The sequence below is a fragment of the Nitrospirota bacterium genome, assembly GCA_040757595.1.
GTDB lineage: Bacteria > Nitrospirota > Nitrospiria > Nitrospirales > Nitrospiraceae > JBFLWP01.
Genome location: JBFLWP010000007.1, coordinates 64,869 through 122,539, shown reverse-complemented (window position 1 = coordinate 122,539; position 57,671 = coordinate 64,869). Strand labels below are relative to the sequence as shown.

Annotated in this window: 52 protein-coding genes and 1 pseudogene (1 of these 53 only partly in view); 16 read left to right on the top strand and 37 right to left on the bottom strand. The window is 65.5% G+C overall.

Going from position 1 to position 57,671, the window contains the following annotated elements; all coding sequences use genetic code 11:
* Positions 1-230: 230 nt before the first annotated feature.
* From AB1411_08530 to AB1411_08515, 4 genes and pseudogenes are all read left to right on the top strand, one after another.
* Positions 231-3,423, top strand: a pseudogene (locus AB1411_08530) (efflux RND transporter permease subunit).
* 1 nt (position 3,424) lies between these two features.
* Positions 3,425-4,690, top strand: a complete 1,266-nt coding sequence (locus AB1411_08525; protein ID MEW6543644.1) for an efflux RND transporter periplasmic adaptor subunit — start codon at positions 3,425-3,427, stop codon at positions 4,688-4,690.
* 68 nt (positions 4,691-4,758) lie between these two features.
* Positions 4,759-6,312, top strand: coding sequence for an efflux transporter outer membrane subunit (locus AB1411_08520; GenBank protein MEW6543643.1), 1,554 nt, complete (start codon positions 4,759-4,761; stop codon positions 6,310-6,312).
* A gap of 381 nt (positions 6,313-6,693) precedes the next feature.
* Positions 6,694-8,586, top strand: a complete 1,893-nt coding sequence (locus tag AB1411_08515) for an EAL domain-containing protein (GenBank protein MEW6543642.1) — start codon at positions 6,694-6,696, stop codon at positions 8,584-8,586.
* A gap of 25 nt (positions 8,587-8,611) precedes the next feature.
* On the opposite strand, the gene AB1411_08510 is transcribed toward AB1411_08515, so the two are convergent.
* Positions 8,612-9,421: an RNA methyltransferase gene (locus AB1411_08510; GenBank protein MEW6543641.1), complete on the bottom strand. Its 810-nt coding sequence runs from the start codon at positions 9,419-9,421 to the stop codon at positions 8,612-8,614.
* A gap of 77 nt (positions 9,422-9,498) precedes the next feature.
* Between AB1411_08510 and AB1411_08505 the strand changes: the two genes are divergently transcribed.
* Positions 9,499-9,966: a helix-turn-helix transcriptional regulator gene (locus tag AB1411_08505; GenBank protein MEW6543640.1), complete on the top strand. Its 468-nt coding sequence runs from the start codon at positions 9,499-9,501 to the stop codon at positions 9,964-9,966.
* Positions 9,967-10,025: 59 nt separating this feature from the next.
* Here AB1411_08505 and AB1411_08500 read toward each other — a convergent pair whose 3' ends face one another.
* Complete coding sequence (locus AB1411_08500; protein ID MEW6543639.1) at positions 10,026-11,987, bottom strand: oligopeptide transporter, OPT family; 1,962 nt, start codon at positions 11,985-11,987, stop codon at positions 10,026-10,028.
* A 3-nt stretch (positions 11,988-11,990) separates the two neighbouring features.
* Complete coding sequence (locus AB1411_08495; GenBank protein ID MEW6543638.1) at positions 11,991-12,890, bottom strand: HEAT repeat domain-containing protein; 900 nt, start codon at positions 12,888-12,890, stop codon at positions 11,991-11,993.
* A 135-nt stretch (positions 12,891-13,025) separates the two neighbouring features.
* On the opposite strand from AB1411_08495, the gene AB1411_08490 reads away from it, so the two are divergent.
* Complete coding sequence (locus AB1411_08490) at positions 13,026-14,681, top strand: thiamine pyrophosphate-dependent enzyme (protein ID MEW6543637.1); 1,656 nt, start codon at positions 13,026-13,028, stop codon at positions 14,679-14,681.
* 9 nt (positions 14,682-14,690) lie between these two features.
* Here the strand turns inward: AB1411_08490 and AB1411_08485 are convergent, their stop codons facing one another.
* Positions 14,691-14,879, bottom strand: a complete 189-nt coding sequence (locus AB1411_08485; GenBank protein ID MEW6543636.1) for a hypothetical protein — start codon at positions 14,877-14,879, stop codon at positions 14,691-14,693.
* Positions 14,880-14,901: 22 nt separating this feature from the next.
* Positions 14,902-15,762, bottom strand: coding sequence for a pyrroline-5-carboxylate reductase (proC, locus tag AB1411_08480; protein ID MEW6543635.1), 861 nt, complete (start codon positions 15,760-15,762; stop codon positions 14,902-14,904).
* Positions 15,763-15,870: 108 nt separating this feature from the next.
* Here proC and AB1411_08475 point away from each other — a divergent pair, with 108 nt between their 5' ends.
* Complete coding sequence (locus tag AB1411_08475) at positions 15,871-16,947, top strand: HEAT repeat domain-containing protein (GenBank protein MEW6543634.1); 1,077 nt, start codon at positions 15,871-15,873, stop codon at positions 16,945-16,947.
* Between the two features lie 142 nt (positions 16,948-17,089).
* Positions 17,090-17,581, top strand: a complete 492-nt coding sequence (locus tag AB1411_08470) for a hypothetical protein (protein MEW6543633.1) — start codon at positions 17,090-17,092, stop codon at positions 17,579-17,581.
* 96 nt (positions 17,582-17,677) lie between these two features.
* Here AB1411_08470 and AB1411_08465 read toward each other — a convergent pair whose 3' ends face one another.
* The 6 genes from AB1411_08465 to AB1411_08440 are packed head-to-tail and all read right to left on the bottom strand — an operon-like array spanning position 17,678 to position 22,273.
* Positions 17,678-18,127, bottom strand: a complete 450-nt coding sequence (locus tag AB1411_08465; protein ID MEW6543632.1) for a type II toxin-antitoxin system VapC family toxin — start codon at positions 18,125-18,127, stop codon at positions 17,678-17,680.
* The gene (locus tag AB1411_08460; GenBank protein ID MEW6543631.1) at positions 18,124-18,384 is read right to left on the bottom strand and encodes a hypothetical protein; all 261 of its coding nucleotides are present in this window, start codon (positions 18,382-18,384) and stop codon (positions 18,124-18,126) included. Before AB1411_08460 ends, AB1411_08465 begins: the two co-directional genes overlap by 4 nt.
* A gap of 11 nt (positions 18,385-18,395) precedes the next feature.
* Positions 18,396-19,553 carry an LPP20 family lipoprotein gene (locus tag AB1411_08455; protein MEW6543630.1) on the bottom strand — a complete coding sequence of 386 codons (1,158 nt, stop codon included), beginning with the start codon at positions 19,551-19,553 and terminating at the stop codon, positions 18,396-18,398.
* Entirely contained in the window at positions 19,550-21,037 is a 1,488-nt protein-coding gene (locus AB1411_08450; protein MEW6543629.1) for a hypothetical protein, read from the bottom strand. Before AB1411_08450 ends, AB1411_08455 begins: the two co-directional genes overlap by 4 nt.
* Before the next feature lie 28 nt (positions 21,038-21,065).
* Positions 21,066-21,707, bottom strand: coding sequence for a penicillin-binding protein activator LpoB (locus AB1411_08445; protein MEW6543628.1), 642 nt, complete (start codon positions 21,705-21,707; stop codon positions 21,066-21,068).
* Entirely contained in the window at positions 21,704-22,273 is a 570-nt protein-coding gene (locus AB1411_08440) for an LPP20 family lipoprotein (GenBank protein ID MEW6543627.1), read from the bottom strand. The genes AB1411_08445 and AB1411_08440 overlap by 4 nt, the downstream gene beginning before the upstream one ends.
* Before the next feature lie 202 nt (positions 22,274-22,475).
* On the opposite strand from AB1411_08440, the gene AB1411_08435 reads away from it, so the two are divergent.
* Positions 22,476-22,646, top strand: coding sequence for a hypothetical protein (locus AB1411_08435; protein ID MEW6543626.1), 171 nt, complete (start codon positions 22,476-22,478; stop codon positions 22,644-22,646).
* An 88-nt stretch (positions 22,647-22,734) separates the two neighbouring features.
* On the opposite strand, the gene AB1411_08430 is transcribed toward AB1411_08435, so the two are convergent.
* Entirely contained in the window at positions 22,735-24,096 is a 1,362-nt protein-coding gene (locus tag AB1411_08430; GenBank protein MEW6543625.1) for a caspase family protein, read from the bottom strand.
* 185 nt (positions 24,097-24,281) lie between these two features.
* Here AB1411_08430 and acs point away from each other — a divergent pair, with 185 nt between their 5' ends.
* Both acs and AB1411_08420 read left to right on the top strand, forming a co-directional pair.
* Positions 24,282-26,183, top strand: coding sequence for an acetate--CoA ligase (acs, locus tag AB1411_08425; protein MEW6543624.1), 1,902 nt, complete (start codon positions 24,282-24,284; stop codon positions 26,181-26,183).
* A 61-nt stretch (positions 26,184-26,244) separates the two neighbouring features.
* Complete coding sequence (locus AB1411_08420) at positions 26,245-26,715, top strand: IPT/TIG domain-containing protein (protein MEW6543623.1); 471 nt, start codon at positions 26,245-26,247, stop codon at positions 26,713-26,715.
* An 87-nt stretch (positions 26,716-26,802) separates the two neighbouring features.
* Here AB1411_08420 and AB1411_08415 read toward each other — a convergent pair whose 3' ends face one another.
* The 11 genes from AB1411_08415 to AB1411_08365 form a co-directional block, all read right to left on the bottom strand.
* Entirely contained in the window at positions 26,803-27,459 is a 657-nt protein-coding gene (locus tag AB1411_08415; GenBank protein ID MEW6543622.1) for a riboflavin synthase, read from the bottom strand.
* Between the two features lie 4 nt (positions 27,460-27,463).
* A complete protein-coding gene (locus AB1411_08410; GenBank protein ID MEW6543621.1) occupies positions 27,464-27,586 on the bottom strand; it encodes a hypothetical protein in 123 nt (40 codons plus the stop codon).
* Between the two features lie 63 nt (positions 27,587-27,649).
* Positions 27,650-28,807 carry an MFS transporter gene (locus AB1411_08405; protein ID MEW6543620.1) on the bottom strand — a complete coding sequence of 386 codons (1,158 nt, stop codon included), beginning with the start codon at positions 28,805-28,807 and terminating at the stop codon, positions 27,650-27,652.
* Positions 28,804-30,159 carry a hypothetical protein gene (locus tag AB1411_08400; protein ID MEW6543619.1) on the bottom strand — a complete coding sequence of 452 codons (1,356 nt, stop codon included), beginning with the start codon at positions 30,157-30,159 and terminating at the stop codon, positions 28,804-28,806. The genes AB1411_08405 and AB1411_08400 overlap by 4 nt, the downstream gene beginning before the upstream one ends.
* Before the next feature lie 32 nt (positions 30,160-30,191).
* Positions 30,192-30,377 (bottom strand): hypothetical protein, encoded by a 186-nt coding sequence (locus tag AB1411_08395; protein MEW6543618.1) that lies wholly within the window; start codon positions 30,375-30,377, stop codon positions 30,192-30,194.
* Positions 30,378-30,384: 7 nt separating this feature from the next.
* Positions 30,385-31,152: an HD-GYP domain-containing protein gene (locus tag AB1411_08390; GenBank protein MEW6543617.1), complete on the bottom strand. Its 768-nt coding sequence runs from the start codon at positions 31,150-31,152 to the stop codon at positions 30,385-30,387.
* 106 nt (positions 31,153-31,258) lie between these two features.
* Complete coding sequence (ribD, locus tag AB1411_08385; GenBank protein MEW6543616.1) at positions 31,259-32,389, bottom strand: bifunctional diaminohydroxyphosphoribosylaminopyrimidine deaminase/5-amino-6-(5-phosphoribosylamino)uracil reductase RibD; 1,131 nt, start codon at positions 32,387-32,389, stop codon at positions 31,259-31,261.
* On the bottom strand, positions 32,386-35,265 hold the full coding sequence (gene ppdK / locus AB1411_08380) for a pyruvate, phosphate dikinase (GenBank protein ID MEW6543615.1): 2,880 nt from the start codon (positions 35,263-35,265) through the stop codon (positions 32,386-32,388). Before ppdK ends, ribD begins: the two co-directional genes overlap by 4 nt.
* Positions 35,266-35,306: 41 nt before the next feature.
* On the bottom strand, positions 35,307-35,807 hold the full coding sequence (locus AB1411_08375; GenBank protein ID MEW6543614.1) for a hypothetical protein: 501 nt from the start codon (positions 35,805-35,807) through the stop codon (positions 35,307-35,309).
* A gap of 15 nt (positions 35,808-35,822) precedes the next feature.
* Positions 35,823-38,048: a glycine--tRNA ligase subunit beta gene (glyS, locus tag AB1411_08370; GenBank protein ID MEW6543613.1), complete on the bottom strand. Its 2,226-nt coding sequence runs from the start codon at positions 38,046-38,048 to the stop codon at positions 35,823-35,825.
* A gap of 12 nt (positions 38,049-38,060) precedes the next feature.
* A complete protein-coding gene (locus AB1411_08365; GenBank protein MEW6543612.1) occupies positions 38,061-38,972 on the bottom strand; it encodes a glycine--tRNA ligase subunit alpha in 912 nt (303 codons plus the stop codon).
* 300 nt (positions 38,973-39,272) lie between these two features.
* Between AB1411_08365 and AB1411_08360 the strand changes: the two genes are divergently transcribed.
* Positions 39,273-39,722: an Rrf2 family transcriptional regulator gene (locus tag AB1411_08360; GenBank protein MEW6543611.1), complete on the top strand. Its 450-nt coding sequence runs from the start codon at positions 39,273-39,275 to the stop codon at positions 39,720-39,722.
* Positions 39,723-39,731: 9 nt separating this feature from the next.
* Entirely contained in the window at positions 39,732-39,989 is a 258-nt protein-coding gene (locus AB1411_08355; protein ID MEW6543610.1) for a DUF2061 domain-containing protein, read from the top strand.
* Between the two features lie 61 nt (positions 39,990-40,050).
* On the opposite strand, the gene AB1411_08350 is transcribed toward AB1411_08355, so the two are convergent.
* From AB1411_08350 to AB1411_08335, 4 genes are all read right to left on the bottom strand, one after another.
* Positions 40,051-43,155, bottom strand: a complete 3,105-nt coding sequence (locus AB1411_08350) for a CusA/CzcA family heavy metal efflux RND transporter (protein MEW6543609.1) — start codon at positions 43,153-43,155, stop codon at positions 40,051-40,053.
* The gene (locus AB1411_08345) at positions 43,152-44,378 is read right to left on the bottom strand and encodes an efflux RND transporter periplasmic adaptor subunit (protein MEW6543608.1); all 1,227 of its coding nucleotides are present in this window, start codon (positions 44,376-44,378) and stop codon (positions 43,152-43,154) included. The genes AB1411_08350 and AB1411_08345 overlap by 4 nt, the downstream gene beginning before the upstream one ends.
* On the bottom strand, positions 44,375-45,658 hold the full coding sequence (locus AB1411_08340; protein MEW6543607.1) for a TolC family protein: 1,284 nt from the start codon (positions 45,656-45,658) through the stop codon (positions 44,375-44,377). The genes AB1411_08345 and AB1411_08340 overlap by 4 nt, the downstream gene beginning before the upstream one ends.
* A gap of 78 nt (positions 45,659-45,736) precedes the next feature.
* Complete coding sequence (locus tag AB1411_08335) at positions 45,737-46,060, bottom strand: hypothetical protein (protein MEW6543606.1); 324 nt, start codon at positions 46,058-46,060, stop codon at positions 45,737-45,739.
* A gap of 202 nt (positions 46,061-46,262) precedes the next feature.
* On the opposite strand from AB1411_08335, the gene AB1411_08330 reads away from it, so the two are divergent.
* From AB1411_08330 to AB1411_08320, 3 genes are all read left to right on the top strand, one after another.
* Positions 46,263-48,125: a transketolase gene (locus AB1411_08330; GenBank protein ID MEW6543605.1), complete on the top strand. Its 1,863-nt coding sequence runs from the start codon at positions 46,263-46,265 to the stop codon at positions 48,123-48,125.
* On the top strand, positions 48,122-48,862 hold the full coding sequence (locus tag AB1411_08325; GenBank protein ID MEW6543604.1) for a Crp/Fnr family transcriptional regulator: 741 nt from the start codon (positions 48,122-48,124) through the stop codon (positions 48,860-48,862). Before AB1411_08330 ends, AB1411_08325 begins: the two co-directional genes overlap by 4 nt.
* A 94-nt stretch (positions 48,863-48,956) precedes the next feature.
* Positions 48,957-49,949 carry a multicopper oxidase domain-containing protein gene (locus AB1411_08320; GenBank protein ID MEW6543603.1) on the top strand — a complete coding sequence of 331 codons (993 nt, stop codon included), beginning with the start codon at positions 48,957-48,959 and terminating at the stop codon, positions 49,947-49,949.
* Between the two features lie 99 nt (positions 49,950-50,048).
* Here AB1411_08320 and AB1411_08315 read toward each other — a convergent pair whose 3' ends face one another.
* The 10 genes from AB1411_08315 to AB1411_08270 form a co-directional block, all read right to left on the bottom strand.
* Positions 50,049-50,369, bottom strand: a complete 321-nt coding sequence (locus tag AB1411_08315) for a cupin domain-containing protein (GenBank protein MEW6543602.1) — start codon at positions 50,367-50,369, stop codon at positions 50,049-50,051.
* Complete coding sequence (locus tag AB1411_08310) at positions 50,366-51,289, bottom strand: CoB--CoM heterodisulfide reductase iron-sulfur subunit B family protein (GenBank protein MEW6543601.1); 924 nt, start codon at positions 51,287-51,289, stop codon at positions 50,366-50,368. The genes AB1411_08315 and AB1411_08310 overlap by 4 nt, the downstream gene beginning before the upstream one ends.
* A gap of 57 nt (positions 51,290-51,346) precedes the next feature.
* On the bottom strand, positions 51,347-51,538 hold the full coding sequence (locus AB1411_08305) for a hypothetical protein (GenBank protein MEW6543600.1): 192 nt from the start codon (positions 51,536-51,538) through the stop codon (positions 51,347-51,349).
* 112 nt (positions 51,539-51,650) lie between these two features.
* Complete coding sequence (locus AB1411_08300) at positions 51,651-52,307, bottom strand: hypothetical protein (protein ID MEW6543599.1); 657 nt, start codon at positions 52,305-52,307, stop codon at positions 51,651-51,653.
* Positions 52,308-52,399: 92 nt separating this feature from the next.
* Positions 52,400-52,654, bottom strand: coding sequence for a GlsB/YeaQ/YmgE family stress response membrane protein (locus tag AB1411_08295; GenBank protein ID MEW6543598.1), 255 nt, complete (start codon positions 52,652-52,654; stop codon positions 52,400-52,402).
* A gap of 18 nt (positions 52,655-52,672) precedes the next feature.
* Complete coding sequence (locus tag AB1411_08290) at positions 52,673-53,647, bottom strand: hypothetical protein (protein ID MEW6543597.1); 975 nt, start codon at positions 53,645-53,647, stop codon at positions 52,673-52,675.
* Between the two features lie 45 nt (positions 53,648-53,692).
* On the bottom strand, positions 53,693-55,144 hold the full coding sequence (locus AB1411_08285) for an RtcB family protein (GenBank protein MEW6543596.1): 1,452 nt from the start codon (positions 55,142-55,144) through the stop codon (positions 53,693-53,695).
* A 21-nt stretch (positions 55,145-55,165) separates the two neighbouring features.
* Positions 55,166-55,603, bottom strand: coding sequence for an archease (locus AB1411_08280; GenBank protein MEW6543595.1), 438 nt, complete (start codon positions 55,601-55,603; stop codon positions 55,166-55,168).
* A 13-nt stretch (positions 55,604-55,616) separates the two neighbouring features.
* Positions 55,617-56,600, bottom strand: a complete 984-nt coding sequence (gene sdhB, locus AB1411_08275; GenBank protein ID MEW6543594.1) for a succinate dehydrogenase iron-sulfur subunit — start codon at positions 56,598-56,600, stop codon at positions 55,617-55,619.
* Positions 56,601-56,674: 74 nt separating this feature from the next.
* Positions 56,675-57,671, bottom strand: the 3' portion of a protein-coding gene (locus tag AB1411_08270) for a Xaa-Pro peptidase family protein (GenBank protein MEW6543593.1). 143 nt of this gene lie beyond the right edge of the window; only the last 997 of its 1,140 coding nucleotides appear in the window; the start codon falls outside the window, past its right edge; its stop codon occupies positions 56,675-56,677.

Below are 57,671 nucleotides of genomic sequence, written 5' to 3'. Positions count from 1 at the left end.
GGAGAACCTCCTCCAGCTTTTCCATTCTTCCCCGTCCTTAGCTTCCCGCTGCACAGCGGGCGGGATCTTGAAGATCGCGAGGGCGGTCCGGGTGTGCTGCAGCAGATCGTGGTTCCCCCCTTGTCAATTTCCAGCAAAAGAGGGACACTGCCTGCCGAACCCAAAGAAATCCTTTAATTGAGCCATGTCAGCATGATACAAATTGAAACTGCTTCAGGCGGACTTCGCGCATGAACCAACTCGTCCTCATCGCCCTCAAAAGGCCCTATACCTTCGTCGTCATGTCCATTCTCATTGTGATATTGGGCAGCCTTACCGTTCTCCAAATGCCGACCGACGTCTTCCCGAATATCGCGATTCCGGTCACCTCGGTGGTCTGGGCCTATGCTGGCCTGCTGCCGCAGCAGGTGGAAGGACGGATCACGTACCTATTCGAGCGCTTTTTGACCTCGACGGTGGAAGGCATCAAGTACATCCATAGTCACTCCTACTACGGCGTCAGCATCACGAATATCTTTCTCCAAGACCATGTGGATGTAGGGAGGGCCGAAGCAGATATCGTGGGCATTGCGCAGAACGTCATCAAGGCGCTGCCGCCCGATATTTCCCCGCCGATGATCATGCGTCTCGCGCCATCCTCCATTCCGGTAGCCATGATCGAAGTCAGTTCCGACGATATGACGCCCGCGGAGCTCTTTAACCTTGCCTACATGCGAATCCGTCCCCTGCTGGTGACGGTCCCGGGAATCGTCCTGCCGCTCCCGTACGGGGGCCAGCCTATGCAGGTGATGGTCAATCTCGATCAGCAGAAATTGCTCGCCCGGCAGCTCACGCCGTCGGACGTTCATTCGACCCTCATGAAGCAATACCTCGTGCTGCCGTCCGGCGACGTCAAGATCAAGTCGACCGACTGGATCGTCCTCACGAATGCGTCGCCGATGCGGATCGAGGAATTCGGCAACATTCCGATCAAGCGGGAAGGCAACGCGTTCGTCTATCTGCGGGACATCGCCACCGTCAGGCTCATGGGCCGGGTGCAACAGAACGCCGTTCTGGTCAAGGGCAAGCAGAGGGTCATCATCGTCGCCATGAAGAGCACCGAGGCCTCCACGGTGGCGGTGGTCGACGGGATCAAGAAGATGCTCCCGCGGGCCCAGGACGTCGTCCCGAGGGGCGTGGAGATCAGACTCCTCGACGACGCCTCGACGTTCGTGAAGGATTCCATCAAGGACGTGGTCCATGAAATGCTCACCGCCGGTGCGCTGGTCGGGATCATCGTGCTCCTGCTGCTCGGGTCATGGAAGGCCACGGTCATCGTCTGGACGTCGATCCCGCTGTCCATCCTGACGGCGCTCATCGGCCTGCATGCACTCGGCGAGACGATCAACATCATGACATTGGGCGGCCTGGCTCTGGCGGTCGGTATCCTGGTCGACGATGCGACCGTGATGATCGAGAATATCGACCGCCATCTCGAAATGGGGAAGCCGCTGGAGCAAGCCATCATCGACGCCGCTAACCAGATCGTCGTTCCGACGCTCGTCGCGACGCTCTGCATCGCGATCGTCTGGCTCCCGCTCTTCGGGCTTACCGGCGCCTCCGGCTACCTGTTCAAGCCCATGGCGGAGGCGGTCATGATTGCGATGATCGCCTCCTTCATCCTATCGCGCACGCTGGTGCCGACCATGGCGAAATATCTCATGAAGAACCAGCATCATGAACGGCCGCAGCACACCACAAACGCCTGATCACGAAGGGCACCCCGGCGCGGCACCGTCGCGGAACGTCTTCGTCCGCTTTCAGCAGCGGTTCGAACGCGGGTTCAATCGGGTCCGTGAGCGCTACGGTGTGCTGCTCGAGCAGGCGGTCGCCAATCGGACCCGCTTCGTCGCCATCTGTCTGGCGCTCGCACTCAGCTCCCTGAGCCTGTTCTTGTTCCTCGGGCGCGACTATTTCCCCGAGATCCGGTCAGGGGTCATTCAGATGCATATGCGGGCGCCGCTCGGGACACGCATCGAGGTATCCGCACGTCTTGCGACGCTGATCTCCAACAGCATCGAGGAGTTGCTGCCCGGGCAAGTGGAAAACATTGTCAGCAATTGCGGCTTGCCGTTCGGACCCCATAACCTCGCCTTCATTCCGACGCCGACGATCGGTTCGCAGGATTGTGACCTGACGATTCTCTTGAACGATGACAAGTCGCGGGTCTGGGACATTCGGCGCATTCTCCGCAAAGGCTTGAAAGAGCGCTACCCGGGAACCGAATTCACCTTCCAACCGTCCGATCTGACGGCGAAAATCCTCAACTTCGGCGCGCCCGCGCCGATCGACGTCCAGGTCAACGGTCCGGATGTCTACCCCAATTACGAGTTCGCCCGCAAATTGATGGCCGAGTTCCGCGACATCCCCGGCGCCGTCGACGTGGTGATCCAACAGACGATGCGTACGCCGACGCTTCTGGTCGAAGGCGACCGCACGTTTGGCCTCGGAGTGAATCGGACCGAGAAAGACATCGCCGACGATCTGCTCACGACGGTCGCCGGGAGCCAACAGGTCGATCAGATCTATTGGCTCGATCCCTCGACCGGCATGTCGTACATGATCAATGTCTATAATCCACAGCCGCAGATCAGCAGCCTCAACAGTATCAAGACCGTCCCCGTCGGTTCCTCGAACGGTGCCGCGAAGGATGACGTGCAACTCCTCGGCAATTTGGCCAGCATCACACCGATAGGCACGCCGGGCGTGGTCACGCACGGGAATATCATGCCGTTGTTCGACATCTATGTCTCCGCCGAAGGGCGCGATCTCGGCGGGGTTCTTTCGGATGTCCAGAAAATCGTCGCGAGCATGGAGCACGAAAAGCCCCGCAGCGCCGCCGTCGAAATCCATGGCCAGGCCGCCTTGATGTACGATGCCTACGCGGAGCTGATCTTCGGACTGCTCGCGGCGATTGTGCTGATCTATTTGCTGATCGTCGTCAACTTCCAATCATGGCTCGATCCCTTCATCATCATTACGGCCTTGCCCGGCGCGCTGGCGGGCATCGCCTGGTCCTTGTTCCTGACCCATACGCGGCTCTCGGAGCCCGCGCTGACCGGCGCCATCATGACCATGGGTACGGCGACCGCCAACTCGATCCTCGTCATCTCCTATGCGCGCGACCGCCTCCAGGAGCACGGCGACGCTCTGCTGGCCGCCGTCGAGGCCGGGAAAGCCCGCTTTCGTCCGGTGCTCATGACGGCCTCGGCCATGATCTTCGGCATGGTTCCCATGGCGACGGGCTACTCGCAGAATGCGCCGCTGGGTCGCGCCGTCATCGGCGGCTTGCTCGTGGCTACGGTTTTCACCCTGTTCTTCGTGCCGAGCGTGTACGCGATCGTCTACAGCCGGCGAGTCGCCCCCAAACAGGAGACTGTCTGAGATGACGGAGGGACGTGGAAGATACCTCGCGGTCTCCGCGATCCTGCTCTGTGCCCTCTATCTTGGCTATCGGGTCTATGAGAACCGCAGCGATGCCGCGGCGCTCCGCCAACAGACGCTCGAGAACGCGATTCCGACCGTGGCCGTCGTCCGTCCCACGCCGGTGCCGGCCACCGAATCCATTACGCTGCCCGGCAATATCGTGGGCTGGTACCAGGCGCCGATCTACGCACGCGTCACGGGCTACGTCAAGATGTGGCACAAGGACTACGGGGACCAGGTGAAGACAGGCGACATTCTCGCCGAAATCAGTACCCCGGATCTCGACGCTGAATATGCGCAGGCCAAGGCGGATTTGGAATCGGAGCGGGCTCAATATGCTCTCTCCGTGGTAACCGCAAAACGCTATCAGGCCATGCGCAAAACCCATGCGCTCTCTGAACAGGCAATCACGGTGCGGGAAAAGGAAATGCAAGCCCATGCCGCGCGGGTCAAGGCCGCGGAGCAAAAGGTCAAGAACATCGAGGCGTTCATTGGGTTCAAGCAGATTGTCGCCCCCTTTGACGGCGTCGTGATCCAGCGCAACATCAACGTCGGCGACTTGGTCAGTAAAGAGGGCACGCTCAGCACCCCCAATGCGAAGACCAACCTCTATACGGTGGCCGTCGTCGATAGGTTGCGCCTCTTTGTCAACGTGCCGGAGTCGTTCGCCCCCTTTCTCCAGCCGGGCATGAAGGCGGACTTGACGGTTCCGCAATTGCCTAAGCGCCGTTGGACTGCCGAGTTCCTTACCATTGCCCGCGGATTCGAAGTGAGTACGCGCACCGCGACCACCGTCTTCATCATAGACAACGAAGACCGGGCGCTCTGGCCCGGCTCCTATGCCGAGGTGCACCTCACGGCGCCAGTCGATCGGCAAGCCTTCACGATGCCGTCCACAGCCCTGGTCTTCCAGGAGCGCAACACGCAAGTGGCCGTGCTGACGGAGGACGACCGAGTCCATTTGAAATCCATCACGGTGAGCAAACTGATGGACCAAGTCGTCGAAGTGGCAGAGGGGCTCTCCGCGAACGACCGCATCGTAAACAACCCAAGCGCAGCTCTGCTCGAAGGCGACAAAGTGCGCGTGGTGACGCCGGCTCCCGGGTACGATCTCCTTAATGCGACGGCGCCGCGGCACGTGTCTCCGCCGGCACGGGCGCCCCAGCCTTCAGAGGCGCCGGAGCTGCGATCGCCGCCGCAGGCTCGGCAACACATCCAGCCATGATGTCGGAGCGTGTGTGCATTGGAGGTGTGTGGTCCGGACTGGGCCGCTCGGTGTCCTGCTACGGCCTCCTGTTCGCGCTCATCCTGCCGGGGTGCAGCGGCGACTGGTTGCCGCACGCCGATCTGGCGCCGAACTATCAACCGCCCCAGTACGTCGTTCCCGCGTCATGGCATGGCGCGAGCCCCTTCGTCGAAGCGACGCCGTCGGATGGTGAGCTGCGGCCGGATTGGTGGAAAGTGTTCAACGATCCGATTCTGGATGGCCTGATCGAGCAAGCCATGGCGGCGAACCCGGATTTGCAGGCTGCCGCCGAGCGATTCGTCCAGGCCCGCGACATGATGATGATGGCCCGCTCGCGCCGGATCCCGCACCTGGGTCTCGGCGGGAAAGCCACAGACAGTAGGAATTCAGTCGATACCGGGCTGTATAAGGACCCGGACAGTCCGCTGACCGGGTCGCTGGCGGCCGGTGCGGGGCTCGCGTCCTGGGAGCCCGACTTCTGGTCCGCGATCCGGAACGCGACGAGGGTGGAGACCTACCGAGCCCAAGAGCGCGCGGCCGACTGGGGGCTCGCGCGCCTCAGCCTGCAGGCGGAACTCGCGGCGAACTATTTCACGCTGCGCGGCCTCGACGCGCAGGCGGCGATCTACCAGCAATCGATCGACCTCTATCGGCGGTCGCTCGACCTCATCAAGATCCAGTTCGCCGGCGCCATCGCGTCGGCGCTGGATGTCGCCCGCGTCGAATCCCTTCTGTACAGCACGGAGTCGAAATACGCCCAGATCCAAGGCCAGCGCCAAGTCACAGAACAAGCGATCGCCATCCTCATCAATAGGGCGCCCGCCAGCTTCACGATCGAGCCGGTTGATGATCTTCGAGTGGCCAATTTTACGATTCCTCGGACCATCCCTTCTACCTTGCTCGAGCGGCGGCCGGACATTGCCGCGATGGAGCGCCGGATGGCCGAGGCCAACCGCGCTATCGGGATCGCCCGCGCCGCCTTTTTCCCAGATGTGCGGTTCTCAGCCGACGGAGGGTTGCTCGACTCTGGCCTCAATGCCGCCAAGCTCGCCGCCGGATTCTGGTCCTACGGGTCTCTCGTGTCCCTGCCGATGTTCCAGGGGGGCTATCGCCGCGCTCAATTGCAGCAGTCCTGGTCTGCCTATCGCGAGACGGAAGACCGGTACCGGGCGACGGTGCTCAACGCCTTTCGTGAAGTCGAGAACGGGTTGAGCCTGACGAACCGGCTCACTATCGCGGCCGATCGCCAAGATGAGGCAGTCGGGGCCTTCTTCAAGACGCAGGAGCTGACGTCTGAACTTTACATGGGTGGCCTGGCTTCCAGCCTCGAGCTGATCTACGCACAGGTCCAAACGCTTGATGCGCGCATCAACGCAGTACAGATCAAGGCCGACCTGCTGCGAGCCTCGGTCGGGCTCATCCGGGCCCTCGGCGGAGGCTGGACCAGCAAGCAATTGCCCGCCGACGAGCAGATTCAGCCCTTCGATACTTTGGAATATAACCATGACAACCTGGAAAAACCGCTGCCCGCCGGGGGCATTGATGTCAACGCTCCCAATAACTGGGTGAACAATGATCTGACCAAACCCGCCGCTCCTTGACCGACTAGGGTGCGCTAAGGATCTGAAAGGAGCGAGGGGCAAGGGTTGGACTATGAGGAATGACGTTGAATGAGGCACATGCCGCGATCAGGTGATGCCTCGCATGACGCCGATTCTGTCCTACCTCCCTCGGGCCGACCGCTGCTGTTCCGTAAACTGTTCCTGAGGAGGCGAAATATTGTTCTCTCTCACCAAATTACGCCGTAGGAATTCCCCTCGATCGCTTGTCCTCCCTACTCCGACAGCGATTCGTTGATCGCCTGAAATCGCTGTCTTTTCTGGATTTTTCTGATCCTTCCTCCTTTGCCACGTCCGGTATTCCCCAGTCTCCCCGCGGCATGAGGCTTGCTCAGCCCTTTCCGGGGCAGAAGGAGGAGTGGCGTGAAAACGGAGGGAACGTTCCAGATGGGCCTCGCAGCCGTACCGTTCCTCGCCTCCGTGGCACCCCGGCGCGGCGCGACGCTTCTGGCGGTGCTGGCCCTTCCCGCCGCTCTTCTCCTCGTGCCGAGTGTCTGGCCGGAAGTCTCGCCGGGCATCCTCTTGCTCGCAATGTCGGCCGTGGTTCCCCTTTTGCTCGTCCACCGGTGGTCTCGCTCTCAGGCACAGCACGCCTATCTGGCTGCGCTCGTGGATGCGTCCAACGATGCGCTGATCGGCGAGACGGTGGACGGCCGGGTGGTCACCTGGAACGGCACGGCCGAGCGTATGTTCGGCTATACCGCCGAGGAGATCGTCGGGAAGCCGAGCGCGATCCTCATCCCTTCCGACCACCTCTATGAGCAGGAGCAATTCATGGCGCGGGTGCGTCGGGGGGAGTGTATCGAGCGGCTGGAGACCGTCCGACGGCGGAAAGACGGCCACGTCATTCCGATCGTGCTGACCCTCGGGCCGCTCCGGAATTCGAGAGGACGGCTCATCGGACTGGCCACCGTGGCCCGGGACGCGAGGGGATATACGAATGCCGACGCCTCCGAGTCCGATCTCGCCTATTACGACTTCCTCACCGGCCTTCCGAACCGGTGCCTGCTCATGAAACTCCTCGATCAGGCGCTGGTCCGCGCCCGCCGGACCAAGAAGCTGGTGGCGATCCTGTTCCTCGACCTCGATCGGTTCAAGCTCGTCAACGATACGCTGGGCCATCCGGTCGGGGACCTCGTGCTCAAGAACATTGCGACCCGGCTCACCGGATGCATCCGGCAAAGCGACGTGGTGGCTCGCATGGGCGGCGACGAGTTTCTGGTCATCCTCGAGGAGGTCGCGTCCGCCAGCGACGCGGGTCGCGTGGCGCAGAAGATACTCGATGCGGTGGCCCTTCCCTGCTCGGTTGAAGGCGACCAGGAGCTCTTCCTGACCGGCAGCATCGGGATCGTGTTGTACCCCACGGACAGCGAGGCCCGCGACGGTCTCATCCAGGGCGCCGACATCGCGATGTACTCCGCCAAGGCCAAAGGGAACACCTTCATGTTCTATTCGCCCGCGATGAACGTCAAAGCGGCGGAGCGGATGCGGGTGGAGACCGATCTCCGGCGGGGTCTCCAGCGGCAGGAGTTGCTGCTCCACTACCAGCCGGTCGTGTCGGCTCCCGAGGGGGCGATCTCGAGCGTCGAGGCCCTGATCCGCTGGAAACATCCCGATCGCGGGTTGCTGTACCCGGCCACGTTCATTCCCGTTGCCGAGGAATCCGGCTTGATCGTGCCGCTCAGCGAATGGGTTCTGCGCGCGGCCTGCACCCAGGCTCGGCGGTGGCACGCCGATGGACATGCGGGAGTCCGGATCGCGGTGAACATTTCGCCCCGCCTCTTTCAGTCCCCGAACCTGACCGAGATGATCTTGAGGATTCTCCACGAAACCGGGCTGGATCCCGGGACGCTGGAGCTCGAACTCACGGAAAGTCTCTTCATTCAAGACCGCCAGAGGACGTCCGAGATTCTGCAGCGATTACACGAGCTGGGGATCAGGATCGCGATCGACGACTTCGGGATCGAGTACTCCTCGCTGGGCTACCTCAAGCAGCTTCCGATCAACACGCTCAAGATTGATCAGTCGTTCGTCCGCGATCTCCTCAGCCAGTCCACGGACGCCGCGATTACCCAGACGATCATCACGCTCGCCCGGTGCTTGAATCTCTCCGTGATCGCCGAGGGCGTGGAGACGAAGTCCCAGGCCGCGCTCCTCCAGAGCCAGCAGTGCTACGAAATGCAGGGGTACTACTTCTCGCGGCCCATGCCCGCCGAGTCGTTGACGGCGCTCTTGAACGGACACCGCAGCCGGTAACGTCCTCCCGCATTCCTCACGCCCGTCACGACTTGCGCCCATCCCTCAGCAGCCGGCTGAAGTAGAACGCGGCCACGGCCGCCGCCGCGGCCACGTTCAGGGATTGGACGGCGGGGCTCACCGGGATGTGGAAGCGCAGGGCCGCCCGCTTCGTCGTGGTCTCAGAGAGTCCCCGGCTCTCGTTGCCGAAGGCCAGGATGGAACGGGCCGGAATTGCCGCAACGTCCTGGATGGCCCGACTGGACGGTCCGGGCGGCTCGGCCGCCAGGATCGCGCACCCCTGTCCGGTCAGGTGGCGGACGTCGGCGATCGTGAACACGGGAAGGGCGAGGAGAGCGCCGGCCGTCGCCCGGACGACCTTGGGATTGAAGACATCCGCCGAGTCCGGTGTCAGCCACAGGGCGTCGAGGCCGAAGCCCAGAGCGGTGCGCACGATGGCGCCGACGTTGGCCGGGTCCTGGAGGCACTCCCCGTACAGGCCGAGCACCTGCGGCCGTTGAAGGATCACGGCCTGATTCCAGGCCGGCTGTTCCACCACGGCCAGCAATCCGGCCGGGCTGCTCACCTCGGAGAGCTTCTCGAACATCGAGTCGCGGCAGACGTAGGCCGGGGCCGGGCCTCGGCCCAGCAACAGGCGTAGCGGGCCGGGCTTTCGCAAACGCGACTCGGCTACGACCACCGCGCGCAGCATCGGGGAGCGGGCGGCGAGCAGTTCCTGGACGGGCTTCTCCCCTTCGATCACGAAGGCCCGTTCCCGATCGCGGGTCCGCTTGGTGCGGAGCAGATCGCGAATCAGCTTGGCCTTGGCCGAGGACAAGGGGGCAACTGGCGGCACGATGGTCTCCTCCTGACGGCTTCACGGGCTGGCCCGTGAAGTTGCGTCGCTCTCTTCGAGTTAGGTATGATCCTGCCGTGTCTCTCGGGGCCAACATCCAGGCCTGGCGGCTGGCTCGACGGCAATCGGTGTCGGCGCTCGCCGAGAGCGCCGGCCTCTCTCCGGCCTCGTTGGACGCGATCGAATCGGGCGAGGCCGATCCTGCTGCCTCCACGCTGGAGGCCCTGGGCGACGCCCTCGGCATTCCCGCTTCCTGGCTGTACAGCCGTCCCCAGCATCTGGATCTCCTGACCACCGATCCGGAGGGAGAAACGATCGAGCCGCTCTCCCCGGACCGGGTGGACCCGGTGGCCGAGCTGATTCTGCGCGGCCTGAAGCAGGAGCGCGAGCTGTACGTCCTCCTGACCGCCTTGCTCCGGAGCGGTGAGCCGAAGCTGCTCATGGCCGCAGAGGCCAGCCTGCGGAGCCTGGTCAAGCAATCCCGCCGCGCAACCGTGCCTTGGCAGTCCCGCCCTTCCGGGCATTTCGAGCCACCCTCCGATTGAAACTCGTCGCTCGTCCTTCGTGAAGCGTCCTTCGCAGGTGGGTATTCTCGCTCCACGCTTCACGAGAGACGCTTCACGTCGCACCCATTGCGATACAGCAGATACGCCACTCCCGCGACAGCGAGCGCGCCGGGCCAGGGACCCAGCGGAGGGGCTTCGAAGAGCGTGAACGGGTCGGCCGGCACCGAGGGCCAGAGGCTGCCGAGCGCGATCGGGAGCGCCAGGAAGATGCCCATCAGGGCCTCCCCCGTGACCAGCCCGGCGGCGAACAGGAGCCCCGGATTTCCCTCTCCCGCCTCGCGAGGCTTGCTTCCTCCCTGCGCCAATCGGGCGACGAGACCACCGAGGAGGATGGCGGCGGACAGTTTGAGGGGAAGGTAGATCCCCAGGGCCACGGCGAGGACCGGGAGGCGGAAGGCTGAGCCTTGGGCCGCTTGCCGTTGGTCGAGCAGAATGACGGCGACGCCGATCAGGGCGCCCAGCCCGACCAGGGGCCACGGCAGCCCGTCTCCGAACACGCCCCGCGCGAGGCTGGCCATCAGGGTGGCTTGCGGGGCGCTCAGCGGATGCGGATGTTCCGCCGTCACGTCCCCGATCCCATACTTGGCTTGCAGCAGAGCCAGGACCGGCACGATGACGACGGCGGCGGCCGCCACGCCCACCACCTGCATCACCTGCTGCTTCCACGGGGTGGCTCCGACCAGGTGGCCCGTCTTGAGGTCCTGCAGGTTGTCCCCGCCCATGGCGGCCGCGCAGCAGACCACGGCGCCGATGAGCAGCGTCGCCGCCGGTCCGGCCGGATGCCCGTGGCCCATGATCGCCACGAGCAGCAGGGAAGCCACCATGATCGTGGCGATAGTCACCCCGGAGACCGGATTGCTGGAGCTGCCCACGAGCCCCGCCATGTAGGCGGCGACGGAGGAGAACAGGAAGGCCGCCACCGCCATGACCACGGTCATCACCCCGGCCACCGCCGTGTCGCCGACCACGGTCCGGTAGATCAGGCCCATGGGAATCAAGGACAGGGCGAACAAGGCGGCCAGCCACGGAAGCGAAGCGTCCCGTTCGGTGCGGGGCGTGGGGCCGGCGGCCGTCGGCGAGGGCCGATAGGCGGCGCCCAGACGGGCCAGGCTGTGGAGGACTGGTCCACGGAGCTGCACGAGCGTCCAGAGGCCGCCGACCAACATGGCGCCGATTCCGACGTAACGGATGTGCCCGCTCCACACGGCTTTGGCCGCGGCCACGCCGGTCAACCCGTCCGGCATCCCGACCCAGGCTCCGTAGAACGGCATCAGGAGCAGCCAGCCCAGCGCGCCGCCGAGAAAGACCACGGCCGCCGTGGGCAAGCCGATGATGAACCCGACGGCGAGCAGGGCCGGCGACAGGTTGAGGCCCAGGTATCCCACCGAGCGGCCGAATTGCACGGCACCCTCCACCGCTTCGCTCCAGAGCCGCAGGCCGCTTTCCCCCAGCTTGACCGCTCCGCCGAGGGCTGCCCCGGTCAGGAGCGTGCTAAGCCCCGAGGCATTGCCCGTGGCCGTCCGGCTTTCCGGCTGAGCCCCCGTTCCCACCTTGAGGACCTCCGCCGTGGCCACTCCCTCGGGAAACCGGAGCTTGGCGTCCACGATGAGCGCGCGGCGCAGCGGGATCGTGAACAGCACGCCCAGCAGGCCTCCGACGAGGGAAATCGCGGCGGTCTGCCAATAGTCGAACGACGTCCAGTACCCGATCAGGATCAGGGCGGGAATCGTGAAGATCACGCCGGCGGCCAGGGCCTCCCCCGAAGAGGCAGCGGTCTGCACGATGTTGTTTTCGAGGATGTTCGACCGGCGGAAACAGCGGAGAATGGCCATCGAGGCGACCGCGGCGGGAATCGAGGCCGAGACGGTCATTCCGGCGAACAGGCCCAGGTAGGCGTTGGCCCCGGCCAGGACCGCCGCCAGAACGATCGAGAGGACGACGGCCTTGACCGTGATCTCCGGCCGTGAGACGGAAGCGGGAACGACGGGGCCGGATGCCATCGCTCAGTCCGGCCGGCCGATGTGCTTGACAGCGGCGGCGGCTGCGGCGCGGACAGCCGGATCCGAGTCGGACTCGGCCAACTGTGCGAGCCGGGTGAGCGAGGCCGGATCCCCGATGGCGCCGATGGTGGCCACGGCCGCTTCTCGCTCCAGCCGGTTGTCCCGGTCCACCAGATGCCAGAGCGTCTCCAGGGCCCGGCGGTCCTTGAGACGGCCGAGCTCCCCGATCGCATTGACCCGCGCCCGCTGGTTTGCGGCCACCTGGCCGGTGATCGGCGAGCCGCTGCCGTCCGCCGGGAGGGCCAAGGGCGGCTGCTTCAGCGTCTCGCTGAACACGGCGACCGCGTCCTGCTGGACGCTCAGCCGGCCTCTGATCAGGTCGCCCATATAATAGTAGTAGGGGTCCTCCTCCAGGTTCTGGACGGCGTCCCAATAGAGGCTCCCGACGGGCGTCGGCCAGGTCGTAGACGCTTCGAACCGGTGGGTCCACAGGGTTCCGGCCGCGGCATGAACGAGCGACAGGTCGCACGAGATCGTCGTGCCCTGCTGCATCCGCGGATATTCCCGTCCGGGGGATTCCCGGTAGCGAAGGATCACGCGGGCGTCGTGCGGCTGGCTGGGGTCGGACACGACCGCAAACCCGGCCCGCTCCAGCTTCATCTTGACGGTGATGAAGGCGTTGTACGGAGGGGTTGAGAGATCCAGCCAGGTGCTGGCCTCGCCGGACAGGAGGAGCGTGCGAACGGCTTTCAACTGGTTCCGCTGCTCGATGGGGGGATCGGCCTGCGCCGTCGGGGTGATCCAGCCTCCGGCCGCCGCGAGCCATCCGGCCAGGGCCAGGCTCAAGCAAGAACGGAGCGCCCTGTTCCGTTCGCCGTGAGGCCAGCCTTCCTGTCGCGTCATGGCCATAGCTCCTCGAAGCCCTTATACCACCCGCGAGAGCGGCAGTAAACGGCGGCGGATGACGGAGAGTCTCGACAGCGGCGGTGCCGGTCGGCTATCTATTGGGGACACGCAACCATTCGGAGGGCTCTCATGATGGCAGCGAAACAGACGATCGGCTCCCTGGTCCTCGACCGGCTGCACGCGATCGGGCTCAAGCACATCTTCGGCATTCCCGGCGACTACGTCCTGACCCTGTACAAGCTGATCGAGCAGTCCCCGATCATGCACGTCGGCACCACGAGGGAAGACTGCGCGGGCTATGCCGCGGACGCCTACGCGCGGGTCCACGGGATCGGAGGCGCCTGCGTCACCTACTGCGTCGGCGGGCTGAACATCGTGAACGCCATCGCCTGCGCCTATGCGGAACGGTCGCCGGTCGTCCTGCTTACCGGCTCGCCGGGGATCTCCGAGCGCACCAGGAATCCGTTCCTCCACCACATGGTCCGCGACTTCGGGACTCAGAAGGAGGTGTTCGAACAGGTCACGGTCGCCGCCGTGGTCCTGGACGATCCGCTGACGGCCGAGCGGGAGCTCGACCGGGCCCTGGCCGCGCTGGCCCGGTACAAACGGCCTGTCTACATCGAGATCCCCCGCGACCGGGTCCTGCAGCCGATCGAGGGCGTCGCATCCGCCGCGCCCAAGGGAGACGAGGGCAGCGATCCCGACGCGCTGGCCGAGGCGGTGGCGGAGGTGCGCGAGATGCTCTCGGTGGCCGATCGCCCGGTCGTGCTGGTCGGCGCCGAGGTCTATCGGTTCGGCTTGCAGGACGACCTGACCCGGCTCGTCGAGCGGATGAACGTGCCGATCGCCTCCACCCTGCTGGGCAAGTCGGTCATTCGGGAAGACCACCCTCTCTCGATCGGGGTCTACAGCGGGTTGATCGGGCGGGACGAGATCATCCGGTTCGTGGAGGAGGCGGACTGTCTGCTGATCCTCGGGTCCATCCTGAGCGACGTCGAGGACGTCAAGGCTCACGCCAAGCTGCTGGCGAAGGGGCGCACGGTCCACGCGACGGCGGATGCGGTGACGATCAACCACCACCGGTACGACGGGGTCCGGTTCGCGGACTTCGTGAAGGAACTGGCGAAGACCCCGATGCCGTCCTTCCCCGCCCGGCCCCTGCCCGCCCGAGACAAGGTGTTCGCCGGACAACCGGAGCCGGGCGCTCCGGTCACGTTGCGCGGCCTGTTCGGCCACCTGGACGGGTTGCTGAGCGACGAGACCCTGGTCATCGCCGACGTGGGAGAGGCCCTGTTCGCCGCCGCCGATCTCCGGGTCCGCCAGAGCGCGGAATTTCTCTCTCCGGCCTATTACACCTCGATGGGCTTCGCGGTCCCGGCGGCGCTGGGCGCAGGCTTTGCCGATCCGTCCCGGCGCCCGATCGTGCTGGTCGGCGACGGGGCTTTTCAGATGACCGGCACGGAGCTCGCCACCTGTCTCCGCTACGGCCAGGCGCCGATCGTGGTCGTGCTGAACAACCGCGGTTATTCGACGGAGCGGGAGATTATGGACGGCGCGTTCAACGACGTGCTGGAGTGGCGCTACGAGCGGATCTGCGAGTTGATCGGCGGTGGGGTCGGCCACCGGATCACGACCCACGGCGACCTCGTCAAGGCCCTGGGCGAGGCGATGGCAGACCGGCGCCGCCTGCACCTGTTGAACGTCCTGCTGGACCCGGCCGACCGTTCCCCCGCCATGGTGCGCCTGGCCAAACGCCTGGCCAAGCGGGTGGCCACGAACAAATCGTAAGCGGTGGGTTTACTTCTTCGCAGCGAAGACCGTGGCGTCGCAGGCGACGTACTTGATCTGTTTCATCGGGACGATGATGACTTCCTTGGCCGAGTCCACTTCCAACACTTCCATGTCCTCGCTGATCGTGTGCCGGATCGCATCCTTGACGAGCAGCTCCTGATTGTCCGTGAAGACGACCTTGACCCAGTAGACCACCGGCTGGCTCCTTCGTAAGGGATTAGTGCTCTGGCGCGCGGGGGCGTTTGTGCCCCGTTTCCTCGCCCTTCTCCGTTCCCAATTCCTTGGACCGCTTGGCTGCCGCCTCCACCGCGGCCATGAGCGTGGCCCTGAGCCGACCCTCCTCCAGCCGGTGGAGGCCGGCGATGGTGGTGCCGCCGGGAGAGGCGACCCGATCCTTCAGGCGGCCTGGATGCTCCCCGCTCTCGATGACCATGCGGGCTGCGCCCAGGACGGTCTGGGCCGCCAGGAGCTCGGCGACGGACCGAGGGAGCCCCATCTTCACCCCGCCGTCCGCCAACGCCTCGATCATCATGAAGACGTAGGCCGGCCCGCTCCCGCTCAGCCCCGTGACCGCGTCCATCAGCCGTTCCTCCACCACGACGACCTTGCCGACCGACTCGAAGATCGTCCGGGCGACGTCCCCGTCTTCTTGGGTGACCCCGGCCCCGAAAGCGAGGGCCGTGATCCCCTCCAGCACGCTGGAGGGGGTGTTGGGCATGGCGCGGACGATGCGGACCCCTGGCTTGAGGTGCGCGCCCACCCGGGCGATCGGATAGCCGGCCGCCACCGAAATGACCAGGGCGTCACCGTTGATAGAGGAGCTGATCTGGTCGAGGACGTCGTCCAAAACTTGAGGTTCAACGCACAACGCCACGACCTGCGCCCACCCCGACGCCTCTCGGTTGTCCCGGCTGGTTTTGATCCGGTGCCGGCTTTGGAGGTGGGTGCAGCGATCCGGCAGGATGTCCGTGGCGTAAAGTTGCTCGGGCTTGGCGACCCCGGCCTTCACCATGCCGGCGACCAGCGCCTCGGTCATGTTCCCGGCTCCGATCAGGGCGATCCGCTTGTCCAGCGACATGGCGCGATTATACTGACCAGCCCTCCCTGCTTCAACTTGCGGACTTCCGCGCGGTTTGAGTAGAGTGGGTTCGGAGTAGCGTCATTCGTTCCCATTGCGGAGGCGATCATGCTGCGATTGCTCGGCTTCTTACTCTTGCTGGTGCTTTGTCTGATTCCCGCCGAGATCTCGGCGCGCCGGGAGGTGCTGACGCCGGAGCAGAAGGCGCGCTTGGAGAGGATTACTCTGGTGCTGGTGGAGGTGCTGGCCATCACGGATCAGGGTCCGGTTGATCCGGGGCCGCTGACCGACGAGGTGGTGCGGCGCCTCCGGGAGGTCGGGTACACGGTCTTGACCGATCCGGCCCAGCCGCACGACGCTGTCTTCAAGGTGAAGTGCGAGCAGCGGAAGGTCTGGGAAGGGACCAGCGCGTCCGGAGGCGACGCGGACGTTCCGGACTCCCCGTCCCGCGTCTGGAAAGGCCCGGCCTGTCAGTTCACGTACCTCCTCGACGGAAGGAAATCCGGCTGGCGGAAGGAAGTGCGGACGGACTTCGCGGACGCGATCAAGGCGGCGTCGGAGGCCAAGGCGGGCGATCCGGGAGCCTATGCGCTGGCGAAGCTGAAGGAGCGGCTGGAGCAGTATGACTTTCCCATCCGCGTGGCGGCCGAGTGGGGACAGGAAGACCGCTTGCTGAAGCTGCTCGACGCACCGGGCGTCACGTCGGCGCGGAAGGTGGAGGTGATTGCCCTGCTGGGCGACCTGTTCGAGGTCAAGGCCGTTCCCCGCCTGGTCGCCGAACTCAAGGGGGCCGATCTCGCCGCTGCCAGGGCCGCGGCCCTGGCCTTGGGAAGCATCGGCCACAAGGACGGGATCCCCGCACTGATCGAGGCGCTCAAGAGCGGCAAGCCGGAGCTCCAGATCGCCGCCGCCCGCGGGCTCGGCCTGCTGGGAGGGTTGCACGGGGATTTTGCGATCATCCCTCCGCTGCTCGAGGCCTTGAAGACCGACGACCTTGCGGTCAAGACCGAAATCGTCTGGGCCTTGGGCAAGCTCCCGGACAAGCGCGCCTACGAACCGCTGCTGGCGTTGCAGCGGTCGCTGCGCAACGTCCGTACGAGCGACCGCAGCTCCCAGGAGGGCAGGCTCTGGGACGCGGTCAGCTATAGTCTCAAGCAGATCGACACCTCCGATCAGATGAATTAGCCGGATGTTGAAAAAGGCTCCCAGCTTTGTTCTCGCTGTGCTCGGAGGCTCAACGTACCATTCACCCGTTGCATTGTGCCGAGCAACGGGTCCCCGGTACGCCTCGCCTCCTCGCTGGCTGCGGCCTCGCTGGACGGCCTTTTTGAACATCCTTCCTCTGATTGGATTTGCCGTCCTGCTGCTCTGGCTGGCCGGCTCTGATGTGCCCGCGCAGGTCATCGGGGACGAGGCCGAGATGGAGCGGCTCCGGAGCAAGGCCGAGGAGGCGATTGCCAACGGCGATGCGGACGGCGCCGCCATGAACAGCGGCAAGGCCGCCCTCATGGCCGCGCAACTGGCGGCCCGGCAGCAGGCGCAGGAGCCGGGGCGGTACTATCGCGGGGCCGAAGCCCTTTTCCGAGCCCAGGAGCACGGCTACCGCGCGCTGGCCCTCTTTCAGCGGGCCGGCGGCCAGCCGCCCGCCTCCTCCGGCGTCTGCGGCACCATGAAGCTGGCGGAGCAAGCCGTCACGCGGGCGATCGCGCTGCTCGGGGACGATCGGACGGCTCGCCAGGAGGTCCGGCGGCTCCGCGCGGCGGCTGAGGACTGGAGCCGGACCCTGGAGGGCCTGGCCGGCGATTTTCAATGCGGGTGAAGAGAAGAGCCAATGGCTTATAGCCTATGGCGTATGGTCAAGAGCGGTGGGATCCCTTCTTTCCCGCCATAAGCCATGCGCCATCAGCTCTTCCTGCTAATCGTCTTCGGGGTTGACGGGTGTGATCCCGAAGGGGCGGCAGAGCTCCAGAATCTGCCGGTCCGAGCTCACCATGGTCAGCCGGAGCGGTTTCAATTCCTGCACCAGCGCCAGTTGAACGGCCTGGGTGCTTCGCAGGAACGGATAGTCCAGGATCATCTGCTTGGTCGTCAGGAACGTGCGCGCCGAGGGGGCGATGTAGTGGAAGAGCCCCCGGTCCGACTCGGCCTCGAACTTGAACAGGACCGAGTACCAGTCGTCCCTGGTGAGCTCCCCCTGCTGCGCCTTGAGCGCCAGAGCCGAATAGAATTCCGGGATCGAGACGGTGCCGAGGATCGCGGTCATGCCGCGCTTGGCCAGCAGCCGGTTGACCGTCCTGGTCCCGCGCTCCCGGCTGTACCGCTTGACCAGTGCCGACGTGTCGAAATAGTAGAACGGCATGCTCATCCCCTCCTGGATAAGACGAACTCCGCCAAGGCGGTGCGGAGCTTCGAGAGCCGGTCTTGGATCTCGTCCAGCGGCAGCTCTTCGTATCCCTGCTTGCGGAGCGTGCCCAGCAGGCTCCCCGCGTGAACGGCGCGGGTCTCCCCCTTGATCCGCTCGACGGCCCGTTGCTTGCCCTGACGGCTGGACGTTCGCCCGGTTGCGCCGGCCGGCGAACCAGCCGTCTGCCGGCTGCTCGCGTAGCTGATGTGCCTGTGCATGGACCTCCCTCTCATGATGATCTGTCGCCCGTTCCCCGATTGCCGCTGATGCTCCCCTCCCCCGGGCAGGCGGACGGGGGTGGATTGGGCAGCGATTCCGCGTCGCCGTAGACGTAGCTGGCGAGGGTCCTGGCCAGCTCCGAGGTCAGCTCCTGCTGCATGACGCGGACCGCCTTGGCCTTTGCTTCTCCTTCGCTGAGGTGCCCCTCCCGGCCGGCCCGCGACACCGCGCCGACGATCCGCTGCGTGCCCGGTTCCACGACGACGAAATCGCTGCACCAGCGGACGTAGCGGAACCGAGGGTCCGGGACCATGACGTTCCAGAGGCGCACCGTTCCCCTGGCGACGAACTCGACCGGCTTGGAGTCGGCGCGTCCTCCGTCCTGGCCGACCGGTCCGGCGACGACGGGCAGGCCTTCGCGGATCAGCCCTTCCACGACGGCGCGGCGGACCGGCTCCGCCTGCTCTCCGCTGACCTCGACGCTGATCGCGACGTTGGCCGAGAGGAACTGCTCCAGCTCGGCGGTCAGCTCGGCCACCCGGTGGGGGGAAGCCTCCCCTCGCCCGCTCGGTCTGATCACCCGCAGGTCCGCATTGTAGGCTTCGCGCACGACGAGGTCCTTCACCGCCCGCCGGAGATTCCGGAGCCGAGCCAGCCTGTCCGGCGATTGCCGGGCCTCCTGCAACTCGGTCTCGATCTTTCCGTCCAGTTCCGTGACCCGCTCCAGGAGCCCCGCTCCGGCCTGGGTGCGGTTCATCCCGGCCAGCGCATAGTGCAGGCCGCTCTTCGGATCGAACCACCCGTCCAGAATCCTGACGTTCTCCAGCACCTTGTCGGTCGACACGCGCGTGAGCTGATCCAGGGTCAGGCGGCGCTGGCTGCTCGTGGTTCCCCGGTTCTCGAACAGGAGGAAGGATTCCCAGTCTCGGGACTGGGCGCTGACCTCCGCCTTGAAGATTCTGGCGACCGCCGCGTACGCCCGTTCGGCCGCGGCCGGCTGGGAGTCTGCCTGTCCGACGCCGACCAGATACTGATCCGGAGGGAACGAGGGGCTCGCGCCCTCGATCCAGACCGGCGGCCGGCTCCATCCGCTTCCCGAGCAGCCGAGACAGGCCAGGACCAGGATGGCCAGGCACGCGGCAAGGGTTCCGAGCCGCCGCCTGTTCACGGCAGCACCCGTTGCGTCACGAACCGGGTTTCACCGGCCTGCAGCGTGACGGACTGGACCGATTCGCGCCCCACCTCGCCGGTCTTCGTGACCGAGCGGAGGCGCAGCTCGTAAGTGCCCGGCGCGATCCAGAGTCGCGCGATCTGGATTTCGTCGGGGAGGGTTCGCCAGCTCCGCTTGTCCGCCTCTTCGGACGAGATGGCTAGCAAGTGGGCCAGGCTCCCGACCAGCAGGCCGATCAACGGTCCGGCGTCGTTGTGGCCCGCGGCCATCCTGGCCCCGTGGCCGACCCCTTCGGCCAGGGCGTATTTCACGGCCGCGCGGGCCACGGCCTTCATCGCAATCCGTCCGAACCGCTCACCGAGGCTCCGTTCGGCCAGCGCGGCGATGTTCTGCGCCAGCTCCGTGCGCCCGCTCACCGTGTCGTTGGCGCCCAGGAGGCTGATTTGCGAGTAGGCCACGGGGGTCTTCTGCGGCATGAGCGTGGGGACCGCGACCCGCACCACCCGTCCGTTGAGTCCGTACAGGAGACTCTCCGCGGCGCGGCTGTCTTGGTTGCCGGGGCCGACGACCGACTTCGTCAAGAGCACGAGCCTGAGCGCGTCGAGGCTGACGGGCAGATCCAGGAACAAGTCTTCCTTGCGCGGCGCGCGGCCATTATAGCTGATCACCACGATGTGGGCGAGTTGCCCCGTGACGGCGGAGGGTTGCCAGGCCGCGTCAGGGAAGGCTTGCCGGTATTCCTCGTGCTCCTGGGCGAGCTGGAGGGCTTCCGTCGTCCGCAGGAGATCGGCCCGCAATCCGTGGGGCACTTGCACGTGCGTCCAGGAAAGGGACTGGCGATAGCCCTCGTAGGCCTTGCGGAAGGCGATGAAGGCGTTGTTGGTGTCGCCGGTCACCTCGTAGAGGACGCCGGTGAGGTACCGGGCGAACGGGTCGTCGCGATAGGAATTCCGCCCGTCGGCTTGGTCGGACAGGACGTTCAGCCTGTGGTCGATCCGCCGGGCCTCCACCAGGGCGTCGTCCCACAGGCCGAGCGCCGCATAGTTGAGCGCCTTGAGCACGTTGACCATGACCTGCTCGTACGGATCGCCTTCGTACGGCAGCAGCGCGTCGTTGACCAGGAAGGCCCTCGTCTCGGTGCCCACTCGCCTGGTGTACAACCGTTCGATTTCCTCTTCCGCCTGTTCCAGAAGCACGTTGCTCTCCCGGTAGCGATGCGCCAGGTGCAAGGTCATGCCGCGGTCCATCCGATACAGGACCCGGCCGGCGGCGCCGTACTCCGGTTCCGCCCGCTCCACGACCTGATCCGCCCGCGTGGGATCGCCGGCGCGCAGGCTGTCGTCCACGAGCGCATAACGGCTGACCCGCTGGCTGCAGCCGTCGAGGACCAGTCCGAGAGCGGCGAGCAGAAGGAAAGCGGAAATGGAGACCGGGAGGATCTGGCGGGGAGCTGCCGGCCCGGGGTCGGAAGGGACTGGCACGGGAGTCCACGGCTCACGCGCGCGGGACTCAGAATCCAACACGTTTCCGCTCGACGACTTTCTTGATCTTCTTCTGGCCGAACCAGGCCTTCACGTTGGTTTCAAGGTCGACCATTTCCAGATCCACCTGGTAGAACACCGCTTTGACCCCGTCCGACTCGTCCGGGATGCTGGAGATGGCCCCCTTCAGCATGAAGTCCGCCCCGAGCTCCTTGCCCGGCGCCTTCTGCGTGTCTTCGCGGGAGTGGATGGCCTGCTCGCGCCGCTCCTCCCGGATCTCCTCCCGTTCGCCCCTCCCGGCGACGAACACCACCTTCTGGGAATTGGTCAGCTCGCGGGAAAGGTCGGTGACGAAGGTCTGCACGTTGATGTGCTCGTGACTCCGGTTCAGGACCGTGCCGACGATCACGACCGGCTGTTGTCCCTTGCTGCGCTCGTAGTTCTCCAGCCAGGGGCTCGCAAGGGCGTCCCTGACCATCGCCTCCGCCACCAGCCGGGAGTCCGTGTCGTTCCAGCGCCCGCTGAAGTCGGTGACCAGGTTCTCGTCCACGCGGGTGACCTTGACCCCGCTCCCGCAGCCGAAGGCCGCGAGCGCGAGGACGGCCAGGCACGTCGCGGCGGCGACGGCCTTTCCGTGGAGGCGGAACGCTGGACGCTGAAGGCGGATCACTTCTGCGCCTGCTTGGCTTCTTCCTTTTCCAGCTTGTCGAACAGGCGCTCGGCGTTTTGCCGGACGTATTCCCGGACCTGCTTGTTCAACTCCTTGGACTGTCCGAGCATTTCCTTGGCGCGCTCCAGGTCCATCTTGACCAGCACGTAGTAGGTGCCGGTCTCTTTGTCCTTGTACTGGTCCACCTTCCTGACGCCGGTCAACGTCGCGGCGGCGAAGGTTTTGACTGCCCGCTCGATGTTTTGCTCCTCGGCCGTCTTCGAGAAGTCGCCGGCGGTCGTGGCGGCGGCGTAGTCGCGCATCAGGTAGGCGGTGTAGGCCTGGAGGTTCCGGACCATTTCTGCCCGGGCCCGATTCTCGGCTGCCTCCCAGGCGAGCGAATCCGCATGCTGGATGCCTTCGACCGAGCCGACTCCGTAAAATACCCGCTCGTCGTTGGAGTTCATCGGGCCGGAGCCTTTCTTCACCCAGGTCGGGGGACCTCCGCAGGCGGAGAGGGTGAGGAGCAGCGAGACGAAGAGTCCGCACTCCATGAAGCGAATCAGAGCGGCCATTTTCCGGGTCATGGACGTCCTCCCTTCTTCATAAGCTGATGAGACGTGGCCGGGCGGGGTCGGTGAACATCGCAGCATGGAACGTATCGGCGGAATCGCTCGAAAACTTTAAAAGTGATGCTAGCATGCGACCTGGGACCTGTCAACGAACCGGCGGGCTTGACGGCGTCGGACGGCTTTCGGTAGCGTGGCCCGACGGGCAAAGGAGGGAACGGTGGCGGAAGTCAAAATTCAAGACGGGATCATCAAGGTCGTTGATCTGGACGTGCAGGACCCGAAGGCAGCGGCGGTGCTGGCCGAATATCCGGAGGTCCGCTGGGCCGAAGTGACGCGGCGAGCGTTGAAGATCGGCTTGGGGTACCTGAAGGGCGGGGCGCAGGACTAAGAAGCGTCGTTCGTCATCCGTGGAGCGTCGTTCGTCGGAAATATGATGTTTCAGCGAGATGCGAGCCACGAAAGACGAGCGACGCCAGTTACTGCTTCTCGGCCGGCTGGGTGGCGCCGGCCCGGCTGAGATATTCGCGGACGCGATTCTCCGTGCCGCCGGTCTCCAGGTACCGCTGGTAGCTCTCCACGGCTTTCTTCTGATCCTTGAGGTCCTGGGCGTAGAGGTCTCCGAGCGTGAGGAACACGTCCGTATAAGTCGGGTTGACGGCGATGGCCTTCCGCAGCGCCTGCTCCGCATCGGCGAACCGGCCTTTTCGCTGGAGTACCAGGCCGAGGGTGTAGAAGGAGTCCGGATTCTTGGGCGCGTATTTGATCCCCAGCTCGGCGGCCACGAGCGCCTGATCCAGGTTGGGCTGGAACTCCAGGAGCAGGTAGCTTTTGAGCACGTAGGCGTCTCCGAACGACGGGTCGTAGCCGATGGCCTTGTCCAGTCGCTCCAGCGCCTCCTGCGCGGACTTCTGCTGCTGGAGCAGCGAGAAGGCCTGTTCGTATTCCTGTTTGGCCGCCGCGGCCCGCTCTTCCTGCGTCTGGGGCTCGGGGCCGGCCCGATACGCGCTTTTCTTCCCCTCGATCAGAACCGCGTCGCCGTCGCCGTCCAGCCGCGCGAATTGGGGATGTTGCGTGCCTTGGGTCGCCTGCTCGACCTGCCGCTTGACGTAGGCACCCAGTTCGCTGGCCATCACCCAGCCGTTCTTATCCCCGTCCGCCGCCCCTTTCAGTCCGGTGACGAAGGCCTTCACGAAGACGCTGAGCCCGTCTTGCTGAACCGGCGTTTCCCCTTTGCCCGCGGCTGTGAAGATCTGGACGGCCCGCTTGTCGGTCTCGTCCTCGGGGGACATGCGTCCCTCCAAAGAGAGCTGCTGCGGAGGGGTGACCTCCCACCCGGCGATGCCGACGTCCAGCAGGAAGAGGATGTGTTTCGCCATCGCGCGGCGCGAAAACTCCTTCAGGTCGTCCAGGGTCAGGGCCTTGGACGCGTTCGTGGGCTGCGCGTCCCAGGGAACCAGGTACCCCAGCTCCTTGCCGTTCATGTCCCGGGTCACGTCTGCATGGCCGGCGAAGAAGATCACGACCCGATCTTGACGTCCGACCTTGCGCATGAGGGAGTTGTTCAGCAGTTCCTTGACGTTCCTGGACTTGGCGTCCTTGTCGTAGACTTCGATGACTTCCTCGAAGCCGAGTTGCCGGAGGGCACCGGCCACGGCCTTGGCGTCGGCGACGGCCCAGGTCAACTTGGGGGCTACCAAGTAATTGTCGATCCCGATGACCACGCCCCAGGACTTGTAGTAGAGCCCCTCGGGCCTGCCGAGTTGGGCGAATCCCGGGGCAGCGAGGGACTGCAGCAGGGTCGCCAAGACCACAATGGCCAGTCGTGTCAGGGGCTTCATGTCGAGGTGGAGGCCCAGCGTGCCCGGTGCGCTCGGTGCATGGCTGCTTCGCGTCGGCGAGCTACGTAAATTGATGCTACTCTCCGCATCTTCGGACTGTCAAGCCGCAGAAGACTTGCAGATAGGGAGCAGCTTGCGCATAATGATCGCCGCCGTTGTGAAACCGGGGCAGAGGGGACGGGTCCATGGAAAACAAGGCGGTCGAGCAGGTTGACAGTCTGCTGCGGGTGGACCGGATCATCCACCCGCCCGCGGCGCTGAAAGCGACGGCCCACGTCACGGATTACGAGTCCGAGTACCGCCGGTCGATCGCCGATCCCGAGGTCTTCTGGGACGGGGTCGCCAAGGAGCTCGAGTGGTTCACGCCGTGGCGGCGGGTTCTCGAGTGGAATTATCCCTGGGCCAAGTGGTTCGTCGGCGCCACCTGCAACATCTCCTACAACTGCCTGGACCGGCACGTGAAGGGCTGGCGCAAGAACAAGGTGGCAGTCATTTGGGTCGGCGAACAGGGAGAAGAGCGGGTCTTCACCTACGGCGAACTGTACCGGCAGGTGAACCGCTGCGCCAACGCCCTCAAGGCGCTCGGCCTCGGCAAGGGCGACCGGGTCACGATCTATCTTCCCAAGATCCCCGAGCAGATCGTCGCCATGCTGGCCTGCGCCAGGATCGGGGCGATCCACAGCGTCGTCTACTCGGGGTTCAGCGCCCCGGCCCTGGAAAGCCGGATTCAGGACGCCGAGTCACGGGTCGTCATCACGGCGGACGTGGGCTACGACCGGGGGAAGACCATCAACCTCAAGAGCGTCGTGGACCAGGCCGTGTCGAACTGCGGCAGCGTCGAGACCGTGGTGGTGGTGCGGCGCCAGAAGCCGGGCATCCCGCTCTCGGCGCCCAAGGAGATCGACTGGGACGCCTGGCTCGAAGGCGAGAAGGCGGTCTGCGATGCGGAGCCGCTGGACTCCGAGACTCCCCTGTACATCCTGTACACCTCCGGGACCACCGGCAAGCCCAAAGGCGTCGTGCACGTGCACGGCGGCTACATGGTCGGCACGTACATCACGACCAAGTACGTCTTCGATCTGAAGGAGGAGGACGTTTACTTCTGCGTGGCCGATCCGGGCTGGGTCACGGGGCACAGCTACATCGTCTACGGCCCGCTCCTGAACGGAGCCACGATCCTCACCGCGGAGGGGAAGCCGGACTATCCGAATCCAGGACGCTGGTGGTCGCTGATCGAACAGTACGGGGTCTCGATCTTCTACACGACCCCCACGGCGATCCGGTTGCTCATGAAGTACGGGGAGGAGTGGCCCAAGAAATACGACCTCGCGTCGCTGCGCGTGCTCGGGAGCGTGGGAGAGCCCATCAACCCGGAGGCCTGGGAGTGGTTCCACCGGGTGACCGGGGGGACCAGGCCGATCATGGATACCTGGTGGCAGACCGAGACCGGCATGATCCTCGTCACGCCCCTTCCCACCGTGCCGCTCAAGCCCGGATCCGCCACGCGCCCCTTCCTGGGCGTCGAGGCGGACGTGGTGGACCGTCAGGGGAACCCGCTGCCGGCCAACGCCGGCGGGTTCGCGGTGATCAAGAAGCCCTGGCCGTCCATGATGCGCACGATCTACAAGGACCCGGACCGCTACAAGGTGTACTGGAACACGATCCCCAACTGCTACACGGCCGGCGACGTCTGCCGCAAGGACGAGCACGGGTACTTCTGGTTCATGGGCCGCGCCGACGACGTGATCAAAGTGGCCGGCAACCGCATCGGCACCGCCGAGGTGGAGAGCGCGCTGGTCAGTCACTTCGCGGTCGCCGAGGCGGCGGTGATCGGCAAGCCCCACAAGACGGCTGGTGAGGCCATCAAAGCCTTCGTGATTCTCAAGCAGGGGCACCAGGAGAGCCACGACCTGATCCAGGCTCTCAAGGACCACGTGCGCAAGGAACTGGGCAAAATCGCGGTACCGCAGGAGATCGAGGTCGTTTCGTCGCTCCCCAAGACCCGCTCCGGCAAGATCATGCGCCGGGTCTTGAAGGCCAAGGAGTTGGGACAGGATCCAGGCGACATCTCAACGATCGAAGAGTGACGGTGTCACAACCAACCCGAGGGCGATGAGCCCGAGGCCAACCGAGAGAAGGAGGCCGGCGATGCGCGTGCAGGCACGAGTTCTGTGGACGGTGGCCGCGGCGTCTGCGATCATGACGATGGTGCTCGTTGGTCAGCCCGGAGTCGTGACGGCCGCCGAGAAAGAGAAACCGGCCAAGCAGCGGAAGGCGGCAAAAGCGGACAGGAGCGGCACGGCAAAGGTGGAGAGCACCAAAGCCTCGGCGGCGGCGGCCGCGGCCAAATCCAAAACCTGCTTCGGCGAGGCGCCGAAGATCCAGCAGGTCAAGCCCGACGAGGGCAAGCCGGGCACGGCGGTCACGATCACCGGCCAGAATTTCGGCGCGGTCGGATGCCTCACGGGCGTGTCGTTCGGGCCGGGCCAGGCGGCGAAGTTCACCCATGCGAACGATTCGACCGTGACGGCGACGGTGCCCGCCGGCAAGAAAGGCATGTTGCTCCTCACGGTCACGACCGCCTCGGGCGAGGATTCGAAGCCGTTTTTGGTGAAATGATGGGTGGCGAGAGGCGAGAGGCAAAGGGCGAGAGAAAGCGTCTCGGATTCCGCCCCGCTCGCCTCTGGCCTCGTGCCCCTCGCCTTCTCAGATCAGCCCGCGCTTGAGGAGGTAGTCCCGGTCGATCGCGGGGGGCGGTTTGGGAGGCAGGTGGCTCCGCTCCTGCAGGAGCCGCTCGACGTACTTGCCGATCAGGTCCGACTCCAGGTTGACCGAGTCTCCCGGGTGTTTGAGGCCCAGCGTGGTCGCTTTCGCCGTGTGGGGGATCACCGCGACGCTGAACGTCCGGTCGGTGACTTCGTTCACGGTCATGCTGATCCCGTCGATCGTGACGGAGCCCTTCGGCACGCAGTAGCGGAGAATCTCGGTCGGGGCTTCGATCGTCAGCACGAGCGAGTTCCCCTCCTGACGCCGGTCGCGGATCGAGCCGACCGCGTCCACGTGCCCGGCCACCAGGTGCCCGCCGATCCGCTCGTTGATCCTCATTGCCCGTTCCAGGTTCACCGGCATCCCGGCCGCCAGCCTGCCCAGGTTGGTCACGGAGAGCGTCTCGGGCGAAACCTCGACGGCGAACTCCCGCTCCCCGACCGAGACGACGGTCAGACAGGCCCCGTTCACGCTGACGCTGGCGCCGATCGCCAGGTCGCTCATGACCGTCGAAGCGAGGATGGACAGGCGGCTGCCCGCCAGGCTTCCCTCCAGCGACTTGACGACGCCCATTTCCTCCACGATGCCGGTGAACATCCTGCTATTCTTCCTTCTTGAGCAGCACGTGCTTGACGACCAAGACGAACACCACGATCAGGACGACGACACCCAGCGTCGCCAGGACGCCCACCACGATGTCGCCTGTCCCGATGTCCGGTCTCACGGCAGAACTCCGACGGAGACCGATCTTATCACACCGTCGCCGGTTGTGTGCACCGGCTGGCCCCTATTGCCGCACGACGCGCCAGAAGACCAGCGCGGCCGCCACCTGCAGCCCGGAGATGGCGGCGAAGGCGCCCCGATAGCTCAGATGTGCGATCAAGACCCCGGCCAGCAGAGGGCCGGCCGCGTGCCCGATGTCGTTGATCGTGCCCTGCATGCCGATGCCCGCGCCCATCGTCTTGAGCTCGGACAGGTCCGCCACCAGGGCCGTGGTGGACGAAGTCACGACTGCCTCGCCGAACCCGAAGCCGGCGGCGAGGAGGAGCAGGAGCGGGAGGGCGGAGACCTGCGGGATCAGCAGAAACGTGCCGGCGCAGATGACCAGCCCGATCAGGATGAGCGGACGGCGCCCGACCAGGTCGGACGCCCGTCCCATCACCGGCTTGGAGAGGAACGAGGTGACGCCCTGGATACCGAACAGCAGGCCCACCTCGCCGGGGTTCAAGCCGACCGCAACCCCGTAGATCGGCAGGAACGCCATGAGCGCGCCGTTGGCGACCATCTTGGCCGCGTCGGTGCCGCTGGTGACCAGCACCCTGGTATTGCGCCAGACCGTGCGCGAGCCCTTCCATACTTCCCCCAGGACCGCCCCGATCCCCTTTTCGACCGCGCGCGGCGGAGGCGGCGCCAGCCGCAGGCTGAGGAAGAGGAACAGGCCCAGGCAGCCGAAGACCCCCGCGGTCACGAAGGTCGCGGGAAATCCGGCGGCGTAGACCAGCCACCCGCCCAGCACCGGGCCCAGGAGAGCGCCGGCCTGGGTGGACGCGGTGTACCAGCCCAGCGCGGCGCCGCGCCGCTCCCGGTACAGGTCGGCCACCGTCGCCAGCGCGCTGGGGGCGAAGATCGCGGTGGCCAGCCCGTGCGCGAAGCGCAGGCCGATCAGTTGCTCCAGGTCGGAGACGAACGGATAGAAGAAGGGCGGCAGTCCGAACGCGAGGATGCCGACCCGCATCAGAACCCGCCGGCCGTAGATGTCCGAGAGGGCCCCGGCCGGCAGCTTCATCAGCACGCCGGCCAGGGTGGAGACCGAGACCACGAGGCCGATGCGCTCAGGCCCCGCCCCCAGAGACTGGGCAAAGAGGGCCAACGCGGGCATCCGGACCAGGTTGTAGCTGATGAAACAGGAAACGCCGATGCCGCAGAGGAGGAGGAACGGGGTCACGGCCGGGATTCCGAGGCAATGGTCACGACGGCCGAGAACCGCATGCGACGGTCCTGCCGGCGTCGCGCGTCGCGCAACAGCGTCTCCACGTTGGGAGTGACCGTGCCCTCGAAGCTGGTCCGTCCGTCCGTCACGACCGTGACCGGTTTGGAGAAGTCGACCAGAGTGGAGTTCAGGAACAGGCTGTATCGTCTCACCCGCCGCGTGTGGACTTCGATCCGATTGGGTTCGGCGATCCGGACGTCTAGTTTCGCGTACAGACGGTTCCTGACCGCGTCGTCCCGGCTTTCAATCAGATCGTCTCGGAAGGCGGCGATCGGGTCCGTGGCGTCGATCCGGACCCATCCGAACGGGGCCAAGTGGGTGGCGTCGCGCACGACCGTCACGTGACGAGGCAGCGGGTTCCGGCGGCGCGCTCCGAACCAGGAGACCAGGGCCGGCAGCTCCTCCCGGGGAAAGAAATGCCCGCCCGCCATCGGATGGGTTCGATCGTGCTCCCGATACTGGAACTCATAGCCGAGACGCGACAGTTCCTCCGCGATCGCCCGGCTCAGCTCCACCGGCATGACCTGATCCCTGGCTCCATGGATCAGATAGACCGGCGTCTGCCGAAGGTTCTCGAGAAACGGCCACAGGACGTCGTCCAGGCCGCTGGCCATCGGCGCCAGGCCGGCGAACAGGGGCGCGTGGTGCATCCCGATCAGGTACGTGCCGATGCCGCCGTTGGACATGCCGGTAAGGAAGATGCGATCCGGGTCGATCCGGTACCGGGTCTGGACCGCCCGGATCGTGGCCAGGACCAACTCCTCGGCTTGGCGGGTCCACCAGGTGCCTGCGATGAAGGTCGGACAGGCCAGGATGTAGCCTTCGCCCAGGCGGGGCCGCCACCGCTCCAGGTAGGCGTCTCCCGTGAATCCGGCGCCGTGCAGGCAGACGACGAGCGCATGGTCCTGAGTCGGACGGTAGGAGGCGGGAACATAGAGTCCGTAGTGGAAGGTCCGGCCCTTGACGCGGACCGGCACCCCCGGCTGCAAGCCCGTCGCTTCGTCCCGGTACCGCGGCCCGGCGGCGATGGCTGCGTCCACCGCGCCCAGGGTCGCGTCGGGACGGTGCAGGATGGCGGCCAGCGTCCGGTCGGCTTGGTCGGCGTCCTCGGTCCGGAGAAATGTCTGGACCACCGGATCGAGTGTCCATCTCTGAGATTCGTCCGAACCGGCGGGCGGCGCGTCACAGAGGGAGAGCAGAATCAGGAGAGGGAGTAAGACGACGGCGTTGCCGAACCGGTTCCGGAAGATCGTCGGAAAAGCGGAAGTCGGAAGAAGGGAATCGTCGAGCCCAGGCAGCCGGCGCACGGAAAGACGGTAGCATCTTTAGTTTGAGCTTGTCAAAACCACCGGCCGATGCGGCCGATCTTGGGCTGGTTTGAGGCGACGGCCCGGAAACGGTTGTGACAGGATTCGCAAACGAAGGGATAGAGCCCGAGGAGACTGGCCAGACGGTCCACCAGCTTCCGTTTGACCCGGAACACGAACGGGCTCCCACAGGAGGGACAGCGAACGGGACCGTCCATCAGCGCCTCACCTCTCCCGAACGACGGCGAACGTGGCGTGGACGCCCTTCCACGGCGCGAGCGGGCGAGCCGCGAAGGGCGAGACGAACGACCGGAGGCCGTGGTCCTCCTCCTTCAGCGCCTGCCACTCCGCCCCGCTGATTGACAGGAAGGCTTCGACGACGAACGGGTCGAAGTGGGTCTCGCGTTCGGATCGAATCTGCTCGCAAGCTTCGGCGAAGCTCACGGAGCGCCGGTAGGGACGCGCCGAGGTGAGGGCGTCCAGCATGTCCACCACGGCGCAGATCCTCGCTCCAAGCGGGATTTGTTCCCCCTTGAGCCCTTGCGGATATCCGGTCCCGTCATACCACTCGTGGTGGCACAGGACGATGCGGGCTTCGTCCTCGAGGTGGGGGGCCGTGCGGAGCATGCCGTATCCGGTCGCGGGGTGCCGTTTCATGACGACCCATTCGGCTTCGGAGAGGGGGCCGGGTTTGTTCAGGATGGTCTTGGGGACGTGAATCTTTCCCAGGTCGTGCAGGAACACTCCCCGTCCCAAGGTGGACAAGCCTTCCCACGCCAGTCCCAACCGCCGGCCCAGCTTCAGCGCGTAACGGATGACCCGCTGGGAATGGGCGAAGGTCTCCGCGTCGCGAAGGCTCAGGAGCGACCCAAAACTCGCGAGCGTGGATGCGGCCGCCTCCTCGGATTGGGTGAGAATCGGCGGAACGGTCCAGGTCGAAGCGGCTGATGTGCGATGGTTCATGCCCAGCCGGTCCAGCAAGAGCTGTGCCATCCGCCGGGCTTGCTAACGTCTTGTTTTCCTGGAAGAAGGGGGAACCGACCGGTTCGGATGGCTGTTCAGTTTTGTGCGGAGGTATCGAGGCTGGGACAGGACGAGCCTAGCGTGCAGGCGTTCCTTCGATGAGGAAGTCTCCGTCCAGATTCGTGACCGAGACCCCGTGCAGGGGAACGGCCTCCGCGAGCCGTTTGGGTGACGCCCCGCCGATGACGGCCTTGGCGTCCTGACCGCCCAGAAGACGCGGAGCGACGAAGAGCTTCACGTGATCCACCAGATTCTCACGGAGCGCCGACGCGTGGATGCGGCTTCCCCCTTCGATGAGGGCCGAGCTGATGCCGCGCTTGCCCAGGTGCGCCAGACAGGCACGGAGCGAAACCTGCCCGCGGCTGGCCGGCAGGACGAGCACCCCCACTCCCCGCTCGCGCAGGCGTCGGATCCGTTGTCTGGGGGCCCTGACGGTCGTGACGATCAACGTGTTGACGGTTGGGCTGCCGGGCGGCCGCGTGAGCACGCGGGCCGACGGGGGGATACGGAGCGTGCTGTCGAGGATGACGCGGAGGGGTTGCCGGGGGGCGTGTCCGGCCCGATGCGGCGGCCTCGCGGTCAGCCGCGGATCGTCGCGGAGGACGGTCCCGATCCCCACGAGGATCGCGTCCACCTGGCTGCGCAGCCGATGGACCTCGCGCCTGGCCGCCGGGCCGGTGATCCACCGGGACTCCCCGCCGGCTGTCGCGATCTTTCCGTCCAGGGTCATGGCCGCTTTCAGGATGACGAAAGGCCGGCCGGTTCTCCGCCAATGACAGTAGAATTGGTTCAGCCGTTCCGCTTCTTTGCCCAGGCAGCCGACCTCGACTCTGATGCCGGCCCGGCGAAGGGCCCGGATGCCTCGTCCCGCAACCAGGGGATTGGGGTCCTTCATCCCGACGACGATGCGGCGGAGGCCGCTTGCGAGCACGGCCGGGACGCAGGGAGGCGTACGCTTCTTGGTGTGGCTGCAAGGCTCGAGGGTGACGTAGAGGGTGGCGCCCCTGGCGCGGCGCCCGGCCGCTCGCAGAGCCAGTCGCTCGGCATGGGGCTCGCCGGCCCGCCGGTGGTAGCCCCGGCCGACGATGCGGCCGTTCGCGACGATCACCGCTCCGACCATCGGGTTCGGGCTCGTGGCGCCGCGTCCCTTGGCGGCGAGGCGGAGCGCCAACGCCATGTGCCGGCGGTCGAGGTCGGACCGGCTCACCTGGCGCGCCGACTTGGCCGCCGGGCCGGTGCAGCCTTGCCACGCCGGGTCCGTGCCCCGCGGCCGGCTCTCTTCAGGGCGCTGCCGGGGTCGGCTTGCAGCGCCGCTTGAGCCGCCGCGAGCCGCGCGATCGCGACCCGGTACGGGGAGCAGCTGACGTAGTTCAGGCCCAGCTCGTGGCAGAAGGCGACGGAGCTCGGCTCTCCGCCGTGCTCTCCGCAGATGCCCAGCTTGATGTCCGGGCGCGTCTGGCGGCCCTCGGTGATGGCCATGCGCATCATGGCCCCGACCCCTTCCCGGTCCAGGACGGCGAAGGGGTCGGCGTCCAGGATGTTCTCGGCCTTCTTGGCGATGGCGGCGCCGCAGCTGCGGCACTTCATCTCCTTCCAGTCCACGTCGGTGGACAGACAGTGGGGACAACTGTCCTGCCGCCGCATGTAGAACCCGACGAACTTGGCGGCGTCGTCGCGCGAGAACCCGAAGGTGGTCTGGGTCAGGTCGTTGGTGCCGAACGAGAAGAACTCGGCCTCTTCCGCGATCCGCCCGGCGGTCACGGCGGCCCGCGGCAGCTCGATCATCGTGCCCACCAGGTAGGTCAGCTTCATCCCGCAGCGCTTGAGCGTCTCGTCCGCCACCTCGCGGATCAGCTCCTTCTGGGCCTTCATCTCCGAGACCATGCCGACGAGCGGGATCATGATCTCGGGGACGATCTTCTTCCCCTCGCGCGCCACCTCGCAGGCGGCTTCGATGATCGCGCGGGTCTGCATCCGGGTGATCTCCGGCATGGTGATCCCGAGGCGGCATCCCCGCAGCCCCAGCATCGGGTTGAACTCGTGCAACTCCTCCACCCTCGCCAGGAGCTGGCGCTTCTCCTCGACGAGGGCCCGGTCTCCGCCGGTCAGCTCCAGCCGGGCGATTTCCACCATCAGGTCCTCCCGATGGGGCAGGAACTCGTGGAGCGGCGGGTCCAGGAGGCGGATGGTCACCGGAAAGCCCTGCATCTCCCGGTAGAGGCCGATGAAGTCCTGCTTCTGCAGCGGGAGCAACTGGTCCAGGTACCGCTCGCGCTCCTGGCTGGTGCGGGCGAGGATCATCTTCTGCATGATGGGGATCCGATCGTCCGCGAAAAACATGTGCTCGGTCCGGCAGAGCCCGATGCCTTCCGCCCCGAAACCGCGCGCGACCATGGCCTGGTCCGGGATGTCCGCGTTGGCCCGGACCTTCAAGGCGCGGAACTCGTCGGCCCACCTGAGGAACGTCGCGAAGCGCCGGTACTTCTCCGACTGCTTCGGGTCCAGCTTGCCCTGAATGACCTGAATGACTTCTGAGGGGACCACGGGAATGTCTCCCGCGTAGACCTGGCCGGTGAAACCGTTGATCGAGAGGTAGTCGCCTTCCCGGAATTGCTGCGAGCCGATCCGGACCGTGTTGCCGCTTCCCACCTCCACCGCCTCACAGCCGGCCACGCAGACCTTGCCCATCTGCCTGGCCACCACGGCGGCGTGCGAAGTCATCCCGCCCCTGGCGGTCAGGAAACCCAGCGCCGCGTTCATGCCGTGGATGTCGTCCGGGCTGGTCTCCTGCCGGACCAGGATGACCCGTTCTCCCCGTGCCTGCATCTCCACCGCCCGGTCCGGCGTGAGCGCGATCTTGCCGGCGGCGGCCCCCGGTCCCGCGGGCAGGCCCTTGCCGATCGGCGGATGCTTCCCCTCCTCCGCCGAGTCGAAGATCGGGTAGAGGTACTGGGAGAGCTGCTCCGGGGCGACGCGCAGGACCGCTTCCCGTTTGCTGATCAATCCCTCCTTCACCATGTCCACGGCGATGCGCACCGCGGCGATGCCGGTCCGCTTCCCGACCCGCGTCTGGAGCATGTAGAGCTTGCCTTCCTGGATCGTGAACTCCAGGTCCAACATGTCGCGGTAGTGGCGCTCGAGCGTCTTCTGCGTGGCCACGAGGTCCTTGTAGGCCCGCGGCAGGGTCTGGGCCAGGGCCTTCACCGGCAGCGGCGTCCGAATGCCGGCGACGACGTCCTCCCCCTGGGCGTTCAGCAGGCACTCGCCGAAGAAGGTGGGCTCGCCGGAGGCCGGGTCGCGCGTGAACGCCACGCCGGTGCCGCTCGTGTCCCCCATGTTGCCGAAGACCATGGCGACCACGTTCACGGCCGTGCCCCAACTGTCCGGGATGTTGTAGAGCCGCCGGTAGGTCACGGCCCGGGCGCCGAACCAGGAGGTGAAGACCGCGTTGATGCCCATCCGGAGCTGCTCGATCGGGTCCTCCGGAAACTCGCGGCCGGTCGCCTCGCGCACGGCGCCCTTGAACAGGTGGACCAGTTCCTTGAGCGCCTTGGCGTCCAGTTCCGTGTCGTGCTTGACCCGCCGCTCGGCCTTCACGTGCGAAAGGATCTCTTCGAACCGCTCCCGGTCCACGCCCATGACCACGCTGCCGAACATCGTGATGAAGCGCCGGTAGCTGTCCTGGGCGAACCGCTCGTTCCTCGTCTTGGCCGTCAGCCCTTCGACGGTCCGTTCGTTGAGCCCGACGTTCAGGACCGTGTCCATCATCCCGGGCATGGAGGCCCGGGCTCCGGAGCGGACCGACACGAGGAGCGGACTGGCCGGATCCCCGAAGCGGGCGTTCATGGACCGCTCGACCTTCTTCAGGGCCTGCATCGCCTGATCCCACATCCCCGGCGGGTAGGTCTTCCTGCGCTTGTAATACTCGATGCAGGCCTCGGTCGTGATCGTGAAGCCGGGGGGGACGGAGATCCGCAGGTTGGTCATCTCGGCCAGTCCGGCCCCTTTGCCGCCGAGCAGCTCCTTGTTGTCGCCGGCTCCTTCGGCCTTGCCGTCACCGAAGTAATAGACGTATTTCTTCATGCCTGATCCTACCTTTGCTCGTGATGAAGTCGTCCGGAACTTTAGCCTCCGCCGCCCTGGGTCTCCAGCCGCAGCCGGTACCGGGTGATCAGGTAGCGCTTGAGCAGAAGGCCCATCGCGATCACGGCCGCGATGAAGGCGCCGAGCAGAAACAGCCGGTAGTCTACTCTGGTGCCGTGCTCGAAATACAGCCGGCCGTCAGCGCCCTGCACGATCTTGGTGTCCTTCTGGAACTGGTGCGTCTGCCCCGAGGGATCCGACAGGTTGATCCACTCGTTGCAGAGCCGCACCGGACCCTCGACCCCGGGCACCCGGTGCCAGCTCAGCCGCAGACACACGTCCTTGGCCGGATCGAAGACGTCCGGCATGCGGACCAGGGTTTCCAGGTTGACGCCGCTTCCCCACACCCCCAGCAGAAAGATCGCATTGCACAGGACGATCATCGCGGCCGTGACGCCGTAGGCGTAGCGTCGCAGCCGTCGAGTCTTCTCCTCCGCGCCAGGGTCCGCGGAGACGGCGCGGTCTTCGCCCGGGTCGGTCATGGGCTGGCTACCCCATCAGGCCCCCTGCACCACGATCTGCGAAAAGTCCGCGAACTGCAGGAACAGCCGGTCCACCGCGCACAGGAGCGACAGACGATTCTCCCGCAAGCGTTTTTCCTCGGTGTTGACCAGCACGCCGACGAAGAACGCATCAATGGCCGGCTTGAGCCGGACGAGCCCGTCGAGGGCCGTCGCATAGTCCCCCTGCGCGATGGCATAGGGAACCTGGAGCCTCACCTCGTCGAGGGCCTTGTGCAGCTCGGTCTCGGAGGGATGCTGGAAGAGGACCGGGTCCACCTCCTCCTGCACCCATCGCTCCTTCTCCACGATGCGGTGCGCCCGCTTGAAGCCGATCATCAGCGGATCGAACTCGGGCCTGGTCGTAATGGCCTGGATGGCTTTCATCCTGGCGTACAGGTCGGGCAAGTTCTTGAACCGGTCCTCCAGAGTCGGCGTCCTCTTCCTCTCAGCCTCAAGCACGGCGTCCATGACGTCGTCCCGCAATCCATCTACTGTCCGTCCATAGTATCGCAACCGGTCCAGGATGAACTCAACTTCTGGATGAGGCGTGTCAGCTTTGGCCGCGGCAGTGGCGGACTTAATCCCTGCGTCGAGCAAGATATCGTAGACTGTGACCGCTAACTTCCCGAGGTCTAACGGCAGGTTGCCCTCCAGAATGATTCTGACAATGGCCAGGGCATGCCGCCTGAGCCCGAACGGATCCTCGGAGCCGCTGGGGATGAGACCGACGCGGAAGAACGAGAAGATCGAATCGAGCCGGTCCGCAAGAGACAGGATCAGGCCGGCCTGCGTCTTGGGCAGCTCGTCCTCCGCGAACCGGGGAAGGTACTGTTCGGCGATCGCGCGGCAGACTTCTTCCGGCTCCCCGTCGTGCCTGGCATATTCCCCTCCCATGACGCCCTGAAGAGTTGGGAACTCGCCGACAAGGCCCGTGGTAAGGTCAGCCTTGCACAATTCCGCGGCGCGGCGGCAGGTCGTGTTAACGGTTGGTTCAACTGGCAGACCCGCCTGTTGGAGTCTGTTGGCCAATTCCCCAGCCAGCTCTTTCAGACGAAGGGTCCGCTCGTACTGCGTGCCGATCTTTTGGTGAAAGATGACCCCTTTGAGCTTCTCCATCCGATCGGCCAGCCTGGTCTTCCGATCCTCGTCGAAGTAGAACTTGGCGTCGGCCAGCCGGGCGGCCAGCACCCGCTCGTTCCCCGCCCTGATCAGCCCCATGTTGGGCAGCTTCATGTTCGTGACCGAGACGAAGCGCGGGAGCACGTTCCCCTTCCGGTCCATGAGGGCGAAGAAGCCCTGGTGCTCCTTCATCGCGGTCATGATGGTCTCTTTGGGGAGGGACAGGTACTGCGGATTGAACTCTCCGAGGACGGCGTGCGGGTGCTCCACCGCGTAGACGGCCTGCTCCAGCAGCTCTTCGTCCCGGTGCAGATGCCCGCGAGCCGACCTGGCCAGGTCATCCAGTTGCTTGTCAATCAGCCTGCGCCGTTCGTCCTGATCCGGGATGACGAAGTGCTTCTTCAGCACGTGCTGGTAGGACTTGAGATCCTTCACCGGCAGGCCCAGCCGGCTTCCCTTCCCCGATGGGCCGAGGAACCGATGGCCCCAGGTTTTGGCGCCGGAGGAGATGCCGCCGACCTGAAACGGAACGGGCTTGCCGCCGTAGAGGGCGAGCAGCCAGCGGATGGGCCGCGCGAAGCGCAGGCCGGTCTCGTTCCACTTCATGGACTTGGGAAAGGAGAGGCCGGCGATCAGGCCGGGCAGGAGCTCCGCGAGGATTGCCGGGGCCGTACGTCCTTGGTCGCGCTTGACGGCAAAGACGTATTCGCCCTTGGGGGTCCGGCGGATCCCCAGGTCGGCGACGGCGATTCCCTGCGAACCGGCGAACCCGAGGGCGGCCTTCGTCGGCTGTCCGGCTGCGTCGAAGGCGACGGCTTTCGAAGGGCCCATGGCTTCGCGCATCGTCGCCGTCTGCCGGCCGGCCAGGGCCTGAACCGCCAGGACGAGCCGCCTCGGCGTTCCGAACGTTCCGATGGTGCCGTGGGTGAGCCGGTGTTCCTTGAACAGCCGTTCGGCCGACTCTCGGAGAGAGCGTAGCGCGGGGGCAATGAACTGGTGCGGGAGCTCCTCTGTTCCAATCTCCAGCAGGAGCTCCGCGCTAGGTGAGGCCGGAGTCTGGCGTCGGGAAGCGGCGTTCTTGCCTGTCGTCGGCTTGGCCATGGAGACTGACTGCTACCGGGGCGAAACCTCAGCCTTGCCGCCCTTGGCACGAGCGGCATGCCTCAGCAGCGGATAGCCCAGCGCTTCGCGCTGCGCGACGTACCGTTCCGCGCACCGCCGGGCCAGGGCCCGGACGCGGGCGATGTAGCCCGTTCGCTCGGCGACGCTGATGGCTCCGCGCGCATCCAGCAGGTTGAAGACGTGGGAGGTCTTGATGCAGCAGTCATAGGCCGGCAGGACCAGATCCTGCCCGATCAGCCTGGTGCATTCCGCCTCGTAGGCCTTGAAGGCCTCGGCGAGCAAGGGCACGTCCGCCGACTCGAAATTATATTTCGAGAATTGGACTTCCGTCTCGTGGTGAATTTCACCGTAGGTGACCCCGTCGTTCCAGGCCAGATCGAACACGCTGTCCACCTGCTGAAGGTACATGGCGATCCGCTCGGTGCCGTACGTGAGCTCGACCGTGATCGGGTTCAGCTCGATTCCCCCGATCTCCTGGAAATAGGTGAACTGGGTGATCTCCATCCCGTCCAGGCGGACTTCCCACCCGAGGCCCCAGGCGCCCAACGTGGGGGATTCCCAGTCGTCCTGAACGAACCGGATGTCGTGCTGCCGCGGGTTGATTCCCAGGCTCGCCAGACTCTCCAGGTACAGAGCCTGGACGTCGTCGGGCGACGGTTTCAGCACGACCTGGTACTGGTAGTAATGCTGCAGGCGATTGGGATTTTCCCCGTAGCGGCCGTCGGTCGGGCGGCGGCAGGGCTGAGGATAGGCGGCGCGCCAGGGCTCCGGTCCCAGGGCCCTCAGGAAGGTGGCCGGGTGAAAGGTCCCGGCTCCCATTTCCAGATCGTAAGGTTGATGGATTACGCAGCCGCGGTCGGCCCAAAAGCGGTGAAGGGAGAGGATCAGCTCCTGGAGGGTCACAGGTCTTCCTTAACCGTTACGGCGCGACTGGTCCAGGGCTTGGTTGATGCAGAAGATTGACGCTCTGGCGAACCGGTTCCCAACGGGTGACAGACCTCGCAAAGCTAACAAGGAACGCGGCATGGTGTCAAGCAGGTAGAGGACTGAAATGATCTGAAATATTGCTGTCCTTGGAAGCGGTCTGACAAGCAAATCGTTCCTGAGCTGCCGCGGTGGGTTCGTCATTTAGGCTTGACGAATCACAGGCGGTTGCTCTATTGTCGGAAAAATTTAGAAAGTCAGTTTAGATTCGCCGCTGCCGTGAAGTTCTCAAAGAAAAGCGAGTACGCGCTCAGGGCCCTTCTGGAGCTGACGGCCCAGCATGGCCGGAGGCTGCTGCAACGCTACGAGATCGCCGAGCGGCAGAACATTCCCATCGAGTTTCTCGAGCAGATCCTGCTGACGCTCAAGAACGCCGGGCTGTTGGCCAGCAAGCGCGGCGTGAGCGGGGGCTACAGCCTCATCAAATCTCCCGACGAGATCACATTGGGCCAGGTGATCCGGCTCCTGGACGGCCCCCTGGCGCCCATCCGCTGCGTCAGCAAGACCGCCTATCAGAAGTGCAGCGATTGCCCCTATGCGGACAAGGCCAGTTGCCCCATACAGCAGGTGATGCTCGGGGTGAGGAACGCGATCGCCGACATCCTGGACAACTACACGCTCAGTAACTTCGTCAGGAACGTCGGAAACGTTGAGCATGGTCGGGAATGATCGAATGCCATGAATGAAATTGCGACCGGGCGACAAGGAGCGGGAATGGAAACCCACATTCGGAGTGTTCTCAAGGGGATCAGTTGGCGTGTGGTTGGGACCCTCGATACGATGCTGTTGACCTTCATCTTTTCGGGGAGCATCAAGGTTGCGGCCTTCGTGGGATCTACCGAAGCTGTTACCAAAATATTTCTTTATTGGGCCCATGAAAGGGTGTGGCAGCGGATTCGTTGGGGACGCCTGGTCCCTACGGTCAGCTCCCCATAGTTTGACCGACCGGCGGTCCGCTGACTCATCTGCCATCGCGTCTCCGTTGCCTCCGGTCCCCTCACGCCCTGGACGGTTCCTGGAACCAGCGGTAGAGAGCCGGCAGCACGACCAGGGTCAGGAGCGTCGAGCTGACGAGCCCTCCGATCACGACGATCGCCAGCGGACGCTGGACCTCGGCCCCGATCCCCTGGGCGAAGGCCATGGGCAGGAGACCGAGCAGCGTCACCAGCGCCGTCATCAGGACCGGCCGCAGACGCAGCGTACAGCCGGTCACGACGGCTTCCTCGTCGGCCACCCCGTCCTCCCGCAGTTTGTTGATGCAGGAGACCAGGACGATCCCGTTCAGCACGGCGACGCCGAAAAGGGCGATGAACCCGACGGCGGCCGGGACGCTGAGGTAGTGGCCGGTCGTCCAGAGGGCCACGATGCCGCCGATCAGGGAAAACGGCAAATTCAGGATGATCAGCGCGGCGTAGCGGGCTGAGTTGAAAGAGGAAAAAAGCAGGAGAAAGATCAGGCCGATCGTGACGGGCACGATGATTCGCAGGCGGGCCATGGCCCGTTGCATGTTCTCGAACGCCCCGCTCCAAGCGACCGTGTAGCCGGGGGGCAGGGTCATCTGGGACGCGAGCTTCTTCTGACCCTCGGCGACCACGCTCGCGATGTCCCGGCCTTCCACGTTGAAGCCGATGTAAACGCGACGGCGGACTTGCTCCCGACTGATGTGCACGGGCCCCTCGCGAATCTGGATGGAGGCCAGATCGCTGAGCGGGATCAGAGCTCCGGAGGCGGTCTTCACGAGAATGTTGCTGATCGCCTCCACGCTGCTTCGCTGGTCTTCCGGGAAGCGGACGACCAGGGCAAAGCGCCGTTCCTGCTCGTAGACCTGCGTGGCGGCCTTTCCGGCGATGGCCGTCTCGATGATCTCCTGCACGTCCGCGACGTTGATCCCGTGCCTGGCGATCCGGCCCCGATCGATGTCCACGGTGAGGTAGGGTTGTCCCGAAATTTGCTCCACCTTGAGGTCCTCGACGCCCCGGATGCTCCGCATGACCGAGGCGATCTGCTCGGCCTTCGCCCTTAAGATGTCCAAGTCGTCCCCGAACAGCTTGATCGAAACCTCGGTTCGGACCCCGGAGATCAACTCGTCCACCCGCTGCTGGATCGGCTGGCTCATCAGGATCGAGACGCCGGGAATCTTGGCCAGTCTGTGCCGGATCTTGTCGACCAGTTCCTTTTTGCCCGACGCGGTCGTCCAGGTCTCGCGCGGGTGCAACAGGACGACCGGATCGCTCTCGTTGGGCTCCTGTGGATCGTTCGCGATCTCGGACCGTCCGATCTTCCCGACCACGGACCGCACCTCGGGGAACTCGCGGATGGCCCGATGGACCTGCTTTTCCAGCTCGATGGATTCAGACAGAGAAATGCTCGGCAGCCGGACGGTTTGCGGCGTGATGGCCCCTTCGTCGAGGATGGGAATGAATTCGGTGCCCAGCCAAGGCACCATAAGGAGACTGGTCACGAGCAGGATGAGCGCCGCGGCCAGCACGTGGCGCCGGTGCCCCAACGTCCAGCGGAGGGCGGGCTCGTAGACCCGCTTGGCCCACCGGACCGGAACGGTGTCCCGCTCCCCTTCGGGCTTCAGGGAGAGTGAACAGAGCACGGGGGACAGGGTCAGGGACAGGAGCAGGGAGACGACGAGGGCGATGACGATCGTGTAGGCCATGGGCGCGAAGAGCTTTCCCTCCATCCCCTGGAGTGCGAGCAACGGCAGGAATACGAGGATGATGATCAGAATGCCGAAGACGACCGGCTGCCCCACTTCCCTGGCGGCCTCCAGCACGACCCGCCACCTGGCGTCCGCGCTGCCCCCTCCTTCGGAGAGCCGCCGGGACACATTTTCCACGACGACCACCGAACCGTCCACCATCATGCCGATCGCGATCGCCAGCCCGCCGAGCGACATCAGATTGGCCGAGAGGCCGACCTGTCGCATGACGATGAAGGTGCTGAGCGGCGCGACGATCAGGGTCGCGGTCACGATGAGGGCGCTCCGGAGATTGCCGAGAAACAGGAACAGGACGAGCACGACGAAGACGACGCCCTCCACCAGAGCCTTGTGCACCGTGCGGAGGGCCGACGTCACCAACTCGCTCCGGTCGTAAAAGGGCACGATCTGGAGATTGCCCGGCAGCACGCGGTTGCGGTGGAGCTCTTCCACCTTCCGTTTGACTTGCTCGACGACCTCCCGTGCGTTGCCCTCGCGCAGCATCAGCACGATACCCGCCACCACCTCCAGGTTCCCGTTCAGCACGGCCGCTCCATGGCGGACCGCGTGGGCGATCCGGACGTCGGCGATGTCCCGCACGAACACCGGCGTACCGCCGGCCGCTTTTACGACAATGTGCTCCACGTCCGCGGCCGTCTTGATCAGCCCGACGCCGCGCACGATCAGTTTCTCCGCCTGTCGCTCGATCACGTTGCCGCCGGCGTTCGCGTTGTTGTTGGCGATGGCGTTGAACACCTCGTGCAGCGAGAGGTCGTACTTGCGCAGCTTGGCGGCATCCACCAGAACCTGGTATTGTTTGACGTACCCGCCCAGCGAGTTGACGTCGATCACGCCGGGCACGCTCTTCAGCAGCGGCCGGACGATCCAATCCTGGATGGTCCGCTGCTCCGTGAGTTCCTCTTCCCGGATCGCCGGGATGTCGCCCAGGTCGCCCGGCCTCGCCAGATAGTATTGATAGACCTCCCCGAGCCCGGTGGTCACCGGGGCCAATACCGGTTCGGCCCGGTCGGGCAGACGGTCCTTCGCCTCGATCAGCCGCTCGAGCACGAGCTGCCTGGCAAAGTAGACGTTGACGTGGTCCTGGAAGACGACCGTGATTTGGGACAGCCCGAATTTGGACAAGGAGCGAATCTGAGTGAGATCCGGCAGTCCCATCATCTGCAACTCGATCGGGATCGTGATGAAACGCTCCACCTCCACCGGGGAGAGGCCATGGGCTTCGGTGAGGATCTGCACCTGGACGTTGGTGACGTCCGGAAAAGCGTCGATCGGCAGGACCTGGAAGGCGTAGAGCCCTGCCAGTCCTGCCAGACAGACCAGGGCCAGGATGAGAACAGGCTGACGGAGTGAGAAAGCCAGGAGGGGATTGATCATTCCAAGGGACCGCCCTGCACGGTCTTTGCGAGCTCGGTCCTCAGGACGAACGCGCCTTGGGTCACGACCAACTCTCCCTCAGAAAGCCCGCCCAGGACCAGGATATGCCCTCCGCTTTCGCCGCCGAGTCTCACCGTCCGTCTGGCGAACTGGCGGTCGGCGACTTGGACAAAGACGATCGTCTCTCCCTGGTCCTGCTGCACGGCCGCCACGGGCACCGTCAGGGAATCCGGCAGCGGATCCAGCGGGATGCGCACTGAAGCGAACATTTCGCCTTTAAGACGCCCGTCGGAGTTTGGCACTTCGACGCGGACCTTCATCGTACGGGTCGCAGGATCGAGCAGGTCTCCGACGTAGGTGATTCGCCCCGGAAAGACCTGGTTTTGGTAGGCGGAGACGTGCACCTCCACCGACCGGTTTTGCTCCACGGATCGAAGGATGGGCGGGATGTCTTTCTCCGGTACGTTGGCAAGGACCCACACGGTTGAAAGGTCCGCGACCACGAAGAGTCGGTCAGAGGTGTTGATCACCTCGCCCCTGGTCACGTTGCGAGCAATGATGCGACCGTCGAACGGGGCGTGGATGGGAACGTGGGAGCGAATGCGTTCCTTCCGCTCCAGCTCCCGAATCTCTTTGTCTTTCATGCCGAGCAACTGGAGTCGATCCCTTGCTTCACGAGCTTCGGCCCTGGCGCTGACCAGGTCTCCTTGCCGGCGCTGGAACTCGCTGCGGCCGATGACCTTCTCCTTGAGCAACAGCTGGGCTCGTCCGAAGGCCTGCTCGGCCAGGTGCAGCTTCGCGTTGGCCTTCAGGTAAGACGATTGGGCGATCCCGAGCTCGCTGCTGTACAGCAACGCCAGCAGCGCACCGGCCTTGACCTCCTGTCCGAGGTCTGCGTGGACGTCGAGGATGCGTCCGCGCACCAGCGCCGTGATTTCGGCCAGCGCGTTCTCGTTCGGCTGGACGGTACCCGGGAAATCCCGGTAAGAGCGGAACTCCCCTTTCGCGACCGGCTTCGTTTCGATCCCGATCTGCGCGAGGGCTTCAGGCGCGAGCCTCACGATGCCTGGCTGGGTGGAAGGCTGGACGGGTCTGGCGCCGGTGGCGTCGCCGGGAGCGGTGTCGCAGCCGGGACATGCCAGGAGCGTGATTCCGGTGCAGGCCCAGCGCAGCACGGGCAGGAAGGCCGGGATCCGCGATTCGATCGAGCGCACGCGCTTCATTCGCCGGTGCTCCCCGCTTCCAAGGGTCCGCCGACCGCCCGTTCGAGCTTGGCGCGTGCGGCCGACAGGTCGAAGCGCGCCAGGGCGTACTCCAACTGCGTCTGCCGGTAGACCCGCTGGGCATCCAGCACCTCCAGCAGGCTCGAGACTCCCTGCCGGAAGCTGAACTGTGCGATACGGAGTGCTTCCTGCGCTTGCTTCAACAGCCCCTTTTCGAACAGCTCGATCAGCTCGACGGCGGTCTTGGCGTCCTGGAAATGCTCGTTGATCGCCCGGACCAGCTCATACCTCGCGCGCAGGAGATCCGCCTCCTCCCTGCGCTTGGCGCCCAACGCCGCCGCGATCTCCCCCTGGCGTTGGTACCAGATCGGCGTCGGGACCGAGAGGCCGCCGATATAGGCCTCGCGCCCGACCTCGCGGGCCACGCCGCCGTACACGGTCACGTCGGGAATCCGACTCTGTCGCTCCTTCGTGACGGCGAAGCCTGCCCGCTCGACCAGCTTCGCCAGCCGCCTGATCGTGGGATGGCGGTCCAGAGCCGTCCGCGTCAACGCCCCGATCTCGAGCCGGGCGCCTTCGTCGAAGGACGCAAAGTCGCCGTGGATCGTGAAGACCGGTCCGAGCGCCCCGGCGGTGAGCGTGTCCACGCGCACCCGTTTGACCCTGATGGCGTTCTGCGCCCGCGTCAGCTCCTGATCGGCTTTCATCAGCTCGACCTCGGCCTTGATGAATTCGAACTGGGCCCCTTCTCCCGACTGGACCCGGGCCTTCACCATCCGGGCGACCTCCTGCACGATCGCGAGGTTTTGCTTGGCCAGCTCCGTGGCCCGTTGGGCCAACAGCAGGTCGTAGAAGGCGATCTTGACCTCGGCCGTCAGGTTGAGCCGCGTTTCCTCCAGCCCTGCGGCGGCGCCGATGAGGCCTGCCTCGGCCGCTCGCTGGCGCGCCGTTCGTTTGCCGAACCATTCCAACGGCTGGCTCAAGGAGAACAGGTATTCGTTCAGCTCGGTTCCGGTGCTCGGATCTCTGATGATTCCGCCCCCGCTCTGGCCCGTGATGGTGGGGTTGGGATAGGCGCCGGCCTCAATTCGCCGTCCGCGGCTCTGGTCCACCAGGCCTTCCGCGCCGGCGACGGACGGATGACGGGTCAAGGCCAGGTTCAGGATCTCGTCGAGCGAGTGTGACGGGGCGGGGGGCTGCGCGGCCGTGGGCACCGGCAGGGCCGTGGACCAAAAGGAAAAGAGCAGGAGTCCGATCGCGATGTGGAATCGGCGTGCCATGGGAATCCTCCAGCAACGAGTCGCCGAACGGCGGAGGCGTCTCCGCCGCTCACGGTGTTCAGGAATGACGGCGAACCGCTAGAGGACAGATGGAGGATGGAACGGAGAGTGGCCCAGTTGAAGTCGGTGCACGAGGGGGTCGTCCAAGGAAACCAGCGAGGTTGGAGGGCTGATCGTCAGCGAGGCCCAGTTGAGGGTCGCCTCGTCCAGCTGGTCGGCAAGACGGTCGGTTCCATCGGCCGGTGCGCCGTCGGCCGCAGCCGTAAGTTGATCTTGGGTGCAGGCGGCGGCGACGGCTCCATCGAAGCAGCAAATCTCCAGACAGGACGGGCCGAGCACCTGCAACGTGGTGAGGATCACCAGAGAGAGCGACACCAACGGGCCGGCGGCGCGGGGTGGCATACCTGAAGCCTTCATGCCTGTTGCCAACGCACTACAAATAACACAGGCGGAAGACGGTTCGCAACGAGGGTCATTCGAACCGAACGGCCAGGATTGGGGCGCATTGACTCGTCCTGGTTCCGTTTGCTAGGCTGCCGCTTATCAAGTCGGGATATTCCCTGCCGATACGGGACGATAGGAGTAAAGCAAGAAAGGAGACAGGATGGCTCCGACCGGGATCTCTCCCTCATTGGTGGCCGCGCTGCACAACAAGGCGACGAACCTGCGGATCGAAAGCGTTCGCGCGACCAGCGAAGCCGGTAGCGGGCACCCAACGAGCTGTTGCTCCGCCGCCGACATCGTCGCGACGCTCTTCTTCTCCGTGATGCGCTATGATCCCCGAAATCCCCGGCATCCCAACAGCGATCGCTTCATCCTGTCCAAGGGCCACGCGGCGCCGCTGCTCTACGCGGCCTGGGCGGAAGCCGGGCTCTTCGACAAGCGGGACCTGCTCGGTCTGCGCACGCTGAAGTCCGATCTCGAGGGACATCCGACTCCCCGCCTGACGTTCGTAGACGTGGCGACCGGCTCGCTCGGACAGGGGCTGGCCGCCGGGGTCGGCATGGCGATGAACGCCAAGCGGATCGACCGGGCGGGCTACCGGACCTACGTGCTGATGGGCGATGGAGAGTCCGTGGAGGGCTCGGTCTGGGAGGCGGCGGAGATCGCCCGCCATTACGGACTCGACAATCTCTGCGCGATCGTGGACGTGAACCGCCTGGGGCAGAGCGATCCGACGATGCTCCAGCACGACATGGAGGCCTATCGTGCCCGCTGGTCCGGCTTCGGCTGGCATGCGATCGTGGTGGACGGTCACGACATTGCGGCGTTGCTGGCGGCTTTTGACGAAGCCGCGCGGACGACGGGCAAGCCGACCGTCCTGCTGGCGAGGACCTTGAAAGGCAAAGGCATCTCGTTCGTAGAGGACCGTCCGGACTGGCACGGAAAGCCGCTCAAGAAGGGCGAGGAGACCGAGAAGGCGATCCGGGAACTCACGGGCCAGCTCAAGCCCGACGGAACCGCTCCCGAGGTCAGGAAGCCGGACGCGCCGGCGGCCGGAGCCAAGCCGGCGAAGCCGATGGCGCCGCCCGCGTACAAACCGGCCGACTCGGTGGCCACCAGGGAGGCTTTCGGGACGGCGCTGGCCGCGTTGGGCGAGGCCAACCCGCTCGTGGTGGGCCTGGACGCGGACGTCAAGAACTCCACCTTCACCGACAAGTTCGGCAAGCAGTTCCCCGACCGGTTCTTCGAGAGCTTCATCGCCGAGCAGAACATGGTGGGAGCCGCCGTGGGGCTCGCCGCCTGCGGCAAGATTCCCTTCGTGGCCACCTTCGCCTGTTTCCTGACCCGCGCCTACGACTTCATCCGCATGGCCTCGATCAGCCGGGCCAACATCAAGCTGATGGGGTCCCACGTAGGCGTGAGCATCGGCGAGGACGGGCCGTCCCAGATGGGGCTCGAGGACATCGCCATGATGGCGGCGCAGCCGGGCATGGTGGTCCTCTATCCATCCGACGGGGTCTGCACTCACAAGCTGGTTGAAGCGGCCGCGGCCCACCGGGGGCCGGTCTATATCAGGACCGGGCGCCCCAAGTCCCCGATCCTGTACGGAAGCGACGAGACCTTCACGATCGGCGGCTCGAAGGTCGTACGGCAGAGTCCTTCGGACCGGCTGACCATCGTGGCCGCCGGCGTGACGCTGTTCGAGGCCCTGAAGGCGCACGACCAGTTGAAAGCCGCCGGCATCCCGGTGCGCGTCATCGACCTCTACAGCATCGTGCCGATCGACCGGGCCACGCTGCTCGACAGCGCGCGCGCCACGGGCGGCCGAATCCTGACCGTCGAGGACCATTATGAGCACGGCGGGCTGGGCGACGCGGTTCTGGGCGCGGTCGGCAGCGAGGGTGTCCGGGTGCACAAGATGGCGGTCCGGGAGATCCCCCACAGCGGCAAGCCGGACGAGCTGCTCGACCGGTATGGCCTCAGCGCGAGGATGATCGTCGAGACCGCCAAGCGGCTCTTGTGAAGAAGGCGAATCTCCTTCACACCATCCCTCTGTTTCGTTTCCTGTCTGAGCCGGACCGCCGTCGGGTCGCGCGCGAGGTCGTCGAAACCCGGTATGCAAAGGGCCAGTACATCTTCCAGGAGGGCGATCCGGCCGACTCCTTCCACATCCTCAAGGAAGGCTCGGTCAAGTGCGTGAAGACATCGCCGGACGGCCGGGAGGTCACGCTCAAGGTCCTGATGCCCGGCGATCTCTTCTGTTGCGAGGCGGCGGTCTTCGACGGGGCGCCCCATCCCGGCTGCGCCCTGCCGATGGAGGACGTGAGCGTCCTGCGTTTGAGCAAGAAATCCTACTTCGATCTGTTGCGGCGGAATCCCGACGCCGCGTTGGACATCATCAGATACTTGGGCGCCCGGCTCAACGAGGCGCAGGAAAACGCCAAGGTGCTCGCTCTGGACCGGGCCGAGCAGCGGGTCGCCGCGCTCCTGTCCAACCTGGCGTCGCGTGCCAGCATCCGCGACGGTAACGGGCTGCGGCTCACGGTCCGGTTGACGCGCCAGGATCTTGCGGACATGACGGGGATCACCGTAGAGACGGCGATCCGGATCATGAGCCGATTCAAACGGGCGCGCCTGGTCTCCGGCACGGCCAGACGCCTGGTCATCTGGGATCTGCCGAAGCTCAGACAAATGGCCTCCGCCTCCTGTCAAGGGGTGTTGATGCCGGTCCGCGCGCGAAAAACTCAAAACATGATTTAGATCATAGCGCTCCTTCCTGCGCCGGCCTATCCTTCCCTTCAATTCGGTTCCCGTCCACAATTTTCCGACTGTCGCATGACGAAGGAGGTCACGTATGTCGTTTGGTAACGGATTGCCGGTGAAGCGGTTCGCCGCCGTGACGCTGGGCTGTGCCGCAATCTTGGGGGGAATGGCCTGGAGCGCCTCCCCCGTTTCGGCCAAGACTCATGAGGTCCGAATGACCGCAGTCGAGGCCGAAGTGGTCGTGGAGGGCGGAGGCCAGCAATACAAGGCCTGGACGTTCAACGGGCAGTTTCCGGGACCCGTGGTGCGGGTGACCGAAGGCGACACGGTCAAGTTCACGCTGGAGAATCCCAAGACCAACACCTACCCGCATGCGATGGACTTCCACGCGGCCGAAATCGACTTTCTCAACAACTACAAAGCCGTCAACCCGGGGGAGACGATCGGCTACACGTTCGTCGCCAAGAAGCCAGGCGTGTTCTTCTACCATTGCGGCGCGCCCCCGATGATTCAGCACGTGGCCCGCGGCATGTTCGGGGCCATCATCGTGGATCCCAAGAATGCCAAGGCCTGGCCCAAGGCCGACCGGGAGTACGTGCTCGTGCAGTCCGAGCTGTTCAAGAACCCGGATGACGTCCAGGCCATGTTCGACCGGAAGTTCGACCACATCATCTTCAACGGCGGGGTCTTCAAGTACCATCCGTTCGTGACCGGTGGGAAGGCGCTGGAAGCCAAGCCGGGCGAGCGGGTCCGGATCTACTTCGTGAACGCGGGCCCCAACGAGTTTTCCGCGTTCCACCCGATCGGAGAGATCTGGGACAACGTGTATGAGAGCGGCAATCCCGCCAACAGTCTGAAGGGGGTGCAGACCTACGTGGTGGGGCCGGGCGGCGCCGCGACCTTTGACGTGGTGGTGGAGTCGGCCGGCGCCTATCCCCTCGTGACCCATTCCCTGACCGGGGCGCTGCGGGGAGCGATCGCGGTGCTGGTGGCGTCCCCCGGGGCAAAGCCGGCTCCGTTGATGCCGCAGACTCCGTGGAAGCCGGAGGTGCCGCAGACGGAAATCACTCCGCCCGCGCAGTAACGGAGCGGTCTCGAGCGCAGAAGGCAACGGGCAGGAGGCGGTCGGCTGGGCCGACACCGTTCTCCCACCCGTTGCCTGTCGCGCTCTCCTGTAGACTTCTCAGGAGGGATTCGGCGCGACGAAGACCAGCACCCGGAGCCGGTCCTTGGTGTGGTTGCGGACCCCATGCTCCTCCCCGGCCGGGGCGAGGGTGCCCTGCCCCGGTTCCAAGACTTGTTCTTCTTGCCCGACCCGGAAAGTCCCCTGCCCTTCTAGGACGATGTAGATCTTGTCCTGATCCCCGTGGACGTGCCCCTTCTGTTCCTGGCCCGGCTCGAAGCAGTAGACGTCGCAGAAAAATCTGGGCGTCTGAAAGATATTGTTCTTCTTCATCTTTTCAGAGCTAAACTGATGATAATCTGAGAGTTTCACGATTTTCATCGTATCAGGCTCCTCGAGGATGGCTTCTGGTCGGCCTGGTGCCGCTCGATCGTGTGGATGATGGAGTCTGCCGGGACAAGGTGTCGGGAGACCCCCAGATCCTTGGCCGGGATTCCCATGGCCAGCCCGAGCAGTTGCGGCAGGTGCAGGATCGGCAGGCTGAGCCTGGCGTTGACCGCCCGTCCCGCCCGGTCCTGATAGATGTCCAGGCTCATGTGGCAGAGCGGACAGGGGGTGACCATGAAGTCCGCTCCTCCGTCCTTGGCCTCCTTCATGTTCTGCCCGGCCATCGCCACCGCAATGGCTTCCTTTTCGAGGATGATCGGGAACCCGCAACATTTGGTCCGGCCTGCGTAGGCCACCGGCTCGCCCTTCACGGTCCGAATGACCTTCTCCAGCGACGTGGGGTTTTCCGGATCGTCGAACCCGACATCCCAGGAGGGCCGCAGGATGTAGCACCCGTAGAAGGGGGCGATCCGGAACTGGTCCATCGGGGTCCTGACCTCCGCGGCCAGCTTGGCGAGCCCGACTTCCCGTACGACGATCCAGAGCAGGTGCTTGACCTGGACCTTCCCGCTGTAACGGAGCCCGTCCCGCTCCAGCACTTGGTTGATCCGGTCCAGCAATGCCCTGTCGCCCTTGAGTCGTTTGTTCGCCGAACCCATGACGCCCTGGCAAGTGCCGCAGATCGTCATGATGTCCAGGCCGAGCTGCTCCGCCTGGGCGAAGGTCCTGGCGCTCAAGGCCAGGGCGACTTCCGGCTCCCCCTCTCCGATCACGCCGGCCCCGCAGCAGGACGAGGCGGTCAGCTCGACCACGTCTATCCCTAGCCGGCCGACGATGGCCATGGTGGACTGGTAGAGCTCCGGAGTCGCCCCCTTGGCGGCACAGCCCGGATAGAGCGCGTACTTCAACGGCACGGTTCCTCCGTCACGTCCGGTCGCTGGCTCGCAGTATAGCGGGAGGCTGGGGAGAAGTCATGGGGGGCATCGGATCTTCGGGCGACGCCGTCCTCGCTCCAGGGCCCAGGGTCCTTCCAGCAGGAAGTCCACGAAGTCCCTGGCTCCGTTGAACGCCCGTTCCAGGTTCTGGTGGTCTTTTCTGTAGACGCCGCGATCCACGAGGGCCTGTCGGAATTCTTTCAACGCCCCTTCCAGAACCTGCCGCATGGGCGGTTCTCCCTCCGGCGCCAGCCGAAACCTGCCTCTGCGCGACTCACCCATCGCCATGGGGTCACCTCCCCCCCCTTACTCCCCGCCCGCGCATCTCCGCAAAGGTGGGCTAGGGCTGCCGCCGCAGCAATGCCGCCATCCGATGCGGCAACCCCTTCAGCCCTTGCCAGCGGGCCCATTCCGCCAGGTGCGCGGACCGATCGAACCGCTCCTCGAGAAGCTGCCAGGCCGTGATGCGATTCCGCCGGAGCGTGCCTCGCTTCCGTTCGTAGCAGAACCAGACGAACAGGCTTCCGCCGCGCGTGGCTCGGTAGATTTCGAGTTTGTCCTCGTCATCCCGGTTGAAATCGTTCGTGAACTTCACCCAGACCCGCTGCTGGGAGGCGGCTGCCTCCCGGGCGTCGCGAAGCGTGAACGGCGCCGCGCTCGGCTTGGGCATTCTTCGCATGACGATGCCCTGTTTCTTCGGCGGCGGGGGCGCAGGGGCCTGAGGCTCGCTGGGGGACGGAGCCGCAGCTTCGGGGCGAGGAGCGGGCCTGGCCGACTCGGCCTTGCGCCGGTTGCTCGGGGCGGGAGGAGCGGGGGCCGCGTCGCTCTTCGACCTGGCCGGTCCGGCTTTAGGTTGGGGCAAGACGGACTCGAAGAAATACGAAAGCTTGATCCGAAACAGGGAGCCGCGCGCGAGCAGGCTGGAGAGGTAGAACACCAGCGCGTAGACGACCAGGAGGCCGACCGAAATGGCGAGGATGACGATCCAGTGACTCATGCGACTCAGGCCCGTGACTTCGCCGCCGGGGCATGTTTACCATGAGGCTCCGGTACGAGAACAGAGGCAGCGGATGACGCGAACACCGTTCCTCACGCCCGTTTAATGAATCCGACCAGGACCAGGAGCACGATGGCGCCCACGACGGCCATGACCAACGACGCAGCGAAGCCATAGGCGGTGAACCCGAGCACGTCGAAGAGAAAGCCTCCCACCAGCGCGCCGAGTGCGCCGACAACGAGGTTCCCGACCAATCCGAAGCCTTTCCCCTTCATCAGCTTGCCGGCAATCCAGCCGGCCAGGAGTCCGATCAGCAGGAAATAGAGCCAGTTCAAGACGGACGCCATCATGGGATTCTCCTTGGGTTAGCTGTGCACCGCCGAAGGGTGGGCCTCCTCCGCCCTCTTGATCATGACCTGCCCGCCCCGCTGGACGACTTCGTAGGCCTGGCCAGGAGCTATCCGCGTCCGGTCGGTGCGCAGCCGGACCGAGAGCCCGTAACCGGCGAGCGCCTCCGCCTGGTCGCGGAGGTGGTTGATGCACCACCGGCCGACGACGCTTCTGGGGAACGGGACCCGGTCGGCGCCGACGAAGGACAATGGCACGATGCGATGGTAACCCAGGCTCTCGTGATCGAGCTGGAGGTATTCGATGCCGATTTCCCCCGCCGACAGGGGGATGATGCGGTCGGCGAAACGGACGGCGCCGTCGGTCGCAGTGAAGTAGGCCAGGGATCGGTCGTTGGATGCCCTGGCTGCATCGGCCAGAAACAGGGTGCCGGCGAGGAGCCCGACCGATGCCACGGCCAGGACTCCGTCGCGTAGGCGATTCACGATCCCCCGCGAGGACAGGCCGAGAGCCCGACCGCTCAGCCAACCGAAGACTGCCAGGGCGATCAGGGCCAGGCCGAGCAGGAGCCGGTGGAGGGCTCCCTGCGGGGTCAGGGCATCCGTGGCGGCGACGAACCAGAGCGCGAGCACGATCAGCAGGAGGACGCCGAGCAAGTGCCAGGTCCAGCGGAGCCGCCTGGCCCATGGGCTCCGATCGGTGCGAGTGGCGGAGGCCCAGAGGCGGACGGCCCAGGGAATCCCGAGGTCCGCCTGGCAGCGGCTGCAAGTGGGACCGGCGACGATGACCAAGTTGCTGCAGCGGGGACAGGTCATCACCCAACGCTGCTCGAGTCCGACGCGGACCGTGGCCGACTCCATCCATACCCGCCAGGCTGGGGCCAGAATCGTCACGATCAGGAGCACGAAGCCTGCGCCGTAGAGCGTCCAGGAAGCCTGTGCGAAGGCCGGTCCCAGGTTCTGCTCCAGGCTTTGGAAGAACAGCCGCAGCATCTCCGCTCCGAGCAGTGAGCGCGCGACCTAGCGCCAGCGCCCGGCCTACCCTTTGATGTTTCCGATTGGCCGCAGCTCGGCCACCTTCCTGGTGATGCCGGCCTGGTGGACGGTTTCCACCACATCCGAGATGTTCTTGTAGGCGAAGCCCGCCTCCTCGGCCAGACCGGACATGGAGACGGCCTTCACGATGATGCCCCGCTTCTGCATCTGCTGCTTGAGCTGTTCGCCGCGGACCGACCGCTTGGCCTGAGCGCGCGACATGGTCCGCCCGGAGCCGTGCATGGTGGAGCCGAAGGTCTCCTGCATGGCCCGGTCGGTGCCGACCAGGAGGTAGGAGCCGGTTTCCATGGAACCGCCGCAGATCACCGGCTGGCCGATCTGCCGGTACAGGTCCGGCAGCTCGGGCCGGCCCGGGCCGAACGCCCGAGTGGCCCCCTTTCGGTGGACCACCAGTTCGCCCTCCTCGTACCGCTCGACCTTGGCGATGTTGTGGGCCACGTCGTACACGATCTGCAGGCCCATCTCCTCGGCGGACTTGCCGAAGACGGTGCGAAAGGCCTCCCGAATCTGGTGCGTGATGATCTGGCGGTTGGCGAAGGCGCTGTTGGCGGCGCAGTTCATCGCGGCGAAATAGTCCTGACCCTCCGGCGAGTGGAAGGGCGCGCAGGCGAGCTGCTGGTCCTTGACCGTGATGCCGTAGCGGCGCATGGCCTTCTCGAAGGTCTTCAAGTAGTCGGTTGCCACCTGGTGCCCGAAGCCGCGGGAGCCGCAATGGACCATGACGACGATCTGGTCGTGTCCGGTGATTCCCAGGGCGGAGGCGGTGGCCGGGTCGAAGATCCGATCGCTGGAGGCGACCTGCACTTCCAGATAGTGGTTGCCCGATCCCAGGGTGCCCAGTTGGCTGATGCCTCGCTCGACCGCATGGTCGCTCACCTTGGACGGGTCGGCGCCGGGGATGCAGCCTTGCTCTTCGATGCGGGCCAGGTCCTCGTGCCAGCCGTAGCCGCGGGCGATGCACCAGCGGGCTCCGTCGGTCATGACGTTCTCGAACTCCTGGCGGTTCAGCCGCACGAACCCCCGTGAGCCGACCCCGGCCGGCACCTTGCGGAAGAGCTCGGTCATGAGCTGGTCCAGGCGGGGTTGAACGTCGGAGAGGGTCAGGTCGGTCCGGATCAGCCTCATCCCGCAGTTCACGTCGAAGCCGATCCCGCCCGGCGAGATGACCCCGTCGCGCACGTCCATGGCGGCCACGCCGCCGATGGGGAATCCGTAGCCCCAGTGGCCGTCCGGCATGCAGAGGGCGTAGCGGCGGATGCCCGGGAGGCAGGCGACGTTCGTCACCTGGTCGAACACCCCGCTGTCCATGCTGGACAGGATCGCCTCGGTCGCATAGATCCTGGCCGGTACGAGCATGCCGGGCTTTTCGGACGGCGGGATCTCCCAGATCTCGTCCGTGACCCGGTTGACCGCCATGGCCGTGTTCAATTTCATTTCCCAGGTTTCTCCAGAACGTCAGATGTCCAAGACCACCCGCGCGGTCCACCGGGTGCCTTCCTGCCGGACCTCGTACAGGTGCTTGGTGACCGCCTTCACGTCGGCGCGCAGCTCGTGGCGACCCTGGTCGATCGGCTCGCCGGTCACCGTCCCCCGGAGCCGCCAGTCGCCTCCGGGACCCTGGACGACGGCGACGTCCACATCGTGAAACGCGATCCCTTCCGCATCCTTGAGATAGACGAGGTCGGAGAGCCAGTCGAACAGCAGAGAGGCCGGGTCCGGTGCCTGACGCTCGATCGCGCGGCGCCAGGCGGGAGTGACCGTGAGCGGGTTCACCATGGTCTCGATCACCGCGCGTGCGGCCGCCTGAAAGAGCTCGGAAGGCGAATCCCCGCTGGCCTCGAAGGCCGAGTCGGCCAGCGCGACGTCATCGAGGAACCGAAACCGACTGGTCACGGGCGCACGGCTTTCATGCCGCCGGGTTGGCCGGGTTCGCGGAGCGGCGCAGGCCGCGGAAGATCGTGCGCACCTGGGCGATGCCGGCGATCGGAGGAGACAGAGGATTGGGCACCTTTCCCTTGAGCCACATCCTGAGCCCCAGCGGCACAACGTGGAGCAGGCGCCTGAAGCTGAAGCCGACCACCTTGAGCGGCATCCGGGCCTCGTTCAGGCGGCCTTCCCGCCGCACGATGTCCAGAAAGCCCGTGATGTGACGGGCCCCGCCGGTCGAATCGAATCCCGCTTCGATGGCGGCACGGCGCAGCCGAACGATCGCCTCCATCGGCTTGACGTCCTTGGGACACACCTGCACGCAGAAGTTGCAGCGGGTACAGTCCCAGATCCCGTGCTCCTCCTCCATCTCCGCCAGCCGCTGTCGCTTGGAAGCCGGCGACTCGCGGGGATCGGCCAGGAACCGCTCCGCCTTGGCCAGGGCGGCCGGACCCAGGAATCGCCGGGAGACTTCGTGGGACGTGCAGGACGCCACGCAGGCTCCGCACATGATGCAAGCGTCCACGTTGTGGAATTGATAGCTGGCCGGCGGAAGCGCCATCTGGCCGGCCGGCGGCTCCGTTCCGGGCTGCGACGCCGGCATGAGCCACGGCGTCACCTCGCGGATCTTGCCCCAGAAGGAGGTCATGTCCACGATCAGGTCCTTGATGACCGGCAGGTTCTTGAGCGGGGCGATCCGCAGCCGCTCGTGGCGTTCCAATTCGCGCCGGACGGAAGTCTTGCAGGCCAGCTTCTCCGATCCGTTGATCTCCATGGCGCAAGAGCCGCAGATCGCCGACCGGCAGGAATAGCGCAGGGCCAGAGAGCCGTCCTGCTCGTTCTTGATGCGGATGAGGGCTTCCAGAACGGTCATGCCCCGGCTGACTTCGAGGCGATACTCCTCCTCGTGCGGACGGCTGTCCGTTTCCGGATTGAACCGCGCGATCGTGAAGGTCAGGCGCATGGGCTATCGCTAGGCACGTGGCGAGGGGCTCGAGGCGAGAGGGTTCTCCCCCCGTTGCCTTTTGCCCCATGCCTCTAGCCAGAGTCATCTAGTTCGAACGTCTTCGGAAAGTTCGTGAGGTTCCGGCAGCCGTCCCCGGTCACCAACACCATGTCCTCGATGCGGACCGCCCCCAGGCCCGGGTAGTAGAGTCCTGGCTCCACGGTGACGACGTGCCCCTCCTGCAGCGCGGAGCCGGTCCGACTGATCCGAGGCGGCTCGTGGATGTCCAGACCGACCCCGTGCCCGGTCCCGTGAAAATAGCCTTGCATGCGGCCGTTCACGAGGCCGGTTTTGTAACCGGCCTCGTCGAAGCGCTCGCAAATCCGCTGATGGATTCTGGCTCCGTCGGCACCGTCCCGGATCTGGGCGATGGCCTCTTCCTGGGCGTCCTTGACGGTCCGATACAGTCGCGCGAGCTCGGGGGACGGCTTCCCGCGGATCACGGTCCGGGACATGTCGGCGAAGTAGCGGCTGACGCTGGACCGGGGAAACACGTCGAAGATGATGCTGCGGTGAGCCGGCAGCGGCCCGCTCCCCTCATGGTGGGGATCGCAAGCCTGCTCCCCGCCCGCGACGATCGTGTGCTGGGCCACGCAGTCCCGCTCCATGAGCTTTACGTTGATCAACTTCTTGACGCGCTCGGAGGTCAGCGGCTCCCCGTCGAGCCAGAGCGAGCCGTCCCGCACCGTGGCGGACCGGAGCGCGGCGTGGGCGGCGGCGACCGCCTCCTCCGTGGCCCGCTGGGCCGCTTCGATGTGTCGGACTTCCTCCTCGGTCTTGATGACGCGCCGCTCGAAGAAAGGCTCCTTCTTGGTTTCGAGACGATAGCCCAGGGCCTGCAGTCTCGTGGCGTGCAGGTACGGGAAGCTGCCCGGGACCATCAAGCAGGCGATCCCGTGCTCCTGCAACACGGCGTGGGCGACGTCCGCGGAAGTGGGCTCGGCCACACCTTGCGCGCGCAGCTTCCGCTCGATCTCGGTGTAAGAGAGGACCCGGTCCACGGAGGCCTGGCTGCGCGCCCGGTCCAGC

What these genes read in the sequence shown, in the direction of transcription:
- AB1411_08305 (MEW6543600.1), bottom strand. Translation starts at nt 51,538, where the DNA reads ATGCGGCAGGTTCTGGAAGGGGCGTTGAAAGAATTCCGACAGGCCCTC.
- AB1411_08420 (MEW6543623.1), top strand. Translation starts at nt 26,245, where the DNA reads ATGCGCGTGCAGGCACGAGTTCTGTGGACGGTGGCCGCGGCGTCTGCG.
- ppdK (MEW6543615.1), bottom strand. Translation starts at nt 35,265, where the DNA reads ATGAAGAAATACGTCTATTACTTCGGTGACGGCAAGGCCGAAGGAGCC.
- AB1411_08440 (MEW6543627.1), bottom strand. Translation starts at nt 22,273, where the DNA reads ATGACCCGGAAAATGGCCGCTCTGATTCGCTTCATGGAGTGCGGACTC.
- AB1411_08335 (MEW6543606.1), bottom strand. Translation starts at nt 46,060, where the DNA reads ATGCCACCCCGCGCCGCCGGCCCGTTGGTGTCGCTCTCTCTGGTGATC.
- proC (MEW6543635.1), bottom strand. Translation starts at nt 15,762, where the DNA reads ATGTCGCTGGACAAGCGGATCGCCCTGATCGGAGCCGGGAACATGACC.
- AB1411_08475 (MEW6543634.1), top strand. Translation starts at nt 15,871, where the DNA reads ATGCTGCGATTGCTCGGCTTCTTACTCTTGCTGGTGCTTTGTCTGATT.
- AB1411_08465 (MEW6543632.1), bottom strand. Translation starts at nt 18,127, where the DNA reads ATGAGCATGCCGTTCTACTATTTCGACACGTCGGCACTGGTCAAGCGG.
- AB1411_08395 (MEW6543618.1), bottom strand. Translation starts at nt 30,377, where the DNA reads ATGGACGGTCCCGTTCGCTGTCCCTCCTGTGGGAGCCCGTTCGTGTTC.
- AB1411_08415 (MEW6543622.1), bottom strand. Translation starts at nt 27,459, where the DNA reads ATGTTCACCGGCATCGTGGAGGAAATGGGCGTCGTCAAGTCGCTGGAG.
- AB1411_08330 (MEW6543605.1), top strand. Translation starts at nt 46,263, where the DNA reads ATGGCTCCGACCGGGATCTCTCCCTCATTGGTGGCCGCGCTGCACAAC.
- AB1411_08300 (MEW6543599.1), bottom strand. Translation starts at nt 52,307, where the DNA reads ATGAGTCACTGGATCGTCATCCTCGCCATTTCGGTCGGCCTCCTGGTC.
- AB1411_08495 (MEW6543638.1), bottom strand. Translation starts at nt 12,890, where the DNA reads ATGACGCGACAGGAAGGCTGGCCTCACGGCGAACGGAACAGGGCGCTC.
- AB1411_08315 (MEW6543602.1), bottom strand. Translation starts at nt 50,369, where the DNA reads ATGAAAATCGTGAAACTCTCAGATTATCATCAGTTTAGCTCTGAAAAG.
- AB1411_08430 (MEW6543625.1), bottom strand. Translation starts at nt 24,096, where the DNA reads ATGAAGCCCCTGACACGACTGGCCATTGTGGTCTTGGCGACCCTGCTG.
- sdhB (MEW6543594.1), bottom strand. Translation starts at nt 56,600, where the DNA reads ATGCGCCTGACCTTCACGATCGCGCGGTTCAATCCGGAAACGGACAGC.
- AB1411_08295 (MEW6543598.1), bottom strand. Translation starts at nt 52,654, where the DNA reads ATGGCGTCCGTCTTGAACTGGCTCTATTTCCTGCTGATCGGACTCCTG.
- AB1411_08290 (MEW6543597.1), bottom strand. Translation starts at nt 53,647, where the DNA reads ATGCTGCGGCTGTTCTTCCAAAGCCTGGAGCAGAACCTGGGACCGGCC.
- AB1411_08345 (MEW6543608.1), bottom strand. Translation starts at nt 44,378, where the DNA reads ATGAAGCGCGTGCGCTCGATCGAATCGCGGATCCCGGCCTTCCTGCCC.
- AB1411_08500 (MEW6543639.1), bottom strand. Translation starts at nt 11,987, where the DNA reads ATGGCATCCGGCCCCGTCGTTCCCGCTTCCGTCTCACGGCCGGAGATC.
- AB1411_08285 (MEW6543596.1), bottom strand. Translation starts at nt 55,144, where the DNA reads ATGAAATTGAACACGGCCATGGCGGTCAACCGGGTCACGGACGAGATC.
- AB1411_08390 (MEW6543617.1), bottom strand. Translation starts at nt 31,152, where the DNA reads ATGGCACAGCTCTTGCTGGACCGGCTGGGCATGAACCATCGCACATCA.
- glyS (MEW6543613.1), bottom strand. Translation starts at nt 38,048, where the DNA reads ATGGCCAAGCCGACGACAGGCAAGAACGCCGCTTCCCGACGCCAGACT.
- AB1411_08355 (MEW6543610.1), top strand. Translation starts at nt 39,732, where the DNA reads ATGAATGAAATTGCGACCGGGCGACAAGGAGCGGGAATGGAAACCCAC.
- AB1411_08350 (MEW6543609.1), bottom strand. Translation starts at nt 43,155, where the DNA reads ATGATCAATCCCCTCCTGGCTTTCTCACTCCGTCAGCCTGTTCTCATC.
- AB1411_08490 (MEW6543637.1), top strand. Translation starts at nt 13,026, where the DNA reads ATGGCAGCGAAACAGACGATCGGCTCCCTGGTCCTCGACCGGCTGCAC.
- acs (MEW6543624.1), top strand. Translation starts at nt 24,282, where the DNA reads ATGGAAAACAAGGCGGTCGAGCAGGTTGACAGTCTGCTGCGGGTGGAC.
- AB1411_08460 (MEW6543631.1), bottom strand. Translation starts at nt 18,384, where the DNA reads ATGCACAGGCACATCAGCTACGCGAGCAGCCGGCAGACGGCTGGTTCG.
- AB1411_08375 (MEW6543614.1), bottom strand. Translation starts at nt 35,807, where the DNA reads ATGACCGACCCGGGCGAAGACCGCGCCGTCTCCGCGGACCCTGGCGCG.
- AB1411_08340 (MEW6543607.1), bottom strand. Translation starts at nt 45,658, where the DNA reads ATGGCACGCCGATTCCACATCGCGATCGGACTCCTGCTCTTTTCCTTT.
- AB1411_08525 (MEW6543644.1), top strand. Translation starts at nt 3,425, where the DNA reads ATGACGGAGGGACGTGGAAGATACCTCGCGGTCTCCGCGATCCTGCTC.
- AB1411_08320 (MEW6543603.1), top strand. Translation starts at nt 48,957, where the DNA reads ATGTCGTTTGGTAACGGATTGCCGGTGAAGCGGTTCGCCGCCGTGACG.